The sequence below is a fragment of the Mesorhizobium sp. CNPSo 4684 genome, from assembly GCF_057784315.1.
In genome coordinates, this window is sequence record NZ_JBWLUX010000015.1 from 113,248 (window position 1) to 167,648 (window position 54,401).

Genomic DNA, 54,401 nt, shown 5'->3' on the forward strand with positions numbered 1-54,401 from the left:
GCACGGTGCCGTCGATTATGGGGAAAAAGTCTGTTGGCCAGCGATGATATGTGGCCATGGCACACATGAAAACGGCATCGGCGCCCTGGCACACACGCGACAGCGCCGAGGCGTCCGTGGCGTCGGCCTGTATCGACCGCACATTCCGCAACACGTTCGAACCGATACTTCGGCTGGTCAGGATGACATCATGGCCTTCCTCGCCAAGAAGGCGAGCCGTCTCGCGACCAACCGGGCCCGCGCCGACAACAACATACGAACTCATCGCAACCTCTCTTCCGTGTTTAAAGGAGAGGCGGGAGTACAGGTTCGCGGCGTTGAAAATCGCGCGGGAATTGCCAAATCTTGAACAGGTTTCGCCATGAATCGAGAGAGCATGCTTCCGCAATTCGCTCCGGCCTCGTCCTACGTCACGATGGTTTGCCGGCATATCGAGGCAGGCGTCCATCGGCTGCCCCGCGCGGCGCACCATCGCATCATGGTGCATGCAAGCGCGGCGACGCGTTCCTACTGCAATCAGGCCGGGCGATATTTCGTCAGGCGCGCCGGGGACATCGACCTTGTGCCGGCCGGGGAGGAGGGCGGTTTCGAGGCCGAAACCCCGTTCGACACGATGGAGATCGTCTTGCAGCCGGCCTTGATGGAAAGGGTCGCCGCGGAACTTGGCGGCAAGGCGCGAGCATCGCGGCTGGACACACGACATTTGCTGCGTGACCAGCGGATCGAGCATCTGGCTCGAGCGCTGCAGAGCGATCTCGCCGCAGGCGCGCCGAGTGGCCCTTTGTTTGCGGAAAGCATCGGCGCCGCGCTTGCGGTGAGGCTGCTCGGCCTCGATCGCCCTGACATGATTCGAGCGAACCGGTTGTCTGACGCCCAGCTCAAGCGTGTCCTCGAACACATCGAGGCCGCTCTCGACGAGCCGCTTTCGATCGATCGCTTGAGCCGGGTGGCCGGCGCGAGCAGTTCGCATCTGCGCACATGGTTCAAGGCGGCGATGGGCGTCACCTTGCATCGCTATGTGTTGCGACGCCGCGTGGAAAGGGCGTGCGTCCTGCTGCGGCGCGGCGATCTCAGCACGAGCGAGATAGCGGCGTTGACCGGCTTCGCGCACCAATCACACCTGGCGTATTGGATGCGCCGCGAGATCGGCCAGACGCCGCGCGACTTGCGACGGGCGCAGCCGCCCAAGTGACATTCAATCCTTCAGCGGCTTGCCGAGCCGGCCGGCGAGATCCTGCGTGAACTGCCAGGCGACGCGGCCGGAACGGCTGCCGCGCGTTGTCGCCCATTCCAACGCCTCTGCGCGCAGCTGCTCCGGGTCGATCTCCAGCCCGTGATGGCTGGCATAGCCGTTGACCATGTCGAGATATTCGTCCTGCGAGCATTTGTGGAAGCCGAGCCACAGGCCGAAACGATCGGACAGCGAAACCTTTTCCTCGACCGCCTCCGACGGGTTGATGGCCGTCGAGCGCTCATTGTCGATCATGTCGCGCGGCAAGAGGTGCCGGCGGTTCGAGGTGGCGTAGAAGATGACATTGGACGGGCGGCCCTCGACGCCGCCTTCAAGGGCTGCCTTCAGCGACTTGTAGGACGTGTCGTCATGGTCGAACGACAGATCGTCGCAAAACAGGATGATGCGGAAGGGCGCCACCTTCAATTGGCCCATCAGCCTGGGCAGCGTGTCGATGTCCTCGCGATGGATCTCGATCAGTTTCAGCGGCAGGCCGGATTTGGCTTTGGCGTTGATCTCGGCATGCACGGCCTTGACCAGCGAGGATTTGCCCATGCCGCGTGCGCCCCACAACAGCACATTGTTGGCAGCGTAGCCGGCGGCGAAGCGCTCAGTGTTTTCGACCAGTATGTCGCGCACGCGGTCGACGCCGCGGATCAGGCCGATGTCGACGCGGTTGACCTTGCGCACCGGCTCGAGATAGCCGGGATCGGCCTGCCAGACGAAGCAATCGGCCACGGCAAGATCGGTCTGCGGCACCGGCGGCGAGGCGAGGCGGGTGACGGCCTCGATCAGGCGGTCGAGCTTTTGGTTCAGGGCCTCGATGGTGCTGTCGGTCATGTCTCGGTCTTTTGTTGTTCTGCAAACGTGCGTAGCGGGCGGAAATCGTCCGGGTCCGGGCGAGATAGGAACGGGTTCCAAGCTTTTGTTTGAGCGTGATCTTTTGTGCAAACCACGCCCGTTAGCCGGGAGCATGCTCTAACACGGGTCACCGGGCTGGAAAAGCAGCCGAAAGCCGGGCGGCGCAGTTGCATTGGCAACTTTACCCACTATATTCCGGCCAAATTTGGCGAGGCCGCCTTATGGCCTTCTTCGTAACCAGGAGTTCTTGATGTTCGTCACACCGGCATACGCCCAAGCCACCGGAACTCCGCTTGGCCCGTTCGGGGATATCGGCATGATACTCCCGTTCGTGCTGATCTTCGTGATCATGTATTTCCTCATCATCCGACCGCAGCGCGCGCAGCTGAAGAAGCGCCAGGAGATGCTCTCGGCGGTGCGCCGTGGCGACACGGTCATCACCGGCGGCGGCTTCGTCGGCAAGGTGACCAAGGTGATCGACGACCATGAGCTCGAGATCGACCTCGGCGGCGGCACCAAGGTGACGGCACTGCGCTCGACCATCGCCGATGTGCGGGTCAAGGGCGAGCCGGTGGCCAACCAGAACGCGAAGAAGTAAGTCCAGAACAGAACCGGATTTTAGGGCAGGGTAAACCAGCAACGGGCAACGCCATATGCGGTTTTCGCGCCTTACGAAGATCCTGATCTGGCTGGCGGTTGCGGTCGTGGTGGTGTTCGGCGTGCTGCTCGGCGCGCGCTCCCTGAAGCCGGACGGCACGCTCGACGATCTTCTTGCCTGGCTGCCCAAGCGGCACGCGAGCTTCGAGCAGCTGGGCGGCTCGCAGTTGCTGCTCGAGGTGGACAAGGACGATCTGATCAAGTCTCGTCTCGAGACGGTGCTTGCCGACATTCGCACGCTGCTGCGCGACGCTCGAGTTGGCTATAAGGGGCTTGGTCAGTCGGGCCGCGAGGTACATCTCGAGATTAGAGATCCAGCACAAGTCGATGCCGCCAAGAAAGCCCTGAAGATATTTACCGATCCGGTCGCCGGGGATAATCCGGTCAAGGAGATGCTGCTTGATGAGCCGGAACCAGGACTGCTCAGGTTCACGCTGACGGATGACGGTTTGAAGCTGCGGACATCGATGGCGCTGGCGCAATCGATGGAAGTCGTCGAACGCCGGGTCAGCGACGGCATCGGCGTTGAACCGATCTCAAAGCCGCAGGGCAGTGACCGCCTCCTGGTTCAGGTGCCCGGCTTGCAGACGCCAGCTCGGCTTAGCGACATTCTGGGGCAGCCCGGCAATTTGACCTTGCAGATGGTCGATACGACGATGTCGGTACAGGACGCTCTCAATGGCCGTCCGCCGGCAGGCTCCTCGGTGCTTTATTCGCAGGACGATCCGCCGGTTCCGTATCTGATCGAAAACCGCGTCATTGTTTCCGGCGACAACATAGTCAATGCCCAGGCAACCTACAACTCGGCCATGAACGAGCCGGTTGTATCGTTCGCCTTCGACGCCAAGGGTAAGGCGCGTTTTGCCCAGGCGACCTCACAGAATGTCGGCAGACCCTTTGCGATAATCCTCGACAATCAGGTGCTTTCGGCGCCCATCATCCGCGAGCCGATCCTTGGCGGTACCGGTCAGATATCAGGCAACTTCACCAAGGAGAGCGCCGACGACCTTGCTCTACTCCTGCGTTCGGGCCCGATGCCGGCAAAGCTGAAAATAGTCGACGTGCGCACGATAGCGCCCGGCGGCGTTCAGAATTAGAATGGAAACCGACAGAGGCGATTGACGCTGAAACCGCTGCCAGCGGCAGCGCCGAATTGACCTTAGCGCGCTCGACAATCGACGATGTGCAGGGTAAGGGCGAGCCGGTGGCAAATAACAACGCCAAGAAATAACCGAATTGTCGGCGGAACGATCCGCCAGTATGCCCTCACGGACGACGCCATATGCTGTATTTTTCGCGCCTGAAGATGATCCTGATCTGGCTGGCCGTGGCCGCCACGTTCATCCTTGCCGCGCCCAACCTTTTCCCCGCCAGCACATTGGCGCAACTGCCAAGCTGGGTGCCGAAGCGGCAGATGACGCTCGGTCTCGACCTGCAGGGCGGCTCGCATATCCTCTTGCAGATGGACCAGAACGATCTGGTCAAGGCGCAGCTGGAGACGACGCGCGACGAAATCCGCACGCTGCTGCGCGACGCGAAGGTTGGCTATACCGGCCTTGGCGGCACCGGCAGGACCGTGCAGGTGCGCATCACCGACCCAAATCAGATCGACGCCGCGAAGAAGGCGCTGAAGCCGCTGACCGATCCGGTCGCTGCCGGCCTGTTCACCGGCGGCTCCATCCAGGAAATGTCGCTGGATGATTCCGAAGCCGGCCTGTTGAAATTCACCGTCACCGACGCCGGCATCAAATACCGCACCTCGGCTGCACTGGCGCAGTCGATCGAAGTCGTCGAGCGCCGCGTCAACGAACTCGGCACCACCGAGCCCATCGTGCAGCGGCAGGGCGACGACCGTGTGCTGGTCCAGGTGCCCGGCCTGCAGGATCCGCAAAGGCTGAAGGAGATCATCGGCCAGACCGCCAAGATGACCTTCCAGATGGTCGACACCTCGATGTCGGTGCAGGATGCGCTCAATGGCCGCCCGCCGGCAGGCTCCTCGGTGCTTTACTCGCAGGATGATCCGCCGGTTCCTTATCTGGTCGAAAACCGCGTCATCGTTTCCGGCGAGGATCTCGCCAAGGCGACGGCAACCTACAACTCGCAGACCAACGAGCCGGTGGTTTCGTTCACCTTCAATTCGCGCGGCGCGACCCGGTTCGGCCAGGCGACGCAGCAGAATGTCGGCAAGCCATTCGCCATCATCCTCGACAATCAGGTTATTTCGGCGCCGGTCATTCGCGAACCGATCCTTGGCGGCAGCGGCCAGATTTCGGGCAATTTCACCGCTGAAAGCGCCAATGATCTCGCCGTGCTGCTGCGCGCCGGCGCGCTGCCGGCGAAGCTGACCGTGATCGAAGAACGCACGGTGGGCCCGGGCCTCGGCCAGGATTCGATCCATGCCGGCAAGGTCGCCGGCATTATCGGCTCCATCCTTGTCGTCGCCTTCATGTTCGTCGCCTACGGCTTCCTCGGCTTCCTCGCCAACATTGCGCTTGCCGTGCACGTGGCGATGATCGTCGGTCTGTTGTCGTTGCTTGGCGCGACGCTGACCTTGCCCGGCATTGCCGGTATCGTGCTGACCATCGGCATGGCGGTCGATTCCAACGTGCTGATTTATGAGCGCATCCGTGAGGAGCGACGGCTTGGCCGCTCCGTGATCCAGGCGATCGATACCGGCTTCTCGAAGGCGTTGGCGACCATCGTCGATTCCAACGTGACGTCGCTGATCGCCACCGTCGTGCTGTTTTATCTCGGCACCGGCCCGGTCAAGGGCTTCGCCATCACCTACGCCATCGGCATCCTGACCACGGTATTCACCGCCTTCACCTTCACCCGTCTGCTGGTGTCGATCTGGCTGCGCCGCGCGCGCCCGAAGGAATTGCCGCGTGCGCCGGTGACCTTCATTCCGCCGGGCACAAAAATCCCGTTCATGGGCATCCGCCGCTGGACCTTCGCGCTGTCCAGCCTGCTGTCGGTCCTGTCGGTTATTGGATTCCTGACCATCGACATCAATTACGGCATCGATTTCAAGGGCGGCTCGATCATCGAGGTGCAGTCCAAGCAAGGCGACGCCGATATCGGCGATATCAGAAGCCGGCTGTCGGAGCTCAACATCGGTGAAGTGCAGGTGCAGCAGTTCGGCGCCGCCAACGACGTGCTGATCCGCGTCGGCACCCAGGAGGGTGGCGAGAATGCCGAGCAGACCGTCATCGACAAGGTGCGCGGTGAGCTGCAGGATAATTATGATTTCCGCCGCGTCGAAGTGGTGGGCCCCACGGTTTCGGGTGAACTGGCCAAGCAAGGCACCATTGCCATGCTGGTCGCGCTGATAGGCATCCTGGTCTATGTCTGGTTCCGCTTCGAATGGCAGTTCGCCGTCGGCGCCATCGTGGCGACGGTGCACGATGTGGTGATGACGCTGGGCTTCTTCGTCATCACCGGGCTCGAGTTCAACCAGTCGTCGTTGGCGGCGATCCTGACCATCATCGGCTATTCGTTGAACGATACGATCGTCGTTTATGACCGCGTCCGCGAGGATCTGCGAAAATACAAAAAGATGCCGCTGCCGCAATTGCTGAACAACGCCATCAACGAGACCCTGTCGAGAACGACGCTGACCTCGGTGACGACGATCCTGGCGCTGTTGGCGCTGGTGCTGTTCGGCGGTGAAGTGATCCGGTCGTTCACCATGGCGATGCTGTTCGGCGTCGTCTTCGGCACCTATTCGTCGATCTTCATCGCAGCACCCTTGCTGATCCTGTTCAGGCTAAGGCCGCAGGCGACGGCGGACGAGGAGAAGCCGATGGGTGGCGGCAAGGCCGTGGCGACCTGACGTCCACCCCGGTGGCAAAAGGCATCGTCATCCGCGAGGCGCATTTCCCCGGCCGCGCGCCGATCGAGGCCTATGGCAATGGCGGCTTCCGCTTCGCCGATATGTCGCATCGCGGCTCGCTGCTGTGCCTGCCCTCGGGCATCCATGGCTGGGAACCGGCCGATCCGCTGGCGCTGACGGCGGCCGATTTCAGCCTACTTTTGGCCGAGGCCGGCAAGGTCGAGATCCTGCTGGTCGGCACCGGCAAGGATTTGCGACCGTTGCCGGCGGCACTGCGCGCGGCATTGAAAGCGGCGGGCATTGCCTCCGACCCGATGTCGACGGGAGCGGCGGTGCGGACCTACAATGTGCTGCTTGCCGAAGACCGCGCCGTGGCCGCAGCCCTTATCGCCGTCGACTGACGTGACCGATACCGCCAACATCGTCATGGAGGCGGTGCGCGCCGGCGACCACGACCGCTATGTCAGCGCACTCTATGCACCTGCCGACAAGCGCCAGCCGCTGTTTTCGCTTTACGCCTTCAATGCCGAGATCGCGTCTGTACGCGATCGTATTCACGAGGCGCTGCCCGGCGAGGTGAGGTTGCAATGGTGGCGCGATGTCATCGCCACTGAGGCCGCAGTCTCCGGCAACCCGCTCGCCGACGCGCTGAAGGTGACGATTGCCGATCGCGGCCTGCCGAAAGCTGCCTTCGACAACATGCTCGAAGCCCGCATCTTCGACCTCTATGACGATCCGATGCCGTCGCGTACCGATCTTGAAGGCTATTGCGGCGAGACGGCGGCAGCGCTGATCCAGCTTGCGGCGATGGTGCTCGATCCCATTGAAGCGCCGCGCTTTGCCGAACTGGCGGGACGGGCGGGCTGTGCGCAGGCGATGACCGGACTTCTGCTGCTGTTGCCGCTGCATCGACGGCGCGGCCAATGCTTTGTGCCGGCCGATATTCTGGCAGCGGCGGGGTCGTCGCCTGAGGAGTTTGTCAGCGGCGATGGCGGTCCCGGTGCTGAGCGAGCGGTGGCAGCGATGATGGCATTGGCGCAGGAACATCTCAGCGCTTTCGAGCAAGGGGCTTCGGCCGTTCCAGAGACGCTACGCCCGGCTTTTTTGCCGTTGGCCCTTACCAGGGCCTATCTCGGCAAGATGAAGGACGGACGCCGTTCGCCTCTGGCTGGAGCGGTGCGCCTTTCGGCATTGCGCCGACATTGGCTGTTGCTCACACGCGCGATGCGGGGTTGGTCGACCATTTGACGTAAACGTCAATCGTGCTAGAGATTCTTCGGCCCGAAATCGTCGCCAAAAGACGCGACCGGTCCGGAGGAGATTCCCGTTCATGAGCCTGCCTGTGCTGGTCGCACTCGTCGTTGTCGGCATCGCGCTGTCGGTGCTCGCCGTGCACCTCACCGGCGGCAGCAAGATTGCGACGCTTGCCGGTGCGGATCAGGCGCTCAGCCGGTTGGCCGATGATTTTCCGGACGAGAAAGCGGGAGCGGTGCGCCTGACGGCGGATAGCAGGACGGCGTTCCTCGATCTCGGGCAAGGGCGCTGCGGCATCGTCCACAGCGTCGGCGACTGCTTCTTGACCCGCATCGTCACGCCACACGATGTCCTGGCCCTCGACGTCGACGAAGCCGGCGCGATCGCGCTCAGACTGGCCGACTTCACCTGGAAAGGCGGACGCTTCGCCTTCACCGACAAGGCTGACGCCAGCGCTGTCGCGGCAGCGCTTGCGCCGCACAATCCGAGTCTGGCCAGGGAGGCCGCGTGATGGACGACTACAATTTCCCTGAAGTGACCCAGCTTGCCATTCCGTTCTTCGTCGCCGCCATCCTGATCGAGCTCTGGCTGGTGCGCACCGGCCGCGCCAAGGGCTCGTTCGAGACGCGCGACACGCTGACCAGCCTGATGATGGGCACGGGTAATGTCGTTGCCGGCCTGCTGCTCGGCGTTGTTTCCTACTGGGCGCTGTCGTGGCTGTGGCAGTTCCGCTTCTTCAATCTCGGCCTGTCGGTGTGGGTGTTCCTGGCGGCGTTCCTGCTCGATGACCTGCGCTACTACGTCTACCACCGCATCGCGCACCGGGTGCGCTGGGTGTGGGCCGAGCACGTCAACCACCATTCCAGCCAGCACTACAATCTGTCGACGGCGCTCCGGCAAAGCTGGACCGGACTGTTCACCTTCATGTTCGTGCTGCAGGCGCCACTGGTGCTGCTCGGCTTCCATCCGGCCGTCATTGCCTTCACTTTCGGATTCAACCTGGTCTGGCAGTTCTGGATCCACACCGAGGCGATCGGCAAGATGTGGGGCTGGTTCGAATTCATCTTCAACACGCCCTCGCACCACCGCGTCCACCACGCCACCAATCCGCGCTATCTCGACGCCAATTATGCCGGCACGCTGATCATCTGGGACCGCATGTTCGGCACCTTCGTCGAGGAGTTGGAGGAGGACCGGCCGCGCTACGGCATCGTGAAAAATCTCGGCACGTTCAATCCGCTGAAAGTGGCGTTCCACGAATGGATAGGCATGTTCAGGGATGCGTTCGCGCCGGGGCTAACGCTCAGCGATCGCATCAACTACCTGATCAAGCCGCCGGGCTGGAGCCATGACGGCTCGCGCGAGACTTCGGAGACGCTGAAAGCAGCCTATGTCAGGCGAAATCCGGGAGAGGCGGGCAAGCCGGGATTGCCGATGACGGGTGCCGAGCCGGCAGAGTAGTCATCTATCAAGACGGCTCGCCGCGATCTCGCATCAGAGCTTCGTAGTCGCGGCCGTCATAGAAAATGCTGACGATGTGGACAAGATCGTCGGCGATGACATAGACAATGACGGCTGAATGCTCGAATGGGACCATTCGCAACCCGGGCGCGATATCGTCGCGTGGGCGGCCACCGAGGGGCATTCCCGATGCTCTGGCAGCGCTCTTTGATACGATCGACAAACCCGTTGGCGATATTTTCGCTGCCACTGCTCTCGAGAATGTATGCGCCGATCGCTTCGAGGTCGAAAATCGCGTTTTCGCTAAGAACGACGGCGAGACGCTGGATCATCATTGTCTCGCGCGAGTTGCGAAATCCGGCTCTTTACCCTGTTGATTGCCTCTTCGAGCGGAACAGCAGGCCTGGTATCCTCGATTGAAGCCTTTACCCGCGCCCTGATCGAGGCCATGCGCTCGGCATGTGCGTCCTCTTCGCGCTGGAAGGCGCGGAGCGCTGCGCGGATGACTTCGCTTGCCGAGCCGAAGGAGCCGTCCTCGACCTTTTCGCGAATCATGCGCGCCATCGCTGGCGTGACAGTGACGGATAGTTTTTCGGCGGATTCCATGGAATGGGTCCCATCAGACAGCGAGTAGGATAGTATCCTACTTCTTGCTGCGGGTCCAATGGCTCGTTACTCCGCCGCCTCGGCCCGCGCCGGCAGCCCGAGCCACTCCCGGCAATCGGCCTGGGCGCGCGCGGTGATGGCGTGGCGTTTCGCCACCGTCTTGTCCTTGCCGCGCAGGCGCTTGCCTTCGGTCTTCGGCGCTTCGACCGGCGGGAACAGGCCGAAATTGACGTTCATCGGCTGGAAAGAGCGTTTGCCCGGTTCGTCGTCCGAGACAATGTGGCCGCCGGTGATGTGGTTGAGCAATGCACCGACGGCGGTGGTGAGTGGCGGCAGCGATGGAGCATGGCCGAGCCGCTCGGCGGCAGCGAAGCGGCCGGCGAGCAGGCCGATGGCCGCGCTCTCGACATAGCCCTCGCAGCCGGTGATCTGGCCGGCGAAGCGCAGGCCGGGCCGCGACTTCAGCTGCAGCGAGGCGTCGAGCAGCGTCGGCGAATTGATGTAGGTGTTGCGGTGCAGGCCGCCCAGCCGGGCGAAGTCGGCGTTTTCGAGCCCCGGAATGGTTCGGAACACGCGCACCTGCTCGGCATGCTTCAGCTTGGTCTGGAAACCGACCATGTTGTAGAGCGTGCCCAGCGCATTGTCCTGGCGCAGCTGCACCACGGCATAGGCTTTGACCGTCGGATTGTGGGCATTGGTCAGCCCCATCGGCTTCATCGGCCCATAGCGCAGCGTCTCGACGCCGCGCTCGGCCATGATCTCGATCGGCAGGCACCCGTCGAAATAGGGTGTGCCTTCCCATTGCTTGAATTCGGTCTTCTGGCCGTCGACGAGCGCCTGCACGAAGGCGAGATACTGCTCCTTGTCCATCGGGCAGTTGATGTAATCCTTGCCGGTGCCGCCGGGCCCGACCTTGTCGTAGCGCGACTGGAACCAGCAGGTGTCCATGTCGATGGTGTCGAAATGGATGATCGGGGCGATGGCGTCGAAGAAGGCCAGCGCATCGGCGCCGGTCGCCTCGGCGATCGACTGGGCAAGCGAGGGCGCGGTCAGCGGGCCGGTGGCGATGATCGCCTGGTCCCATTCCGCCGGCGGCAGGCCTGGCACTTCCTCGCGCTCAATGGTGATCAGCGGATGGGCTTCGAGTTTTTTGGTCACCGCGTCGGAGAAGCCGTCACGGTCGACGGCGAGCGCGCCACCGGCCGGCACCTGGTTGGCGTCGCCGGCGCTCATGATCAGCGAGCCGGCCAGCCGCATTTCGGCGTGCAGCAGGCCGACCGCGTTGTTTTCGGCATCGTCGGAGCGGAACGAATTGGAGCAGACGAGCTCGGCCAGCCCGTCGGTCTTGTGGGCATCGGTGCCGCGCACCGGGCGCATTTCATGGAGGATCACTGGCACGCCGGCTTGCGCTGCTTGCCAAGCGGCCTCGGAGCCGGCGAGGCCGCCGCCGACAATGTGGATTGGATTTTTGCTCATGAACGCCGGAATAATCGCTTGGCGCGCTGTTGGCAATTGGCCGTTGCGAGCGTGGGCCGTTGCTGTCCCTCGTAACCACCGCGCCGGCTGTCTGTTTACACAGCAGGAAAATAGGGATATTTCATGTCCTTAATATAAGCTTGATCGGTATCGACCCGGAACCCATTGATGATCCTGAAAAGCCAAGTCGAATGGGCGCTGCACTGCTGCGCCATTCTCGCAGGCCTGCCTGCCGGGCGTTATCTCTCGACAAAAGCGCTCGCCGAATTCCACGGCCTTCCCAAGGAGTATCTTTCCAAGGCGCTGCAAAGCCTGTCGCAGGCGGGTCTGGTGGATACGACGCTCGGTCCGTCGGGCGGATACCGGCTGGCGCGGCCGCCGGCCGAGTTGACCTTCCTTGAGATCGTGGAAGCCGTGGAGGGCAAGGCGCGGACGTTTGTGTGCACCAACATCCGCGAAAACAATCCGTGCCGTCCGCAGGGATATTGCGAAAGCAGCCCCTGCGCGGTGTCGCGCATCATGTGGGAAGCCGACGAGGCCTGGCGGGCAAAACTGCGCAGCGTCAGGCTTTCCGATCTCACCGAAGCGCTGGCGCAGGAGATTCCGGCGGAACTTTGGAAGAACAGCTTCGAATGGGTGCTAGAGCGCGCCGGATGAGCGCATGACCGTCGCTTGCGGCTGGTCAGCCGTCGCCGGCAGCAGGATTGCATAGCTCTGCGGCGGCATAGCCAGGGAAAGACCATTCGCCTCGCAATGGCGATGGACAGAGTCGATCACCTCATTCCTCGCAAGCAACCGGTCGGCCGGACCGGCCACGCAAAAGAACAGGTCCACCCCGATTGCCACCGCGTCGATGTCCTTGATCGCGACAAGCGGTGCCGGGTCCTTGACGATCCGCTCGCAGTTTCCGAGGGCCTCGCGCATAGCTCCCTCGATGACATACGGCGCCCGTGTCCTGGCGATCCGCACGTTTACGCTGATCAGCTGTCTCTCGTCGGGACGGCTGAGATTGGTCAGGCTGACCTCGCCAATACGCTGTTGGGCAGGACGACAATGTTGGACGCAGCGGTAAGCAGATGCGTGGAGCGCCAGGTTGTTTCGACGATGCGTCCTTCCGTGCCGTCGCCCAGCATGATCCAGTCGCCGAGCGTGTAGGGACGCCCCAGCGTCAGCGCAATGCCGGAAAAGACGTCGCCAAGCGTGTTCTGCAGCGCAAGCCCGACGATGATGGCAACCACGCCCGACGTTGCCGCCAGCGTTGCGACGGGAACGCCGAAGACGAAACCCGTTATCGACAGCGCCACGCCAAGATAGATGACAGCGACGACCAGTTCCTGGAGCAGGCGCGCTTCTCGCGGCCGATGTTCCACGACGATATAGAGGCGCACAAAGCCGACAAGCGTCCAGGCAAGGTGTATCCACCAGAGGATGCGCGCCGACTTTGCCAGATACGCGCCCTGAAGATCGGTCTCAGCCACCCAATGCGGCAGGATTCCGCTGAGCCAGAGCACTGCAGTCATGCTGGCGAAGAACAGGATCTGGACGATCAGGCGTGCCATCGGGCGCCCACGGCCCTGGAAATACCAGACGACAATGCCGGCAAGCCCCAGCAGATTGATCAAGACCAGGGCAACGGAATGATGATTGTCGAACATGGGTCCCCGATAGGATAAAGCTCACAGGCAAGTCCGGAAGCCAGGACGGCGTCCGGCCTTTTCGGCCTATTTCGTGACCGGATAGGTCAGTTCTTTCTGGGCTGTATCGACGACGAAGACGGCCAGCAGTTTTGCCGGCTTGGTCTTGCTGCCGTTCTCGCTCACGCTGTGGCGATCGCCCGGCATCTCCGAAAAGCTCTCGCCGGCCTTGTAGACCTTGGCCGGATCGTCATTGACCTGGCTGCGGATGGAGCCTTCCAGAACCGTCGCGTAGATGAAGGCCGAGCTCGGATGGGTGTGCGCCTCGGAGAAGCCACCGGGACCATATTCAACCAGGATGCCCTTGATGCTCTTGCCTGGCACATTCGGCAGTTCATGTTCATAGACAAGCGTGACTTTGGCGGCCTTTTCGCCGGCGTGAGCATCCTTGGCTCCGACCGGGTTGACCAGGGCTGCCGTCACGATGACGGCCGCGGCGATGGACTTGATCATTTCGAAACTCCTTTTCTTGTGTTGCGCAATGCGCTGCGGCTGGGCTGAGGCGCAGCCTGACGGTCATTTCCGCGCCGAAGTGGCGAACCACTGCTCGAAGCTGATACGGCCGAGGCGGGGATCGTTTTCGGAGACGAGCGAATTGTCGTTCAGCCTGGCGCCGAAATAGAGCGCCTCCGGATCGGTCACGACCTTGCGGGAATCGCCGGAAGCCTTGAGGTAACGGGCGACGAGCTCGCTCATGCGCACACGCTCAGGGCCGGAAATCTCGATCGTGCCGTTGAACGGCGCGGCGAGCGCGACATTGGCCATGGCATCGGCGACATCGTCGGATGCGATGGGCTGTACATAGGCCGGCGACAGATGCACGGCTTCGCCGACAGCTCCGGATTTGGCGATGGCGGGCAGGAATTCCATGAACTGCGTGGAATGAACGATGGTGTAGGGAATGCCGGAAGTCTTGATCAGCTTTTCCTGGGCGAGCTTGGCGCGGAAATAGCCGGCATCCTGCAGGCGTTCGGTCCCGACAACCGAGAGCGCGATATGGTGCTTGACCCCGGCAACCTTGTCCGCTGCGAGCAGGTTGCGGCCCGAAATCTCGAAGAACTCCATCGCGGCCTTGTCCTCGAAGGACGGCGAGTTGGCGAGATCGATGACCACCTCCGCGCCAGCAAGCGCCTCCTTCAGCCCTTCGCCGGTGATGGTGTTGACGCCGGTGTTCGGCGCGGCTGCGATCACTTCGTGGCCCTGCTTGCGCAAGCGTTCGGTGGTTTTGGTGCCGATGAGGCCGGTGCCGCCGATGATGACGATTTTCATGATGCTCTCCGTTTGCGGCCGCGCTGTCACGCCGCATCGATTGATGGTTGGGGAAGGGTCAGTTCAGGCCGGCCTTGCCGAGCCCGTAGAGCTTGTCCGCCGAACCGGGCACAGTCTTGAAGGCGACGTTGAGGCGGTTCCAGGCATTGATGGTCATGATCGACAAGGTCAGGTCGGAGATTTCCTTTTCCCAAAGCTGCCCGCGCACACGCTCGTAGAGCTCGTCGGGAATGCCGCCTTCGGGGAGCTTCGTGACGGCTTCCGTCCAGGCAAGAGCGGCACGCTCACGCGGAATGAACAGGGTCGATTCCCGCCAGACGGCGACATGGTAAAGCCGCAGCTCGCTCTCGCCGTGGATCTTTGCTTCCTTGACATGCATGTCGAGGCAGAAGGCGCAGCCATTGATCTGCGAAGCCCTGATATGGACGAGATCGCGGATCTTTTCCTCGATGGCGCCGTGCGTCTCAGCCATGCTGAGGTCGGAAAGCTTCTTGAACAGCTCGGGCGATTGTTGGGCGGCGTTTAGGCGCTGTGTCATGGCTAGTCCTTTTGACGGTTTGAGGATATTTCATGTCCTTAAGGACAATTAATATCCATAATAGCTGGACAGTAAAGCGCCTGCCGCCTAGGATGCGGACATAAGGCATATGTCGAAAGGTAATGAGGGTAAGAATGGACGTCGTATCGGCATTGCGAACGTTCCTGCGGGTGGCGCAGACAAGGTCCTTCTCCGCGGCCGCGATCGACCTCAATTTGACGCAGCCGGCGGTATCCCGGCAGGTCTCCGCGCTGGAAGCGCATCTGAAGACGCGCCTTCTGCATCGCACCACGACCGCGCTTGCCTTGACGGCCGAGGGTGAACAGATGCTGCCGATGGCGCTGCGCGTGGTGGAAGCGGTCGACGCGCTGAGCGAAGCGAGTGGCACTGAGGGCGCAACCGTATCGGGAAAAGTGCGGCTTAGCTTGCCGGCGCCGCTCGGGCTCTCCATTAGCGATCGCCTCGCAAGGCTTCTGGACGATCATCCATCCCTTGCCATCGAACTGATCCTGCGGGAGGAAGCCTCGGATCTGGTCGCCGATGCCATCGATCTCGAGGTACGCCTCGGGCCGGTCAGTGACAGCAGCCTGATCTGCCGCCGGATCGGCTGGACGACTGCCTTTCTCGTGGCCTCGCCATGCTATCTCGAGGGACGGGATATGCCGCAAGCGCCGCAAGACATCAGGGATCACCGCTGCATTTGTTACAGCCGTGCCGGCGATGGCCGGTCATGGTCGTTCTCCGACGGGGCGGACGATGTTGTTCTGCGGGTTGAGCCTCGCCTGGTCGCCAGCAATTCAATGGCGGCTCATCGGGCAGCACTGGCCGGGGCCGGGCTTGCGGTGCTGTCCCATATCCTGGCCGGGCCGGACATCGAAACAGGCAGGCTGGTCAAGGTGATGCCGGATTTTCCGCCGACGCGGCTGCCGATTAATGTCGTTTATCCATCCCGCAAGAACATGCCGCTGCGGGTGACGACGGTGCTCGACTTTCTTGTCCAGTCCGTCCGCGACGATGCTTTGATGGCGGCATAAGGCGCCTTGGTCGACCGCTTGCTCAGCTGAAAGCCTGCCCCAGAAACAACAACACCCGCCGGGGGAGGATCCGGCGGGTGTCGTTTTGGGGGCCGACCCTCGGGAGGAGGTGGGGATCGGCCGTATTCGTCATCGCCGGGGAGGAGGTCGGCTTTGACGAAATTCTTTTCGCCGGATGAAGGGGGCGAAACCCTGGAAGGCGAACTACGTTCGCTTTGGAAACAACGCCCGCCGCGGGAGGAGGTGCGGCGGGCGCCGTTTTGGTGGTCAACCCTTGGGAGGAGGTAAGGGTTGGCCGTATCCGTCAGGGTCGGGGAGGAGGTCGACCCTGGCGAAATTCTTGCCGTTAGAAGGTCGCCTTGCGGGCGACGATCTTGATCTCGTCGCGGACGATGCCGAGATCATGGAGCTGGCGGTTCGAAAGGCGACCCAGCTCGGTAACGGTGTCGCGATAAACGCGCCAGTTACGGTAGTTGCGGATCAGGTTCATTGTCGTTCTCTTTTTCAAAACTGGTTCGGACCATTTGCGGCCCGAAGAGGATTAGACTGCCTTGCGGGCGACGTAGTGGATGTCGCTGCGGCTGATGCCGAGGTCGGTCAGTTCACGGTTCGACAGGCGGCTCAGCTCAGAGACGGTGTCCCGGTAGCGGCGCCAGTTGCGGTAGTTGCGGATCAGGTTCATGGTAGTACTCGTTTCGTCTTTCTTCGGATCATTCCGTTTGTGTACGAACAGAAAATAGGTGGACCTATATCGATTTAAAAGTGCCATTGACGCATGGCAGCAATGCAAATTGTGCAATGCAACATTAACGCCCGTTCACGGCTTCGACATAAAGAAACCCGAATCGGAAAATGCCGTAGCGTCAATGATTTGAGCCGATCGGTTTTCAGGAAAGACCAAACTGGGGGAGACGCGGCATGGCGAGCTATTCGTCACGGGTGAGGACGGATATCGGGCGTTGGCTGCAGGCCGGCCTGATCGACGCGAAGACGGCCGATGCGCTGACGCGCGACATCGACGCAAACGAACGCAAATCGCTGAGCTTCGGCACCATCCTGGCGATGATGGCGGCGCTGCTGTTCGGCGCCGCCATCCTGCTCTTCGTCGCCGCCAATTGGGAGGCCATCCCGCGGCTGGTGCGCGTCGCAGCACTGTTTGCCGTCATTCTCGCCGGCTATGTCGGCGGCGCGGTGCTGAAGACGCGCGACCATGCGGCGATCGGCGAGGCACTGTGGATCGTGGCTGCAGCGGCGTTCGGTGGATCGATCGCGCTGATCGGCCAGATGTACCATCTCACGGGCGACGAGGCCTCGGCCATTGTCACCTGGGGCATCGGCACAGCACTTGCCGCGGTGGCGTTGCGCTCGAACCCGCTGACCGTCGCTGCCGTCGGCATATCCGTGGCCTGGCTGTTCGTGCGCGAGTTCGACTTCTACAACCGCACCGAATTCCTGAATTTCTTCGTCATCATGGCGCCGGTGCTTTTTGTCGTCTCGTTCTGGACGCGCAGCCAGCCGGCCCGGCATCTGATTATTCTCTCGGTCATCTTCTATATCGCGGTGCGCGGCATGGACCACAACACGCTGCTGCTGGCTATCCCACTGGTCGTGGTGTCGGCGTTGCTGTTTGCCGTGGCAATCTTCGCCGCTGAGCCGGTCGACCGAGTTCTGCAGCTCGGCGGGCGGCTGCCATTGCATGCCTTGATCGGCTTTCTGACAGGCCTAGCAATGATTCAGTTCGAGCTTGGCGATCACAGCACCTTCAACGGCGGCTTTGCCATCGCCTCGGTCTTGGCACTGGCCGGCATTGCCGCGGCGGTCATGCTGGGCGGGCGCGAGAGCAGGGGGCTGCGCTGGGTCGCCTATGCCGGCTTTGCCTTCGAACTCGCCGTCATCTACGTGGTGACACTGCAGTCGATGCTCGACACGGCCAGCTTCTTCCTGGCCGCAGCGGTGCTGTTCGGCATCCTGGCCCTCGTCATCATCCGCGTCGAAAAACGCATGAAAGCCCCGGAAGGAGCGGCAGCATGATGTCGGGAAAGAAACTTGTCATCTCGGCGCTGATCCTGGCGCTGGCGCAGATCGGCTTCCTGAGCTGGATCATCGCAGGCCGGGCCGCGATCCTACGCAACGGCAAGGAGGTCTTGCTCAAGATCGAGCCGGTCGATCCGCGCGACCTGTTGCGCGGCGACTATATTATACTCGGCTACGAGATATCGCGCCTGCCGGTGAAGCTGATCGCCAACATTCCGGTCGGACAGCTCAGCACCGAGAACACACCGATCGTGGTCCGGCTGAAGCCGGGCGCCGACGGCTATTGGCATGCGACCACTGCCTGGTTCGGCAAGGCGCCGACGCCGCCGGCCGCCGACGAAGCCGATATTGTCGGCCAGGTCGCGCCGGGCTGGACGCTTGATCCCGAATCCACAATCGCACCGCAATATGGCATCGACCGTTTCTACCTGCCGGAGGGACAGGGCATCGCGATCCAGAACGACATGCGAGTGCGGCCATTCGGGGTGCGCATCGCGCTCGCCGCCAATGGCGAGGCGCAGATCAAGGCGCTGATGGACGGCGACAAGACATTGTTCGAGGAACCGCTCTATTAAACGACGTTACCCAGGGCACGGATTTCGGTAGACATCGATCGCTTCGCCCAGACGCATTCAAACCAGGCCGGGCGAAGTACGATGACGATTACGCTGACGACGCGCGAAGACATCAATCTCGATGCGGTTTTGCGCGTCGCCTGGAAAAACGACACGGTCGCCATCAGCGACAAGGCTTTGCAACGCATTGCCGAATGCCGAGCCTCGTTCCTGAAACTCATTGAATCCGATCCGCCGCCGATCATCTACGGCGTTACCACCGCCATGGGCGAGCTGGCGAGCCGCAAGCTCGAACTCGACGAGCGCGACCGCCATGCGCGCATCAAGGCTTTTGCTGCCGCCACCTCCTTCGGCGAGCCGTTGCCTGAGCGCATCGTCAGGGCAATCGTGCTGGCCCGGCTGACCAATTTCATCGAAGGCAATGCCGCCACCACGCCGCGTATCGCGCAGGCTGTCGCGGCGATGCTGGATGGCCGACCGATGCCGGTGGTGCCATCGCAGGGACAGGGCGGCGCCGGCGAGATTCTGGCGCTCTATCCGCTGTTTGCCGAGCTTACCGCCGGCTTGGAGCTCGAAGTGAAGGAGCGGGGTTCGCTGATCAACGGCTCGCCTTGCGCGGCGGCCCTGGTGGCCGATGCGGCCCTGGCGGCGCGGCGCCGCATCGCCATGGCGCACAAGGTGTTTGCGCTGTCGATCGAGGCGTTTCGCGCCCCGCTCGAGCATTATGATGCCGCGCTCGACGGGCTCTGGGGCGACGAACACGAAGCGGCGGCCTTGCGCGGGTTGCGGCAGTTTCTGGTCGGCGCCGGTGACGGGCGGCGCAACTATCAGGCGCCGGTCAGCTACCGCATCGTGCCGCGCGTGCTCGGCCACGCGCATCGGGCGCTTTCGGGCGCCGAGCAGGCGGCCACCGTGTCGCTAGCCTCGATATCCGACAATCCCGTCTATATCCCGCCCGACGAGGCGCATCCGCTGGGACGCTGCATCTCCACCGGCGGCTACCACAATGCGATGGCGACGCCGGCATTGGACGATCTGGCCGCGATCTGGGCCGATCTCTGCCTGCTCTGCGACCGCCATGCCTCAAAGCTGCTCAACGGCAAGGTGTCGCTGCTGCCGGACCTGTTGATGACCGGGCGGCATTGGGCCGACAGCGACGGCCACGGCAATGTCGGCTATGTGCCGATGGCGATCACCGGCTATCTCGAACAGGCAAAGCTTGCAGCGCAGCGCACCTTCATTCCGGGCACCGAATCGGCCGGCGCCGGCCAGGACGACGTCGCCACCACGGCATTCTTCGCCTGGACCAAGGAAGCGACCGCCGGCCGCTGCCTCGATGCGGCGATGGCGATGCTGGCGATGATCGCCTCGCAGGCACTGTACGTGACTGAACGCGCCGCGCCGCCGGCGCTGCAGGCTTTCGTGGCGGATATCAGGAAGATCGTGCCGCCGGTCGACGCGGACCGGGTGCTGGGGCCGGAACTGGCCAAGCTGGCGGAGTGGTTCACCGGGCAGGTGTTTGAAGCGTAGGGCGTCGCGCCAGTCCTCCTACGCCAAGGCTTCGGAGGACACCCTTCGCTCTATCAAGCTCCCGGGTGGCCTGCCACCCGAAGCTCGATAGAGCGAAGGGTGGTGCGGGTAGAGGGACTCGAACCCCCACGCTTTCACGCCAGAACCTAAATCTGGTGCGTCTACCAATTCCGCCATACCCGCGTGGCCCGGCAATCCCATGTAGCCATCATTCTGTCAATGTCGGGGCGAAAATGGCGGTCATTCGCTGCAACGCGAAGATGGTTGAAAATTAGCCTCGCCTGTGACAAAAGGCGTGTCAAATGTGACGGGACGCGCCGATCCGCTTCTGCAGAATGTGATAAGAAGTAGGAAAAACAAGAACTTATTCACATCTTGGAACGCAGTTTGGAAGAATTTGAGCCGTAATTTCGGTCAAATCGCCAGGTTCCGTACCAAAAGCCATTCCCGGCAAGATTGTACCGGCAGGCTGTGAACGGCAGAAGGCCGTGGCAGTCTCTTTGGTGAAGATAAAGGTTTTACGATGCAGGTCACCGAAACGCTCAACTCCGGTCTCAAGCGCGAGATCAAGATCACCGTGCCGGCCGGTGATATGGAAGCCAAGCTGATGGCGCGGCTGTCCGACGCCCGCAACAAGGTCCGCATCAACGGCTTCCGTCCCGGCAAAGTGCCGGTCCAGCACCTGCGCAAGGTCTACGGCAAGTCGTTCATGGCCGAAGTGGTCAACGAAATCCTCAACGATTCGACCCGTTCGATCATCACCGGGCGCGGCGAAAAGGCCGCCATGCAGCCCGAAGTGATCATGACCGAGGACGAGAAAGAGGCCGAGAAGATCCTGGCCGGCGGCGCAGACTTCGAATTCCGGCTCAACTACGAGGTCATCCCGGCGATCGAGATCAAGGATTTCTCCGACATCAAGGTGACGCGCCAGGTGTTCGAAGTGCCGGACAGCGAGATCGACGAGCAGGTCCAGCGCGTCGCCGAATCGGCACGCAGCTTCGAGCCGAAGACCGGCAAGGCCGCCGAAGGCGACCGCGTTTCGATCGACTATGTCGGCAAGATCGACGGCGAGGCCTTCTCCGGCGGTGCTGGTACCGACCAGCCGCTGGTGCTGGGCTCCAAGGAATTCATTCCGGGCTTCGAGGACCAGCTGATCGGCTCCAAGGCCGGCGACGAGAAGCAGGTCACGGTCACTTTCCCGGAAAACTATCAGGCGGCGCATCTGGCCGGCAAGGAAGCCACTTTCGACGTCACCGTCAAGGAAGTGTCCAAGCCCGGCGCGCTGGAAATCAACGACGAGATGGCCAAGAATCTCGGCCTGGAATCGCTGGAGCGCCTGCGCGACGTGGTGCGCGGCCAGATCGAGAACCAGTTCGGTTCGATGACCCGCCAGAAGGTCAAGCGCCAGCTGCTCGACCAGCTTGACGCAGCCTATTCGTTCGAAGCGCCGTCGAAGCTCGTCGATGCCGAGTTCAACAACATCTGGACCCAGGTGAACCGCGATCTCGAAGCTGCCGGCCGTACCTTCGCCGACGAAGAAACGACGGAAGAAGAGGCACGCGCCGAATATCTGCGCCTTGCCGAACGCCGCGTGCGTCTCGGTCTGGTTCTGGCCGAGATCGGCGAGAAGGCCGGCGTCACCGTTTCGGACGAGGAATTGCAGCGCGGCCTGTTCGAGCAGGTGCGCCGCTACCCGGCCAACCAGCAGCAGGAAGCCTTCGAGTTCTACCGCAGCAATCCGGAAGCGCTGAACACGCTGCGCGCGCCGATGTTCGAGGAGAAGGTCGTCGACCATCTGCTCGGCCAGATCTCGGTCACCGACGTCAAGGTCAGCAAGGAAGAGCTGATGGCAGACGACGAGGAGGCCGACGCCGCCAAGGCCAAGCCGGCCAAGAAGGCCGCTGCCAAGAAGGCCGACAAGGCTGAAAAGGCCGACGACGCGGAAGAGCCCAAGAAGAAGGCCGCGCCGAAGAAGAAAGCCGCCAAGGACGCCGAATAAGCGCCTGACGACAAGATCAGAAAGGCCGCCCTCGAGGCGGCCTTTTTCGTTGTGGCGGATGTGCCTTGAGCCACCGCAGATCACCTAAACCTTTGTACGCTCGACCTGTTCTACCTGCCGGCCAGATTCTGTGGTACACAGGTGCCGCAATTCCATTTGGGGGGAGAAGCGGAGAATCCGTTCTGTCGTGCAACGCGCATGCTGGCGGTATCGGCATGCGAAGATCGTCTCGGGCAAATTTGACGATCAGGGAGGAAATGCCATGCGCTTGGTTGTGTTTTTCGCTGTCATGTCTGTTGCAACCTTCATCGCCAATCCATCGCGGGCACAGGATGCCGCGGCGGGCGAGAAGGTCTTCACCAAATGCAAGGTCTGCCACGTCGCAGACCAAGACACGAACAAGATCGGCCCGTCGTTGCACGGCGTTATCGGCCGGACAGCCGGCACGCATCCGGATTTCAAATATTCCGAGGCCATGATCGCCGCCGGCAAATCCGGCGTTAAATGGGATGAACCGACGCTAACGACCTACCTTCACGATCCCAAGGCCATGGTCAAAGGTACGAAGATGGCGTTTCCCGGCATCAAGAAGGACGAGGATGTCGCCAATGTCATTGCCTATCTGAAGCAATTTTCCCAGTAGCTTGGCTCTTCGGTCGGCCAGACCGCCCGTTCCATTGATGGTCGTCTCAAATGTCGGTCAAGGAAAGCCTCAAGGATACCGGCGTCCGCTTCTCGGAAGCGACGGCTGGCGATTTCTTTGCGCTCTTGAAGCCGCGGGTCATGGCGCTTGCCGTCTTTACCGCTTTCGTCGGTCTGATGGTGGCGCCCGGCGCGATGAACCCGGTCATCGCCGTGATCGCAATCGGTGCGATTGCGGTTGGAGCGGGAGCGGCCGGGTCGCTCAACATGTGGTACGACGCGGACATCGACGCGCTGATGTCACGCACATCAAAGCGGCCGGTTCCGTCAGGCCGTGTCACGCCCGGCGAAGCTCTCGGCTTCGGCCTGGTGCTTTCCGCGTTTTCGGTCATGACGCTCGGCGCGCTGGTGGGATGGCTTGCCGCGTCGCTGCTGGCCTTCACCATCTTTTTCTACGTCGTCATCTATACGATGTGGCTGAAGCGCTCGACGCCGCAGAACATCGTCATCGGCGGCGCGGCAGGTGCCCTTCCGCCGATGATTGGCTGGGCGGCGGCCACTGGCGCCATCGGCATTGAAAGCCTCATCCTGTTCCTAATCATTTTCCTGTGGACGCCGCCGCATTTCTGGGCGCTCGCGCTGTTCAAGGCAGGCGACTACGCCGCTGCCGGCCTCCCGATGATGCCGAACGTGGCCGGCCAGGCCTCGACCAGAAGGCAGATCTTCGCCTATTCACTGCTCCTGGCGCCAATCGGCGTGCTGCCCTGGGCGTTCGGATTCACGAGCGGGTTCTATGGGGTTGTTTCGGCTGCGTTGGGCGCGGGTTTCATCTGGTACGCCTGGAAGGTTCTGGTCATCCCCGACAAGGAGATGAAGCCGGCAAAGGCGCTGTTTGCCTACTCGATTTTCTATCTTTTCGCGATCTTTGCCATGCTGCTTGCCGACACCATCGCGATGCGCGCGTTCATCTCTGCCGGAGGTTGACAGCGTTGCACATCGGGATCGGCTCACGCAGGCAGAGCACAGAATCCCAGGATCAGCAGAGCGACGACGCCGAGGCCGAGCAGCAGAATGGTTTTTCCGTCCATGACCTACACCTTCGATTGAGAGGATATCGAAGAAGGGCCGCAAGAGCCAGCGCATGACCTTCCGAGCCTTTGTGACAAAAGGGCGACAAGTTCCAGGCAATGGAGTATGTTGATTTCGGTGCAGGTCGCGGGTTTGCGTGGCCAGTCATGCAGAACGGCAGCACCGTGAAACCGCGACCGTACCGGACCTGGTCTGGAGGAACGGGCATGGCAAGTTTTCACGTCATTGCAGGCGCCAGCGAAACGCTGGAACACACCAAAATTCGAAAAATCGGTATTTCCGATCTTTTCGATGCGCTCAAGCGCGGTGTTGACGATTTCATGGTCAAACCGTCGCACATCGTCTTTCTCTGCCTGCTCTATCCGCTTGTCGGCGTCGTGCTTGCTGCCTGGACTTCGGGCGCCAATGCGTTGCCGTTGCTGTTTCCGCTGGTATCCGGCTTTGCGCTGATCGGTCCATTCGCAGCTATCGGCCTCTATGAGATCAGCCGCAGACGAGAAGCCGGGCTCGACACCTCCTGGAGGCACGCTTTCGAGGTCAGGAATTCTCCGGCCGTGCCGGCCATCGCGGCGGTCGGGATCATGCTGTTTGCCATCTTCATCACCTGGCTTTTGACAGCGCAGATGTTCTATCAATATCTCTTCGGCCCGGCTCCGCCGGAATCGATATCCGGCTTCATCAATGAGATATTTGCCACCGGGCGCGGTTGGACTCTGATTATCCTGGGGCACGCCATCGGCTTCGTCTTCGCGGTGGTGGTGTTGTGCACGACGGTCGTCGCCTTCCCATTGTTGCTCGACCGCGATGTCGGCGCCTACGAAGCCATCCACACCTCGGTGCGAGCGGTGCTGGCAAATCCGATCACCATGGCTGTCTGGGGACTGATCGTCGCCGTCGCCCTGATCATCGGCTCGCTGCCGGTGTTTGCCGGGCTAGCGGTCGTGCTGCCGATCCTCGGTCACGCCACATGGCATGTCTACCGCAAGGTTGTGGAACCGCCGTCGCCGGTCAGGCCGACGAGTTGACGATATCCAGCTGGTCTGCACCGGCAAGAGTGCCGGTGCAGACGGTTGATTTTTTCAGTAGGCAGCGTGGCTGAAGCGAGCGTGACGTGCGTCCATGGTCAGGTTGCGGAAATCCTTGCCGCTCACATGCACCAGCGTCCTGTGGTCGCCGCCCTCGAAATAGATGTCGGCGGCTTCGCCGAGGCTGTCGTCGAGGATCACCGGGACATCATAGGCCGCGCCGATCGGCGGAATGGCGCCGATGTCACAATCGCCGAAGAGTGAGACCACCTCGTCTTCGGAGGCGAGTCCAAGACGCCTGTCCATGACGTCCTGCAGTGTACCGAACTCGATTCTGTGCGTGCTTGGGACCACGGCCAGCGCATAACCGAGTTCGTGGTGAACGACCACCGATTTAGCCATCATGCTGCCGGGCACATGCGCGGCAATGGCGGACTGCCTGCTCGTCGATGTGCGATGATGGGCGACGGTGTCGTAGGAGATTCCTCTCCCGTCAATGTAGTCCTTCAGTCTGTTTGCGATCGTCATCTTCGGCCTCCCTGCTGGAGTTCGCGGCGCATTGGAAACGAAGGCAATCATTCCCCTCCGATCGTTTCCGATAATAGCAAGATGGATCAGCCGCCGCTTGTTTCAAGGCAGCAGCATGTCGACCCGGACCGCAGTCAGGATCCTGCGGTTCCTGACTGGAAATGCCGCGGGCGAAGCCTCAAATCCGGATTGCGCGTCAGGGCCCCGGCCCGAAAAACACCATCCGGGTGAAAAGTGTGTAATCCGCTTCGAAGAGCATCATCGCCACGAACACCAGTATCAGAACCGGCGGCAGGATGATCGCATAGGTCAGTGCCAGCCGCTCCCAGGCCATGTGCATGAACACGGCGACAATCAACCCCGCCTTGAGGATCATGAAGATGAGGATCAGCGACCATCTGAGATAGCCGTGGAGGCCGAAATAATCGACCAGATAGGAACAGGTGCTGAGGATGAATAGCCATGCCCAGACCACCAGATAGAGCTTGATCGGGTGTTCCTGATGAACCTCCGCCTGGGCGACGCCAGTCGCTGGCGCGTCATGCGCATGACCAGCGTGAAGTGCGTGTTGCCCCAGGCCGTTTGCGGTTGCTTCAGCCATGTCAGCCTCTCACCAAAGATAGAAGAATGCGAAAATGAACACCCAGACCAGATCGACGAAATGCCAGTAGAGCCCCATGATTTCGACGTTCTCGTAGCGACCCCGGCGGCTGGTGAAGAAGCCGGGACGTCCGACGTCGTAGTCTCCACGCCAGACCTTCCGCGCCACGATGATGAGGAAGATCACCCCGATCGTCACATGCGTGCCGTGGAAGCCGGTGATCATGAAGAAAGTCGAACCGAACTGCGCCGCGCCCCACGGATTGCCCCAGGGCCGTACCCCTTCGGTGATCAGCTTGGTCCATTCGAAGGCTTGCATGCCGACGAAGGTGGCTCCCAGCGCTGCCGTCAAAAGCATGAGGATTGCCGTTTTGCGGCGGTCGCGGCGATAGCCGAAATTGACCGCCATGGCCATCGTTCCGCTGCTCGAGATCAGCACGAAGGTCATAATGGCGATCAGGATCAGTGGAATGTCCGAACCGCCGATACGAAGCGCAAAGACCTCGCTCGGGTTGGGCCACGGCACGCGCGTGGAGGCGCGCGCGGTCATGTAGGAGAGCAGGAAGCAGCCGAAGATGAAGGTGTCGCTGAGCAGGAAGATCCACATCATGGCCTTGCCCCAGGACACGTTCTTGAACGCGCGCTGATCCGAGGACCAGTCGGCGGCAATGCCTTGCCAGCCTGCGGGCCGCGACTCCGTTTGGCCGGTATGCGTCAGCGTCGTTTCTGCCATGCTCCTCGACCTCCTAGGTCAGCAACTGCCGGCAAATATCGATGAACGTCGCGGCCCAGCCGGCCAAAAGAGCGAAGATGGCGAGCCAGACGAAAAGCAGGAAATGCCAGTACATGGCGCACAATTCGACGCTGAGGCGAAGCCGTTCCGGCCGTGCTCCGTTCCAGGCGCCGGCGGTTGTTCTGCCCAGGCCCACCAGCCCTCCCACTATGTGCAGGCCGTGCATCCCGGTTATCAGGTAGAAAAAGCTGTTGGCCGGATTGGAGGCCAGAAAATAACCATCGGCGGTCAGGTCCCGCCATGCCATGAGCTGCCCGACGAGGAAGGCGATCGCGGTGAGCCCAGCTGCGGCAAGGCCGAGCCTGACCGTGTCCATCTGGCGCTTGCGCGCCGCGACCGAGGCGCATTGCAGCGCGATGCTGCTCAGGACCAGCATGCCGGTGTTGAGCCAGAGCAGGCGTGGCATGGGTAGCGGCTGCCAGTCCGACAGCGCCATACGCATGAAATAGGCGCTGGTGAACAGCGCAAACAGGCAACCGACGACGGCGAGGAAGACGCCGAGACCGATCTTGGCGGTCGGCAGGCCAGACCGGTCGAAGGGGACGAAATCTTCCGCCACACCTTGCTCGAGCCATGGCTTGGTCATCAGCCGCTGATGCGAGAGCCACCAGCCGGCAAAGCCGGCGATCACGAGCAGGAAGACCAGAATGACGCTCATGCCGGCTCCCTGGAGGGGCCGAAGGTGCCCGGCATGTTTTGCGGAATGAAATCCTCCTTGGCGCCTGGCACGCTGTAGTCATAGGCCCAGCGATAGACGATCGGCAGCTCCTTGCCGAAATTGCCATGCGCCGGTGGTGTCTGCGGCGTCTGCCATTCGAGTGTGGTGGCGCGCCATGGATTGCCACCGGCCTCGCGGCCATGGCGGATGCTCCAGATCAGATTGAACAGGAACACGATCTGGGCAAAGCCGACGATGAACGCCATGATGCTGATGAACGAGTTCAGGTGGTGAGCCGATTCCGTCATCACCGTCACATCGGTCATCTCGGCATAGCGCCGCGGCACGCCCATCAGGCCGATATAGTGCATGGGAAAGAAGATCAGGTAGGCGCCGAGGAAGGTGACCCAGAAATGGAAGCGGCCGAGCGTCTCGTTGAGCATCCGGCCGGTGACCTTCGGGTACCAGTGGTAGATCGCGCCGAAGATAACGAGGATGGGGGCAACTCCCATGACCATATGGAAGTGAGCGACCACGAACATCGTGTCCGACAGCGGGACGTCGACGACGACGTTGCCGAGAAACAATCCGGTCAACCCGCCATTGACGAAGGTGACGATGAAAGCCATGGCAAACAGCATCGGTATGGTGAGATGGATGTCGCCGCGCCATAGCGTCAGCACCCAATTGTAGACCTTAATTGCGGTCGGGATGGCGATGATCAATGTCGTGGTGGCGAAGAAGAAGCCGAAATAGGGGTGCATGCCGCTGACATACATGTGGTGCGCCCAGACCACGAAGCTCAGCGCGCCGATGCCAACGATGGCCCAGACCATCATGCGGTAGCCAAAAATGTTCTTGCGCGCATGCGTGCTGATCAGATCGGAAACGATGCCGAAGGCTGGAAGCGCTACGATGTAGACTTCGGGGTGGCCGAAGAACCAGAACAGATGCTGGAACAGGATCGGGCTGCCGCCATTGTGCTGCAGCTGTTCGCCCATCTCGACGACTGCGGGCATGAAGAAGGAGGTGCCGAGCGCGCGGTCAAGCAACATCATTACGCAGGCGACGAACAGCGCCGGGAAGGCCAGCAACGCCATGACAGTCGCGGTGAAGATGCCCCACACGGTCAACGGCAGGCGCATCATTGTCATGCCGCGCGTGCGGGCCTGCAGCACCGTCACGACGTAGTTCAGGCCGCCCATGGTGAAGCCGATGATGAACAGGATCAGCGAGACGAGCATCAGAATGATGCCCCATTCCTGGCCGCCAGGCGTGCCGGTCATGATGGCTTGCGGCGGATAGAGCGTCCAGCCGGCACCGGTGGGTCCGCCAGGCGCAAAGAAGCTCGACACCAGAACCAGCACTGCAAGCAGGTAAATCCAGTAGCTCAGCATGTTGACATAGGGGAAGACCATGTCGCGGGCGCCGACCATCAGCGGGATCAGATAGTTGCCGAAGCCGCCGAGGAAGAGCGCCGTGAGCAGGTAGATCACCATGATCATGCCGTGCATGGTGATGAACTGGTAGTATGCTTCCGGGGTGATGAAGTCGAACGTGCCGGGGAAGCCGAGTTGCAGGCGCATCAGCCATGACAAGACCAGGGCGACCAGGCCGATAGCCGTTGCGGTCCCCGAATACTGGATCGCGATGACCTTGGCGTCCTGCGAGAAGACATACTTCGTCCACCAGCTGTGCGGATGGTAGAGTTCCATTTCCGCCACTTCGGCGGGCGGGACGGCATCTGCAGGCGTGACATCGACCATGGGAGCACCTCCGTGCCCTTCAGCGGGACCCGACAGTTTCGAGTTTTGCCGCAACTTTCAAAGCTGACACCGTGGCATTGCCCGGCGCCTGTTCCGCCGAGCCCGTCTGCTGGGGCGCCGATAATTGCGCGAACGTCTGCTGCTGGTCGAGCCAGGCCACATAGTCTTCCTGGGTGTCGACCATGACGATGCCATGCATCATCGGATGCCCCTGGCCGCACAGTTCGGCGCACAGAACCTGGAAGGTTCCGGTCTTGGTCGGGGTGAACCAGAAGTAAGTGACCGAGCCCGGGATCATGTCCATCTTGGCGCGGAATTCCGGCACATAGAAATCATGCAGCACATCGATCGAGCGCAGCAGCATCTTGACCGGCTTGCCGACCGGCAGATGCAGGTCGGCCGCTTCGACCACGACATCATCCTGGCCGTTGGGATCCTTGGCGATCACGCCCAGCGGGTTTTCGGCGGTGACGTCGCGGGTGTCGGATGTGCCGAGCTTGCCGTCCTTGCCGGGCAAGCGGAAACTCCACTGCCATTGCTGGCCAACGACTTCGACCACGGTTGCGTCGCTTGGAACGTTGACGAACCGGCTCCAGACGAACAGCCCGGGGACCAGCATGGCGGTAACACCCACGCCGGTGACGATCGTCAACCACCATTCGAGCCGCCTGTTCTCAGGTTCGTAGGCAGCCCGGCTCCCCTCGCGATGACGGAAGCGGAAAACGCAATAGGCCATGAACAGCACCACGGCGGCGAAGACGACGCCGGTGATCCAAAAGGTGATGATGATGGTGTTGTCGATATAGTCCCAGTTCGAGGCAATCGGAGTCCACCACCATGGGCTCAGGAAGTGGAACAACACCGAGCCCAAGACGATCAAAACGAGTACAACCACGATGGGCATGTCCCGTTCCTCCCGATATTCCAGGGGCGTGAAGCCATCGCTGGAAATACCAAAGTGCATCATGCGTGATTTGCGACGGAAATTCTAGAGCCGGCTGTGGAAGGGGCGAAAAATCGCTTTTGCGGCGGCGGCCGGGGCTCGGCACGGGATCAAAGCGCCTTGATGACAATGCAACCGGCCAACAGCAGCACGACGCCGGCGAGCCGCATGCCTGACACCAGCCGCTGCGGCAGCCGGAACAAGCCGAATGTGTCGACGAAAATGCTGGCGACCTGCTGGCCGGCCACCGTCAGGCTGACGGCAGCCGCTGCGCCAATGACAGGGATGGCAGTGAACACGGTCGTGACATAGGTGGCGCCGGCGAACCCACCGAGCCAACCCCACCAGGGCATCGACGACAGGCCTGCGAGGCGGGGGCGAGGCGCCTTGCTCAGGGCCAGGGTAGCCAGAAGCACCGCGGCCATGGCCAGCATCGCCACCAGGAACGAAATGGTGCCGACAGCAAACGGCGCGCCGCCAAGATCGCCCCGAAGCAAAGCGTTCACCGCGCCTTGCACCGGCAGCACGGCGCCGGCCAGCAGCGCCAGGCCGATCAAGCCCAGTTTCGACGGCGCGACATTGTCGGCCGCGCCCTTCTGTCCGAGAACGATGAGGGCCGCGCCTGCGCAAAGCTGTAGTACCGGTGCTATGCGGGAGGTGGATACTGGCTGCCCTAGTCCGAATGAGTGCCGATACTGAAGGCCGTCGATGCCGTTCCCCGCACCCAGCCACGTTAAAAGCCACGGCCCGCTCACTCGATCGGGGAAGCGATCGGCTTTCCCTTCTCCACGACGTAGGTCGCGATCACCTTGGCGCCAGCGGGACCGGTCCTGGCGTCGTGGACCTTGGCCGGCGGCACCTTATAGGATTGGCCGGCCGCGAGATGGCGCGGCGGCTCGCCGTCGATCAGCAGCTCGAAGCCGCCCTCGATAATGTATCCCGACTCCGGTCCCGGATGTGTGTGGCGTCCGACCGAAACGTTAGGTGCTATTTCGGCAATGCCGATAACCGTCTCGTACGCAGTGCCGGGCACGTCGAAGCGCTGCAACGGCGTACGCTTGATTGGTTGCTGGTCGGTCGCGGCCGCCGGCTTTTCCTGGGCCCCGAGCAGGCCCGTCCAGGCAAAGCATGACAGCGCGGCGCAAAGCGCAAGGGTGTACCTGAGTTCGGGCATTTATCGCCTCCCTGATTTGACAGTGCCATTATCGGCGACGACTGGGCAGAGCGTCTCGGACTCCCGCGAAGTCCTCCTATGCCGTGGACGAACTGACGATCCCGTGGCCATTGACGGTATATTCACCCAGTCTAATATCCTTGGGCCGCGGAAGGCCGCGCGGGAGTAGCCTGGGATGAACGGCACCGACTTTGCCTCCTTGCATTTCTCGACGCGCGAGCTTGCCCCGGGCAAGCGCCTTCCGGCGCTGCGCGAGCTGTTCGACCGGGCGGTCCGCCTCAACATCGACACCGAGCCCGGCCGTGCGGTTGAGATGCAGATGCACGTCGCACCGGGCCTACGTCGGGCAACCATGCTGTCGCCGCTGACGGCGCGCCTCACCCGCCCGGTGCCGATGCTCGCGGACGGCGAGGACACCATCTGCCTGATGATGAAGACCAGTGGTCACATAGCCCTGGCTCAGGGGCAGCGCGAAGGCGTGCCCGAGATCGGGGACGGTGTACTCCTCGTCTATCGCGAACCGGTCGAGCTCCATTTCGTTGACGCTACCTATCTTTCCGTGCGCGTGCCCTTCACCGCGCTGGCCGGGCTGGCCGACGTCGAGGCTGCCGCCGCGCGGCGCATACCGGCCACGACGGAAGCGCTATCGTTGCTGCGGAGCTATGTCGTGGGCCTGCCCGACCGCTTTGCCGACCCTCGGCTCGCCCGGCTATGTGCAACCCACGTCTACGACCTTATCGCTCTGGCGATCGGAGCGACCGAGGACGGACGTGAGATTGCCGGTCAACGGGGCTTGCGGGCCGCGAGGCTGCAGGCGATCAAGGCCGACCTTGTCAAGGATGCCGCGATCCACATCGACAAGCTCGCGGCGCGCCACGGGATTTCGCCGCGCTATGTCCAGATGCTGTTCGAGGCCGCCGGCACAACCTTCTCCGATTTTGCCCTTGAACGGCGGCTCGACGCGGCCCGCACCATGCTGACCAGTCCGCGCTACGCGAGTTGGTCGGTCACCGAACTCGCGTTCGAGGCGGGCTTCGGTGATCTTTCGCACTTCAACCGGCGGTTCAAGCGCCGGTTCCTGATGACCCCGTCGGAAATGCGCCACAACGGCAAGGCTGAGGCCACAACGGACCCAGATCTCGCGCCTTGATGGTGCCCACGGCAAAACGTCCGCCGTCGCAGTCCAGGGGCCGATCTCTGACAGGCTTTTCACTGGAAAGACAACGCAAGCGGCCTGGCGCTCGAAGCCAAGCTGGTATGCGGTCTCGACCGAGGATCGCACGATCAATCCGGATCTCGAACGCTTCATGGCAAAGCGCATGAATGCAAAGACCATCGAGGTGAAGGCAAGCCATTTGTCGCTGATCTCTCACCCCGACGTGATCGCAGGGCTCATCTCGCAAGCGGCCGGATCGCTCAGTTAGCGCGATTGGCCGAATCTGGGGCGGCATGGTGGCGGCCTCGCCGCGTGACCTGCCTGGCGAGGCGCCTTATGACCCCGTGGCCCGACAAACAGGCGCCGCGTCATTTACATCCTCGCCTTGAACGCTAAGCTCCTCCGCCTAATTCATCTCTAGCTTCAGACCGCATTCGCCGTGCCAGGAACCTCATGACATCCGATAACAAAGCGCGTGAACATTTCGCCATCGATCTCGCGCAGCGCGCCGGCGAGCTCGGCCTGAAGTATTTTCGCGATCTCGACAATCTCACCATCGAGAGCAAGGGCCATCAGGATATGGTTTCGCAGGCCGACCGCGAGGTCGAGCTGTTCATCCGCGCGGCGATGAAAGCTGCCTACCCGGGCGACGGCATCGTCGGCGAGGAACATGCCTCGGTCACCGGGTCGACCGGGCATGTCTGGGTAATCGATCCGATCGACGGCACTGCGAATTTCGTGCGCGGCATTCCGGCCTGGTGCGTGGTCATCGCCTGCGCCAAGGATGGCGATACCGTCGTCGGCGTCATCCACGAGCCCTCGACCGGGGAGACCTTCCATTGCCGCAAGGGCGGTGGCGCGTTTCTCAACGGCAAGCCGGTCAGGGCAAGTGCCGCCACCAACCTGACCGAAGGTTCGGTCGGCACCGGCTTCTCCAACCGTGCCGAGATGCAAAATATCGTTACGCTCATCCGCTCGCTGATTGCCGAAGGCGGCGTGTTTTTCCGCAACGCTTCGGGTGCGCTCATGCTCGCCTATGTCGCTGCCGGCAGGTTGCTGGGCTATGTCGAGGAGCACATGAACGCCTGGGATTGCCTGGCCGGGATGCTTTTGGTGGAAGAAGCCGGCGGCACAATCGTCAAGCCGGACCCGAGGACCGTTTTGGAAAAAGGCACGCTGGTTATCAGCGCCGGCAACGGTGTGTTCGCCCAGATTCGCGACCTCTGCGTCGAACCCTTCAAGCTTTGATCAGGACCGGTCCGCGCTCCGGAAAGCCGATTCCGACGGCGTCGCCCGCCTGAAACGGCGCATCGACGTTTCGCGACAACACGAACACGTCGCCAAGCGCCGTGGCAGCGACCAGTTCGAGATGGCTGCCGGCATAGGTGACCTTTGCGAGCGTGCCTGCGATCGTCTGCGGCGCGCCGGCAGGACCGATCTCGATGCGGTTTGGACGGACGGCCAGCTTCGCAGGGCCGGCTTGGTGGCCACGCGCCGGCAGTTTCAAGGCAAGCGTGCCTAGCCGGACGGTAGCTTCGTCCCCTTGCACCGCGACCACCTCGCAATCCAGGATGTTGGCTTCACCGATGAAGTCGGCAACGAACGCGTTGGCTGGCGCGTCGTATAGTTCGCGCGGCGTACCGTCCTGCGCGACCACCGCCTTGTTCATGACGATGATGCGGTCCGAAACCGCAAGCGCCTCTTCCTGGTCGTGCGTGACGTAGACCACAGTCAACCCGAGCTTGGTCTGGATCTCCCTGATTTCCTCACGCACGTGCCGGCGCAGCTTGGCATCTAGGTTGGAGAGCGGCTCGTCGAACAGCAGCACTTGCGGTTCGAGCACCAGTGCGCGCGCCACCGCCACGCGCTGCTGCTGACCACCCGACAGTTCGCTGGGCAGGCGCGCCCCGAAATCGGTCAGGCCGACCAACTCCAGCCCGGCGCGGGCGCGGGACGCGGCCTCCTTCTTGTCGTGGCCGGAGAAGCGCAGGCCGTAGGAGACATTTTCCATCACCGTCATATGCGGGAACAACGCGTAGGACTGGAACACCATGGACACGTCGCGGTCGGTGGCCGGCAAGCGCGTTACATCGTTGCCGCCGATGAGGATACGGCCGCTGGACGGCATCTCCAAGCCGGCGATCATGCGCAGCGTCGTCGTCTTGCCGCAGCCGGAAGGTCCCAGAAGCGTCACCAGCTTGCCGGCCTCGATCGCAAGCGAAATGTCGTCGACCGCCGGCGTGTTGGCGCCTGGATAAGTCTTGGTGACATTTTCGAAGGTCACCGAGGCAGCGTTGCCGCGAATTTCGGCCATCACCCGGCTCCTGCTATTGTTGTCGGGCCACTTGCCGTTCCCGGCAGGCTGACATTGGTGCGCACGCTCCAGCCGCCGTCGCCCTTGTGGATGCCGCGCCGGCCGATATTGCGGCTGCCGACGGCCAGTTGCATCAGGCCGATAACCACCAGCATGACGACGATCAGCACCGTCGAATAGGCGATGGCGATGCCGTATTCATTGTTCTCGACGCGCCCGACGATGTAGCTGGTCGAAAGATCGTAACGCGCACTGACCAGGAAGATGACGGCGCTGATCGCGGTCATGGCGCGCACGAAGGAATAGACAAGCGCCGCCAGCATCGCCGATCTCAGCAAGGGCAGGATGACGCGTCTGAAGGTCTGCCAGGAGTTGGCGCCAAGCGTCAGCGAGGATTCATCCAGGCTGCGGTCGATCTGCGACATCGAGGCGACGCCGGCGCGCACGCCGACCGGCATGTTGCGGAAGATGAACGACAGCACGAGGATGATGCCGGTGCCGGTCAGTTCGATCGGCGGCACGTTGAAGGCTATGATGTAGCTAACGCCGATGACGGTTCCCGGAATCGCGAAAGACAGCATGGTGGCGAATTCGAAGGCATTCTTGCCGCGGAAATTCTGGCGCACGAGGAGATAGGCGGTCAGAAGCCCGATGCCGGCGGTCAGCGGCGCCGATATCAGCGCGATCTCCATCGTCGTCCAGAACGAACTCCACGCCGACCCCGACCAATGGATGCCGAATTCATTCCAGCTGACGGCGAACGCTTTCTTGTAGTGCTGCAGCGTCAGGCTCTGATCGACCCCCCACAGCCTGACAAAGCTGCCGTAGAAGATCACCGCGTAGACCAGCACGGTGAACGCCGTCCACAGGCTGGCGATGACATAGAGTACACGTGTCAGCCCGTCCGGCAGGCGCGGATGGACGCCGGCGTCGCCCTTGCCGGTGACGGTGGTATAGGAACGCCTGCCGATCCAGAAACGCTGCGCATAGAAGGCCCCAAGCGTGAAGCCCAGCAGCACCAGCGCCAGGATCGCAGCAAGTGCGGCATCGTTCTGCGCGCCGACAATGGCGAAGAAGATTTCCGTCGACAGGACGTCATAGTTGCCGCTCAGCACCAGCGGATTGCCGAAATCGGCCATGCTTTCGATGAAGCCGAGCAGGAAGGCGTTGGCGAGGCCTGGCCGCATCAGCGGCAGGGATACGGTCCAGAAGGTCTGCCAGCGGCTGGCGCGGAGCGTCTGCGAGGCCTCTTCCATGGACGGGCTGACGCCTTCGACAACGCCGATCAGAACCAGGAAGGCGATCGGGGTGAAAGCGAGAACCTGGGCGATAAGCAGGCCGGGAAGGCCATAGACCCAGCGTGTCGGCTGGATGCCGAAGACACCTGCGACGCTCTGGGTCACCGCGCCCGACAGGCCGAACAACAGGATGATGGCAAGGCCGATGACGAAGGCCGGGGTGATGATCGGCAACACAGTCAGCGCACGCAGCAGCTTGCCATAGCGGAAACCCGTGCGTGTCACGACAAGCGCGAACACCAACCCCAGAAACATGGTCAGCAGGCCGACGAGCACGGCGAGCAGCAGCGAGTTCCAGGCAACACCGCAGCGGCTGCCACCGGCGAGACAGTCCAGGCTCCACAAGCGCGAACTGAGCAGCTTGGCCAGGAACGCGACAAGCGAATAGCTACCGTCGTCGGTCTGCATGGCGTTGGCCAGCATCATCAGGATCGGCATGAAGATGAAGATGGAAACCACCGCGACGACGAAGCCGATCGAGCTGACGACGAATACGTCGCCACCGACGGCACCGCGCGCGGCAATGCCAAGGGTGAGCAGAAACAGAAAGGCGCCACTAACCAGAAGGGCGCCGTAGCCCATGCCGAATTGGCGGTCGCCAAGATCGCCGAACAGGCTGGTCAGCCAGCTGAACTGCCAGCCGTGCAACCCGATGGCGAAGCCCTGGAACAAAAGCCAGCCAAAACCGGCAGCGCCGACAATGACCAGCAGCCGACCGAAAAACGGATCGGATTTGTTGCGACCCCACAGCAGCAGCAGCGGCGCCGCCAGCAGGAAGCCGAGCGGCGCCAGCCACAGTTTTTCGCCCTTGAGGGCCAGAACCAGCGCTGGAGCGAATTTGCTATCGAACGGGTAGCCGTCGAACAGCCAGGAAAAACCGAAGAACCCGTCTTCGATGCCGTACCAGGGCAGCAAGGCAAAGCCCACCCAGCCGATCGCCATCCAGAGGACGACGATCGGTTCGAGCGGCCCGCGGGTTTGGCGAAAGCGCATCTGCTATTGCGGCAGCGACGCGACCTCTTCGTCCCATTTTTTCAGAAGGCGCTTGCGCTCTTCGCTCGATCCATACTTCTTGAAGTCGTAGTCGATCAGCTTGATGGCAGCGAGGTCCGGCGCCTTGTCGGAGGTTTTTGCCGCCTTGTTCGACGGAACCTGGAACGACCCCGCATCCTGCGCCGTGGACTGGACATCGGCCTCGAGCGCCCAGTCGTAGAATTTTTTCGCGGCCTCCATGTTGCGGGCGCCCTTGATGATCGATTCCGAGCCAATCTCGTAGCCGGTTCCCTCGCAAGGGGTGACCGGAACGATCGGGAATCCGGCGACGACCTGCGACACGGCGTCGTGGATGAAGACGATGCCGATCGTGGTCTCGCCAAGCCCGGCGGCCTTGATCGGCGCCGAGCCCGACTTGGTGTATTGGTTGACGTTCTTGTGCAGGGCTTTCAGGTACTCGAAACCTTTGTCCTCGCCGAACAGCTGAACGATGGTCGCCAGCATGTTGTAAGCTGTACCTGAGGAATTCGGGTTGGCGACCTGGATATGCCCCTTGTACTCCGGCTTGGTCAGATCGGCCCAGCATTTCGGCTCGGGCAGATTGTTCTTGGCGAGCAGATCCTTGTTGTAGCCGAAGCCCAGCGCCCCGGAGTAGATGCCGACCGTGCGGTGGCCGGATGTTTCAGCCTGCTTGATCGCCCAGGGCTGCAACTGGTCGAGCAGGGGCGATTTGTACTCCTCGGTCAGACCTTCCTCGGCCGCCTGCAGGTGTGGATCACCGGTGCCGCCCCACCAGATGTCGCCCTTGGGATTGGCCGCCTCGGCGCGCAGCTGGGCATAGATTTCGCCAGCGCTCTTGCGGGTCATGTCGACGGTGATGCCGGTCTTTTCCTCGAAGGCCCGCGCCGTCTGTTGACACCAGACCTCGTCGACGCCGCAATACATGGTCAGGCTTTCGGCGGACGCCGATGACGACGCGCCCCACATGCCGGCCGCAAGGATACCGGCGCCGAGAATCGCCCTTTTTATCATGTTGAATTCCTCCCTAGGTTATTTGCCGACTTATGAAACCCAGATAGGCGGAAAATTCAAGTTGGAAGGTGGCTGGCAAGTTTTTGCTTCGAAATACAGCCGAATTTGATCTTTCTGCGGTGCCGCGACCCGCAGAAAGCAAGTGGACTGCGGCTTGCCTGGCTTAGATCAGCAGCAGGCCCTTCATCGAGGCATTGCCCTTCTTGCCGATGATGATGTGATCGTGGACGGCGATGCCGAGCGGCTTGGCGCTGTCGATAATCTGCTTGGTCATCTCGATGTCGGCGCGCGACGGCGTCGGGTCGCCCGAGGGGTGGTTGTGCACCAGGATGACGGCGCTGGCCGACAGTTCCAGCGCGCGCTTGATCACTTCGCGCGGATAGACCGGCGTGTGGTCGACGGTACCGACCTGCTGCACCTCGTCGGCGATCAGCACGTTCTTCTTGTCGAGGAAGAGGATGCGGAACTGTTCGCGGTTCTCGAACGCCATGGCCGAGCGGCAATAGGCAAGAAGCTGCGTCCAGTTGGACAGCACCTCGCGGTCGCGGACTTCCGTGCGCGCCATGCGTTGCGCTGCTGCGGCAATCACCTTCAGGTCGACGGCCACGGCGGGGCCAATGCCCTTCACCTCCTGTAGCAGCGCCACCGGCGCGCCGAGCACTTCGCCGAATGTGCCGAAGCGCGCCAAAAGGGCCTTGGCGATCGGCTTGGTGTCGACACGCGGGATCAGGCGAAACAGCAGCAGTTCGAGAAGCTCGTAGTCGGGCAGGGCGTCGGGACCGCCGGCAACGAAGCGCTCGCGCAAGCGATCGCGATGGCCGTGATAGTGTGGCTTCTCATCCGATTTGTCTTTTGGCGCCTTGTGTTTCGCCGGCGGTTCAATCCACCGCTCGGAGAAGAACCCCCGTTCATCGTCATTGCCGTTGTTCGCCATATGCAGCCCACATCCCTTCGACGCAGACATTAGAGCTTTTCTGGCGTGGATTGAAACAGTTGGTCGCGCAGATAGTGGAGGCGGCAAGATGCAGCCACGATTGCGCAACAAAACTTAACACCACTTAATGCATGCAGCCACCTTCACCTGAAATGCTGACAGCATCGGGGGCTTTCGCCTTTTATGCCTGGAGCACGCATGTTCGCTAAAATCGAGACTGGAATATTTGCCGGCAGGGCATCTGTCGCGGCGATGGCAATCCTGTTTTCAACGCATTCGGGCATGGCAGCCGATGCCATTGCCGTGAATTCCGACGATTTCATCCCGCCGCCCGACGTTTCCCGATTTGGGCGCTTCGAGCGGAAACTGGCCGATTGGCACGTCGTCCTTGGCGGCGGCGCCATCATCGTCCCCAAATATGAGGGCAGCGACGAGTTCAAGGTCATGCCGGTGCCTTTCGTCACCGCGACATTCCTCGACATCGTGACGATCAATCCGTCAGGCGCCAGCATCGCCGTCTATGAACAAGGGCCGTTCGAATTCAGCGCGCGACTTGGCTATGAAATGGGCCGCAAGGAGGACGATGCCGATCGCCTTCGCGGCCTGGGCGATATCGACATGGGCGCGAAAGTCGGCGTGAAGGCGGCCGTGAAGTTCGGCCCGGCTGAAATCTTCGCCCAAGTTGACAAGACCATCGGCGGCAGTGACGGTTTGCAGGGCGAGGTCGGGATCGAGCTTAGCCGGCCTCTGACTGAATCACTGATCGTCGGCGCCAGCGCATCCGCGGTCTTTGTCGATGAAAATTACATGCAGGCTTATTTTGGCGTCACGCCGGAACAGTCAGCTCGCTCGGGGCTGGCGCGTTATGATGCCGGGGCCGGGTTGAAGCGCGCCGATTTTTCGATTTCCGCCACATATATGCTCGATGCGAACTGGATGGTGCGTGGCGAAGCGGGGGTCGGCATTCTCCTGGGTGACGCCGCCGACAGCCCGATCGTCGTCGACAAGGTTCAGCCCTCGGGGATGCTTCTGGTCGGATACCGGTTCTGACACCAGGCAGGCGCCAATGCAGGCTATGACAAAATCCGAGCTGGCCTGGCAAAGGCAGCAAGACGATCTGAACGCTCAATCGGCAAGGCAGGGCCCGCGCATACTTATCGTCGAAGACGATTTCGAGATTGCACGCATGCTGGGCGACACGCTTGCCGAACACGGCATGATCGTGGAAATCGTCGGCAACGGTGCGCGGATGAACGCGGCGCTTCGCGCTCAGAAATTCGACCTCATCGTGCTCGATGTCATGCTGCCGGGTGAAAGCGGCCTCAACATCTGCCGCCGCCTTCGTGCCGAAACGAACATCCCGATCCTGATACTGACCGCGCTTGGTGAAGAAATCGACCGTATCTTCGGGCTGGAGATCGGTGCGGACGATTACGTGACGAAACCGTTCAGCGGGCGCGAACTGACCGCGCGGATACGCGCCCTGCTGCGCCGCGCAGCCTATGCTCCTGAAGAGCGGGATCGATCGAGGGTGCTTCGCTTCAACGGCTGGCGCATCGATCCCATACGCCGACAACTGCATGACCCGAGCAATGCAAGGGTTGCCACCACCACGCATGAATTCGACCTGCTGCTTGCATTTTGCCGCAATGCGGGCCGTGTTCTGTCACGCGAAGAGCTTCTCGGCGTAACGCATGCCGGGCTTGCCGGCCCGATCGAGCGGAGCGTTGACGTCCACGTCAGCCGGATCCGCCAGAAGATCGAAAAGGATGCGCGCGATCCGGTGCTGCTCCAGACCGTTCGGCTGGGAGGTTACATCTTCACCGCGACGGTGGAGGAAGCATGAGGAATTTCCTCGGCCGTTTCCTGCCGCAGTCGGTGCGTGGGCAGTTCGCGGCAATCATTGTCGTCGCGGTGATCGTGATCCTGTCCACCGGCTCCGCCGTCGAGAGTTTTACAGATTATTTCGACCTCCCAGCCGTGGAAGACAGCGCCAGACAAACTGATGTTGTCGCTACCCTGCTGCGCGGGGCGCGGATGGAGGATCGCGGCGTGATTCTGGCAGCGGCACGGCGAGCTGGCTTTGACTTCAAGACGCTCCCCAGGGAACAGATCCGCGCTATCCCAACGTCTTACCTGGAATGGCAAAGCATCCCTTGGCTTCAGCGGATCGAAAAGGCTTCGATTGATGGGCGCTGGATGAGGATCGGCGGCCAATACGCGTTTGTCGTCGACCTGGACCAGCAGAGCGTCCTGGCTCATTTCGGCATGCCCGATTCCTTTCTGACATCAGGCACCGTCCGTTCTTCGTTCTACAGATTCATGGCCTTCGTTGCCTTGCCCACGCTGATCTGGCTCTTTGCCGTATGGACCGTCACAGGCCCGCTGAAACGCATCTCCACGGCTGTCGGTTCGGCTGAGATCGAAAATGGCGACGAGCTTTTCATCGAACGCGGGTCCACCGAGATGATCGGCCTGACGCGCGCTCTCAACCGGATGAGAACACGTATCCGGACGATGATCGAGAACCGCACGCGCATGTTGCGTAGCGTCAGCCACGATTTGCGCACGCCCTTGACGCGGCTGCGGCTTCGCGCCGAGCGCATGGACGAGAATTCCATTCGCACGGCAATGCTGACCGACATTCAGCATATCGAAGACCTGATCAGCGAGACCTTGACGTATCTTCGCAACGACGTCTCGACAGAGAAGCTGCAGCGCGCCGATATTGCCAGCGTGCTGCAGACTGTTTGCGCGGAATTCTCCGATGTGGGGTTCTCGGTATCATATTCGGGGCCGGACCGGCTTCTGGGCTGGTGTAAACCCAATGCGCTGGCCCGTGCGATCACCAATCTCTGCGACAATGGGGTCAAATTCGCCGGCAACGTCACGGTCGCATTGACGCAGACCGGCTCAGCGGCACGCATCGCGGTTGGTGACGACGGGCCGGGCATTCCGATGACGGCGCGCACCCAGGTCTTCGAACCCTTCTTCAAGGAAGATGCCTCGCGCGGCGTTGCTTCGAAACATGGCTTTGGCCTGGGCCTCTCGATCGTCGCGGACATTATCCAGGGACATGGCGGCAGGATCGAACTGCAAGACAACCAGCCCAACGGACTGATCGTTACCGTCGACCTGCCGAATGAACCGGCGACCCAGCTGTCATGACATGCATCCGCCCGGAGCGATGGGGCGGCGCTTCATTCGGCCCGCGAGGTTCGATTGCGGAACTGTTGCGCCATCCAGTCGATGAACACGCGCAGGCGCGGCGACAATTGGCGTGTGGGCGAATAGAGGACGTGAACCGGTAACGGTGTCGGCGGAAAGCCTGCGAGCACCTCGACCAGCGCGCCGCTGGCCAGTTCCGAGACGACCCGGTAGCGTGGCACCTGGATCAGCCCAAGACCAAGGCATGCGGAAGCGACATTGGTCTCGGGGCCGGTCACAGTCACATTGGCAGGCAAGGTGATCCGGCGGGGCTTGCCGTCGATGCTGAAGACGAGCGGAATGATTTCTGCTGCCTCGGGCGACATCAGCCCGACCATTTCGTGGCCCGCAAGATCGTCGGGCGTCTGCGGCGTGCCGAAGCGGCTGAGGTAGTCGGGGCTGGCGAAGGTGCCCCTTTCCAGCGTCGCCAGGCGTCGCTTGACCAGCGGACTGTCGGACAGTTCGCCAACGCGCAGGAGACAATCGAACCCCTCACGGATCATATCCAACGGCTGGTGCATCTCGCTGATATGCAGCCGGATGTCCGGATACAGCGCACGAAAGCGGGGCAGGCCGGGCAGCAGGAAATACCGCGCCTGGGTGCCGTGCATGTCGACGCGGACCAGGCCTGATGGCTTGGCGCCGACAAAGGCGCCCTCGGCGTCTTCCAGATCGGCGACCAGGCTGACGCAGCGCTGATAATAGGCTTCGCCGTCCAGTGTCGGGCTGACCTGACGGGTCGTGCGCTGCAAAAGCCGCACGCCCAGCCGTGCCTCCAAACTCTTGACCGCATCGGTGACGGATGAGCGGGGCAGGCCCAGGTCGTCGGCGGCCTTGGTGAAGCTGCGCCGTTCGACGATACGGATGAAGACGCGCATGGCGTCGAAGCGATCCATTGTTCGAAATCTCGAATGATGATGTCGGATTATGCCTGATTATCCGCTAGGCGGGAAGGCGCATCTTGTTGGCAGCCGATCAACGGTACTCAACAAGGAGACAGACCATGACCAACCAGATCAATCAGAGCAAGATCGCCCTCGTCACCGGCGCCTCGGGCGGCATCGGCGCTGCTGTTGCCGAGCGCCTCGCCAAGGACGGCTTCACCGTCGTGGTGAACTATGCCGGCAACGCCGCCTCGGCAGAAGCGGTCGTCGCCAGGATCGAAGCGGCCGGAGGCAAGGCCGTGACGGCCAAGGCAGACATTTCGGACGCTGCCGCGGTGACCCGCATGTTCGACACGGTCGAAACCGCTTTCGGCGGCATCGACGTGCTGATCAACAATGCCGGCATCATGAACCTCGCCACCGTCGCCGACAGCGACGACGCGCTGTTCGACCGCACGATCGCCGTCAATCTCAAGGGCACCTTCAACACATTGCGCGAGGCGGCGAAGCGGCTGCGCGACGGCGGCCGGATCGTGAATTTCTCGTCCAGCGTCGTGGGCCTGCTGCAGCCGACCTATGGCGTCTATGCCGCCACCAAGGCTGCCGTGGAAGCGATGACCAGCGTGCTTGCCAAGGAACTGCGCGGCCGCAACATCACCGTCAACGCCGTCGCCCCGGGGCCAACGGCCACCAAGCTGTTCCTCGACGGCAAGCCGCAGGACCTCGTCGATCGCCTGGCCAAATTGGCCCCGCTCGAACGTCTCGGCCAGCCCAAGGATATCGCCGACGCCGTAGCCTTCCTCGCCGGGCCGGACGGCGCCTGGATCAACGGCCAGACCTTGCGCGCCAATGGCGGGATCATCTGATCCAGCCGCCCCGCACACCCAACCTCAATCAAGGAACATCGTCATGTCCAAATTCGTCATCCTCGTCACCGGCGCGTCCTCGGGCTTCGGCCTGATGACCGCCAGGTCCCTGGCCGAAGCCGGCCACACGGTCTACGCCACCATGCGCGAGACCACCGGGCGCAATGCGCCCCAGGTCGCTGCCGTCGCCGCGTGGGCCACTGAGCACAAGGCCGATCTGCGCACCGCTGAGCTTGACGTGCAATCGGAGGCCTCGGCCGAGGCCGGTATCGCCCACGTCATCGCCGATGCGGGCCGGCTGGATGTCATCGTTCACAATGCCGGTCATATGGTGTTCGGTCCCGCCGAGGCGTTCACACCCGACCAGTTCATCCAGCAGTATGACGTCAATGTTCTGGGGGCGCAGCGGGTCAATCGGGCGGCACTTCCGCATCTGCGCGGGCAAGGCAAGGGCCTGCTGGTCTGGGTCGGCTCATCTTCGACGCGCGGCGGCACCCCGCCGTTCCTGGCGCCTTATTTCGCCGCCAAGGCGGCGATGGATGCACTGGCCGTGTCCTACTCCACCGAGCTCGCTCTGTGGGGGATAGAAACCACCATCATGGTTCCCGGCGCCTTCACCAAGGGCACCAATCATTTCGCGCATTCGGGCAAGCCGTCCGATGCGGCGCGCGTTGCCGAATATGAGGCCGGACCCTATGCCGGTATCGCCGATCGGGCGCTGAAGGGGCTGGCTGGCCTCGAGCCCGCCGATGCCGATCCGTCGGAAGTGGCGCGCGAGATCGTTCGCGTCGTGGATATGCCGTTCGGCAAGCGGCCGTTCCGCGTCCATGTCGACCCGTCACAGGACGGCGCCGAAATAGTCAACGGCGTTGCCGACCGCATGCGCCGCGAAATCTACCGCAACATCGGCCTCGAAGAGCTGCTTCACCCGGCTGTTGTCGGCTGAGGTCGCTAGCCACAAGAACAAGAAACACAAAACGGGCCGGCGCTGTGTCGTGGCCCGTTTGCGTATTTGGATCGCTAGGCCGGCAGGCCGGGGCGGTCGAGCTTGTTTGGCGACAGCGTAAAGATCTCGCAGCCGGTCTCGGTGACGCCGATCGTGTGTTCGTACTGCGCCGACAGCGAGCGGTCGCGCGTCACCGCCGTCCAGCCGTCCGACAGCACTTTCACATGCGGGCGGCCAAGATTGATCATCGGCTCGATGGTAAAGATCATGCCCGGCCGCATCTCGACGCCTTCGCTTGACGTGCCGTAGTGCAGGATGTTGGGCGCGTCATGAAACAGCTGGCCGACACCGTGGCCGCAGAAATCGCGCACCACCGAGCAGCGCTCGGCTTCGGCATAGGTCTGGATGGCAGCGCCGATGGCGCCGGTGCGGGCGCCTGGCCGGACCGCCGCGATGCCGCGCATCAGGCATTCATGGGTGACTTCGAGCAGACGCTCGGCGGCGCGCTTGATGGTGCCGACCGGATACATGCGCGAGGAATCGCCGTGCCAGCCATCGAGTATGTAGGTGACATCGATGTTGACGATGTCGCCATCCTTCAACGGCTTGTTGTCGGGAATGCCGTGGCAGACGACATGGTTGATCGAGGTGCAGGACGATTTGGTGTAGCCGCGATAATTGAGTGTCGCCGGCAGCGCGCCATGGTCCATGCCGTATTCGAAAACGAAACGGTCGATTGTCTCGGTGGTGACGCCCGGCTGGACCATAGGCACCAGCTCGTCGAGGCAGCGCGCGGTGAGATCGCAGGCCTTGCGCATTCCCGCAAAGCCTTCCTCGCCGTAGAGGCGGATCTGGCCGGTGTTTCTGAGGGGTGCCGTGGCGGCGTCGAGATAGGTGACCATAGTGTCCGTTTTGTCTGTAAGCGGGCGATGAATATCAGCCCGTTCGAAAATCTTCCCAGATTTGGCACTGGAAGCCGCAAGGTTCAAGGAAGAACTGCCGGCGAGGGACTCGCGCTGGCGATATTCATGCATTGCGACGCTGTCTTATGCCTTGTCCCGCCCGCACGAACCTCCCTTTTAGGGCTCGGTCGGCTAGGCCGGTGGAAATATCATGAGATCTTGCCGTCCCATCGCGTTCAAGCGCGCAAAACCAGTCATGACGCCGATCTGGGCGACCTGCTCGAGCTTGATGGCGTTTCTGCTAAACGGAGGGCGGCGCCCGCGGCCGGTCTCGGCCGCTTTGTTCCTCTCGGTGCAGGTGCTCATCTGCATCGGCACGGCCTATTGGGCGATCGCCGAGACGCTCGGCATGGCGGGAACCGCCGCACTGGTTCTTGCCGCCATCTTTGCTCTGCCATCGGCCTATGTGCTCTTCATAGCCGTGCGTATGGCCTATGAGGCCGAGACCGATCCGGCCAACCAATAGCAACAAATCCCAGGAACGAGTGCAGCGGTTTCCATCAGGAATTGCTTAAAAACAAAGCGTTAAAGTGCGCGCCTGTGCGCGCTTTAAACGCCCGAATGCTGCGACCGCAGTGACGACACATTCTTGCGCGACATCGGGTCAAAGCAACTTTTGACGACGAACGGCGTTGTGGCGAGACCAGTTCGGGAGACTTGGAAATGGACAGATTGCAATTCGAGGTGCCGGTGCGCATCGCGCCCGCGCGCGGGCTGCCGGTAGAGGAGATTTACAGCGTCGAACAGGCGCTGGATGTCCTGCATGAGTGGCCAAAGAAGCGACAGGGCAAGGTCTATGAGGCGGCGTTCAACGCTTGCTTTGGCGCCACGGTGGATGTCGTCAAGACCGAGGACGCCTGCCGTGCGTTCATGGCGTTCTGCCGCGTCAGCGGCCTGCTGGCCAGGGACATGATGATCACGGCCAAGCGCGGCGGCGGCGAGGCGAGGGGCCTGCGGATTTAGAGCCTTTTTGATCCGGAGGCTGACCACCCGACTCGCTCGGATCAACGCGGACTCCGCGCCGTTAAGGTTCCGTTTCCGACTTCACAGCTAGGCATGACGCCATAGAGCAGCGTCTGATTCGTTGCGTCAGTGTCATGGTGCAGAATATGTCCTCAGCAAATGTGCGCGCCTTTCCGCTAGACCGGCAAACCATGCTGGTGCGCGAGGTGGCGGCCAGGCTGGGCAGGCTGCATGGCGACACGGCCAATTCCTTCTGGAAGGCCACGGCGCGCGAACTCCTCGACAAGGCGATCGCCGCCGGCAGCGACGCGGCTTCGGCCGCCAACGATGTCCGCCGGTTTTTTGCCGCCGTCCAGGACGAGATGCATTTCAAGGCGAATGATGCCGCACCGGGGCAGCGCCAGACGCGCACCCGGCTCTAAGCAGAAGCACACTGACACGCTCATCACTGCGTGGCGGGCACCGACGACGCCAGCCGTGGACCGGTCTTGGCGTCGACGATCTCGGGCTTGGTGCTGTCGATCGTGCCGTCCCAGCCACCGCCGAGCGCCTTGTTGAGCGCGACATAGTCGGTGGCGATGGCGATGCGGCTTTGCAGCAGATCGTCCTCGGCCGAATAGAGCGAGCGCTCGGCGTCCAGCACGTCGAGAAGGCCGGCTTCTCCTGATTTGAACAGCGTGCGCTCGAGATTTGCCGCCTCGCCATAGGATTTCACCGAAGCCGCGAGCTTGCTGTTCCTGATGCGCTCCTGGTGCAGCGCGACGATGGCGTTTTCGACATCTTCGAGCGCCGACAGCACGGACGTCTTGTAGGCTATGAAATACTGATCGCGCTCGGCCCTGGCGACGTCGGCCGCCGCGTTCAGCTGCCCGGCATTGAAGATCGGCACGCTGAGCGTCGGTCCGAACGACCAGCCGATGGTGGAATTCTTGCCGAGGTCGCCGACCCTGAAAGCCGAGGTGTCGATATTGCCGGTCAGGCTGACCGCGGGATAGCGGGCCGCCTCGGCCTGGCCGACCTTGGCGGTGTATTGGGCATATTGCCGCTCGGCCATGCGCACGTCCGGCCGGGTCAGCAGGATGTCGGCCGGAATACCGGTCGGCAGCGGCAGGCGCGGCGTCGGGATCGGCGCGCCGCGCTTGAGCCGCTCGTTCAGCGCCGCCGGCGGGCGGCCGGTCAGCACGGAAAGCCGGTGTACGGCTTGGGCGTAACTGGCCTCGAGCGAGGGAACATCGGCCGCAGTAGCGCTTGCCTGTCCCTGGGCCTTGGCGACGTCGGCCGCCGTCGCCGTGCCGGCCAAAAGCATGGTGCGGGTCAGCGTCGCGGTCTGCTGCTGCGATGCGGCGGTGCGGCGTGCCAGCTGGATGCGTGCCTGGAAGCCGCGGGCCTGCGCATAATAGGAGGCGACGTCGCCGACCAGGGTCAGCAGCGTCGAGCGCAGCTCCTGCTCGGAAGCGTCCACGCCGTAGCGCGCGGCTTCGACGCCCCTGCGGTTGGCGCCGAACAAGTCGAGCTCCCAGCTGGCGTCGAAGCCGGCCTGGTAATAGCTGTAGGCATCGCCGGCGCTCCCGCCTTCCGTGGTTGCGGCGGTCTTGCTGCGGGTGGCCGAGCCGGAACCGTCGGCAGTGGGGAACAAGGCTCCGGCGCTCTGGCGGTAGCTGGCGCGCGCCTGGCGAATCTTGGCCTTGGCGGTGGCGACGTCCAGATTGCCGGCAACCGCCTCTTCGACAAGCGTGTTCAACTGGGGATCGCGTAGGCGCTGCCACCATTGCGACAGTTGCGGCGGCCTGGCTATTGAAGCCGTCTTCTGGTCGCTCCAGCTTGCCGGCATCGCCAGAAGCGGCTTCTCATAGTCCGGGCCGACGACGCAGCCCGAAAGCAGGACAACGGCAAGCATAGGCAAAAGCGTCCGCTTCGCGGCCGGACGGCCACGTTCAAAACCTGTCATACGAAATACTCTTATTGCTGGTTGGCTGCTGCTGGCGTCTCGCCTGTTTCCTGTTTAGCCACCTTGCCCTTGAAGATGCGCCGCACCGTGACGAACAGCAGCGGCACCAGGAACACGCCGATCGCCGTCGCCGCGACCATGCCGCCCATGACGCCGATGCCGACGGAGTTCTGCGCGCCTGAGCCGGCGCCGTTGGCGATCGCCAGCGGCGTGACGCCGAGGATGAAAGCCAGCGATGTCATCAGGATCGGCCGCAATCGTTGTCGCGCGGCCTCCAACGTCGCCTCGACGAGGCCCATGCCGGCCGTCTGCCGCTCGATGGCGAACTCGACGATGAGGATGGCGTTCTTGGCGGCGAGGCCGATCGTGGTCAGCAGGCCGACCTTGAAATAGACGTCGTTGGTCTGGCCGAACAGGCTTGCGGCAAGCAACGCGCCAAAGATGCCGATCGGCACCGACAGCATGACCGCGAACGGGATCGACCAGCTCTCATAAAGCGCTGCAAGGCACAGGAACACGACCAGTGCCGAGATTGCATAGAGCGACAGCGCCTGGTTGCCGGAAAGCCGCTCCTGGTGCGACAACCCGGTCCATTCATGGGAGTAGCCGGGCGGCAGCTGCGCCACGAGTTTATCGATCTCGTCCATGGCGGCGCCCGAGCTGATACCGGCGGCCGCGGCGCCCTGGATCTCGACCGCGGCCGAGCCATTGTAGCGTTCGAGCCGAGGCGAACCGAATGTCCAGTGGCTGGAGGCGAAGGAGGAGAACGGCACCATGGCGCCGCCGGAATTGCGGACCTGCCATTTGTCCAGATCTTCAGGCTGCATGCGAAAGTTCGGGTCCGACTGCAAATAGACCGGCTTGACCCGTCCGCGATCGATGAAATCGTTGACGTAATCGCTGCCCCATGCGGCTGACAGCGTGTTGTTGATGTCGGCGAGGTTGACGCCAAGCGCGCTGGCTTTCTCCTGGTCGATGTCGACCGAGAATTGCGGCTGGTCTTCCTGGCCGTTGGGCCTCGTGGCGGTGAGCAGCTTGCTCTGTGCGGCAAGACCAAGAAGCTGGTTTCGCGTCTGGATCAGGGCATCATGGCCGGCGCCATTGACGTCCTGCAGGTAGAAATCGAAGCCGTTGGTGTTGCCAAAGCCCTGGATGGCGGGCGGGGCGAGCGCGAAGACCTGCGCGTCCCTGATCTTGCGGAAGGCGCCCATGGCGCGGCCGGCAACCGCTTGCGCCGCCAAGGCCGGCGATTTGCGCAGGCTGAACTCCTTCAACGGTACGAAGGCAATGCCGACATTCTGCCCGGCGCCGCCAAAGCCGAAGCCGGAAGCTGTGAACACCCCTGCGACCGCGTCCTTTTCATCGTTGAGATAGTGGTCGGTGACCTGCTTCAGCACGCGCTCCGTGCGGTCCTGCGTCGCGCCGACCGGCAATTGCACGCTGGTGATCAGGATGCCCTGGTCCTCTTCCGGCAGGAAGGAGCTCGGCAGCCGGGCAAACATCCAGCCCATGGCGATAACGATGGCGAGGAAGACGGCGAGGAAACGCCAGGAGCGGTTGATGATGCCGTGCGAGCCGTCACGATAGGCCGTCGTGCCGCGGTCGAAGACGCGGTTGAACCAGCCGAACGGACCGGTCTGTGTCGCATGGTCCTTGGGCCGCCGCAGGATGGTGGCGCAGAGTGCCGGCGTCAGCACAAGTGCGACCAGTACGGACAGGATCATCGCCGAGACGATGGTCACCGAGAACTGCCGGTAGATGATACCGGTCGAGCCGCCGAAGAAAGCCATCGGCACGAACACCGCCGAGAGCACGGTGGCGATGCCGACCAGCGCGCCGGTGATCTCGTTCATCGATTTGCGCGTCGCCGCTTTCGGCGACAGGTCTTCCTCCTGCATGACGCGCTCGACATTCTCGACCACGACGATGGCGTCGTCGACGAGCAGGCCGATGGCCAGCACCATGGCGAACATGGTCAGGGTGTTGATCGAATAACCGAAGAAGGACAGTACGCCGAATGTGCCGAGCAGCACCACCGGCACGGCGATGGTCGGGATGATGGTGGCACGCAAATTCTGCAGGAAAACGAACATCACGAGGAAGACGAGCACGATGGCTTCGAGCAGCGTCTTGACCACCTCCTCGATCGACAGCCGCACGAAGGGGGAGGTGTCGTAGGGGTAGACGACCTCGACGCCTTGCGGGAAGGTCGAGCTCAGCCGGTTGATCGTCGAACGCACCGCTTCCGCCGTGCTGATGGCGTTGGCGCCGGTCGCCAGATTGATGGCGACGCCGGCTGCCGGCTTGCCGTTGTAATTGGCTTGCGTCGTATAGCTTTCGGCGCCGAGCGCGACGGTGGCGACATCGTTGAGGCGGACCAGCGAGCCGTCGGTCTGGCTCTTCAGGATGATGTTGCGGAACTGTTCGGCGGTCTGCAGCCGGCTCTTGGCGGTTACCGTTGCATTGAGCTGCTGGCCCTTGCGTTGCGGCAGGCCGCCGAGCTGGCCGGCCGACACCTGCGTGTTCTGCGCCTCGATCGCGGCGGCCACGTCGCTTGGCATCAGGGCGTATTTGGCGAGCTGGTCGGGGTCGAGCCAGATGCGCATGGCATAGCCGGACCCGAAAAGCTGCGTCGAGCCGACACCCGCGACACGCTTCAGCGTGTCGTTGATGGTGGAGTCGACATAGTCGGCGAGATCGGTCGAGTTCATCTTGCCGTCGCTGGAGACGAAGCCGATGACCATCAGGAAGCCGGTCGAGGATTTGGAGACAGTGATGCCGTTGCTCTGCACCACTTGAGGCAGCTGCGACTGCACCAGCTGCAGCTTGTTCTGCGTCTGCACCTGGGCGGTGTCGGGATTGGCGGCGCTGGTGAAGGTCAGCGTGATCGAGGCCTGGCCGGTCGAGGTCGACGTCGCCGTCATGTAATCGAGATTGTCGATACCGGTCATGCCCTGCTCGATGACCTTGGTCACCGAGTTCTCGACGGTCTGGGCGTCGGCGCCGGGGTAGGTGGCGCTGATGTTGACGGTGGTGGGCGCGATCTGCGGATATTGCGAGATCGGCAGCGACTGCAGCGCGAGCAGGCCGCCCAGCATGATCACGATGGCGATCACCCAGGCGAAGATCGGCCGGTTGATGAAGAATGCGGACATCGGCTCAGTTCCCGGTCTTCTGGGCGTTGGCGGCCACCTCGGAGGTCGCAGGGACGGCCGAGGAGGTCTGCGCGCGGTCCTTGACCTCGCCGGTTGCCTCGTCGATCGTCACCTCGACGCCGGTCGCATCGCCGCCCGGGCGCACCAGTTGCACGCCCTCGACGATGACGCGGTCGCCGTCGCCCACACCGGAATCCACCAGCCAGCTGTTGCCGACGCTGTTGCGCACGGCGAGCACACGCTGCTCGACCTTGCCGGCAGCATTGATGACCATGGCGGTCGCTTCACCCTTGGTGTTGCGGCTGACGGCGCGCTGCGGCACCAGGAAACTGTTCTGGGCGACGCCTTCCTCGACCAGCGCGCGCACATACATGCCGGGCAGCAACAGGCGATCCGGGTTAGGGAACTGCGCTCTCAGCGCGAAGGTGCCGGTGGACTGGTCGACATTGGCGCTGGCGAATTCCATCTTGCCGGTCTGCGCATAGACGGTGCCGTTGTCGAGCTTCAGCTTGACGCTGACATTGGGGCCACTGAACTTCAGCCGGCCTTCATTGATGGCCTGGCGCAGATTGAGCAGGTTGGTGCTCGACTGCGTGACATCGACGTTGATCGGATCGAGCGCGCGGATGGTGGTGAGCACGGTGTCCTGGTTGGCGGTGACCAACGCTCCCGGCGTCAGCGACGACTTGTCGATGCGGCCGGCGATCGGCGCGGTGATCCTGGTGTAGTCGAGATTGATGCGCGCGGCTTCGACACTGGCCTTGGCCGACGCAACATCCGCCTGTGCCTGCGCCAGCGTCGCTGCGGCATCGTCGTAGTCCTGCTGCGAGACCACCTTCTGCGCCAACAGCCCGGCGTAGCGGTCGAACTTGGCCTGTGCGGTCGGCACTGCCGATTCGGCCTTCTGCTGCGAAGCTTTTGCGCTATCCAGGGCTGCCTGGTAGCTCGCGGGGTTGATGAGATAGAGCGGCTGGCCGACCACGACCTCGCTGCCCTCCTGGAAAAGCCGGGCCTGGATGATGCCGTTCACCTGCGGGCGGACATCGGCGGTCAGCGAAGCGCTGGTGCGTCCCGACAGTTCGGCGGTGATGGCAACCGACTGCGGATGCAGGGTGACGACACCGACCTCGGGCCGGCCGGCAGCGCCCATGCCTGCCGGGGCCTGGGCTCCCTCCTGCGAGCAGGCTGCGAGAAAGAGCGTGGCGCCTAGCACAGCAGTCCAGGATGCGGACCGACGCGACGGCAAAAAGAACTGGCTGGACGGGAACGGCATGGCGTCGGTCATCTTTCGCTGGGGTTGCGGTCGCGTTGTCGGCAGCGGGTTATTGCGCCAGGGCTTGCACGCGGCGTCGAGCATTGTCTCGAAGCGGCTCATCTTGCGCTCCTTCTCGGCTGCCAGGGCGTATTCGACAAGCAGAATGAAGTCTTTGGCAGAATGAAGTCTTGGCCGCGATGCCCAGTGCCATCAATAGGCCAATAGACAGCGTTTCGCCAAGCGCCTTACCCTTGATCGGCAATGGGCGGCCCTTATGCAATTTTCTTGTCATCAAGGGCGGCACTCGACGGTGCCGAAAGCGGCAGCGACAGGCGCCAGGCGGCGAAGCTTAGCCGGATCGCGCCCTTGAGCGTGTCCGCCGGCAGGGCCGTCTGCACGGCTCGCGCGCCATGGTCGGGCGAACCGGCTGAGCCATACGCCGCGATCAGCCGCAGCATCATCAGGGCTTCCCACATTGTCGTGCTTTCTTTGCTTGATGGCGGCCGGAACCGGCGACCATTTTCGGAGAGAGAACCGGCCGGCCCGAGACCGGGTGTCAGCGGGCCGGCCGGCGCAGCCGGTCAGAGTTGCTCGTCAGTCCGGGGTAGGGCATTGGGAGCGTGTCTGTCATGGCCAGGCAGACCTCCTGGACCGGCTGCGTCCGGCGGACGTCGCCAGGGACCGGGGGGTGGTCCATGGGGTTCCGCCGAGGCAAGGATTTCGAGCTGTTCGGGCGTCAGTTTGGTGCGAAGGGCTGCGATGGCGTCCTTCAACTTGGTGGCTGCGACAGCGCGCTCAGTAACATCGTCGGCCAGCCTTTCCTGGAAGGCGAAGGGATCGCGGGGACCTTGGTCGGCTCTGCCGCCGGAGCCATCCGCGGCTCCAGGACCACGATTGCCGGAACCACCGGGGCCATGATCGGGACCGGGCGGCGCCAGCACCGCCTGCAGCGCGCTGGTGTAGTCGCGCCAGGCATCGAGCTGTTCGCTTCGTACCCCGATGCGGGTTTCGAGCGTAGCAAGCCGAGCTGCGAGCCTGAATTGCGGCGGCGGACCCATGCGATGCGGATCGAAGCCCTCAGGTCCGTGCCATGCCGGCCGGTGCGGCCAGGGACCTTGATCCGGGGGACCTTGGTCCGGGTCGTCCTGCAACGCCAAAATTTGCGGTGGCTCGCCGGGCGGCGCGACAAAATCGGCCTGCTGCGCAAGGGCGGGATGAA

General features: G+C 62.5%; 55 protein-coding genes, 1 tRNA gene and 3 pseudogenes (2 of these 59 only partly in view). 29 read left to right on the forward strand and 30 right to left on the reverse strand.

From position 1 onward, the window contains the following. On the reverse strand, nt 1-487 hold the 5' portion of the coding sequence (locus AC04SG_RS16120) for an NAD-dependent epimerase/dehydratase family protein (RefSeq protein ID WP_488551848.1). The gene continues 626 nt to the left of window position 1, outside the view; 487 of the gene's 1,113 nt are visible here — the first part of the coding sequence; its start codon is at nt 485-487; its stop codon lies off the left edge, out of view. Between AC04SG_RS16120 and AC04SG_RS16125 the strand changes: the two genes are divergently transcribed. Further along, on the forward strand, nt 377-1,192 hold the full coding sequence (locus AC04SG_RS16125) for a helix-turn-helix domain-containing protein (protein ID WP_488551849.1): 816 nt from the start codon (nt 377-379) through the stop codon (nt 1,190-1,192). The two genes, AC04SG_RS16120 and AC04SG_RS16125, sit on opposite strands and share 111 nt — an antisense overlap. Nucleotides 1,193-1,195: 3 nt before the next feature. On the opposite strand, the gene AC04SG_RS16130 is transcribed toward AC04SG_RS16125, so the two are convergent. Beyond that, nucleotides 1,196-2,071 (reverse strand): ATP-binding protein, encoded by an 876-nt coding sequence (locus AC04SG_RS16130; RefSeq protein ID WP_488551850.1) that lies wholly within the window; start codon nt 2,069-2,071, stop codon nt 1,196-1,198. Nucleotides 2,072-2,342: 271 nt separating this feature from the next. Between AC04SG_RS16130 and yajC the strand changes: the two genes are divergently transcribed. The 7 genes from yajC (at nt 2,343) to AC04SG_RS16165 (ending at nt 9,296) form a co-directional block, all read left to right on the forward strand. Further along, entirely contained in the window at nt 2,343-2,690 is a 348-nt protein-coding gene (gene yajC / locus AC04SG_RS16135; RefSeq protein WP_112564772.1) for a preprotein translocase subunit YajC, read from the forward strand. Between the two features lie 55 nt (nt 2,691-2,745). Beyond that, a complete protein-coding gene (locus AC04SG_RS16140) occupies nt 2,746-3,846 on the forward strand; it encodes a SecDF P1 head subdomain-containing protein (RefSeq protein WP_488551851.1) in 1,101 nt (366 codons plus the stop codon). Nucleotides 3,847-4,031: 185 nt separating this feature from the next. Next, nucleotides 4,032-6,581: a protein translocase subunit SecDF gene (gene secDF / locus AC04SG_RS16145; protein WP_488551852.1), complete on the forward strand. Its 2,550-nt coding sequence runs from the start codon at nt 4,032-4,034 to the stop codon at nt 6,579-6,581. Between the two features lie 11 nt (nt 6,582-6,592). Beyond that, on the forward strand, nt 6,593-6,982 hold the full coding sequence (locus AC04SG_RS16150) for an Mth938-like domain-containing protein (RefSeq protein ID WP_112564768.1): 390 nt from the start codon (nt 6,593-6,595) through the stop codon (nt 6,980-6,982). A 25-nt stretch (nt 6,983-7,007) separates the two neighbouring features. Beyond that, nucleotides 7,008-7,829 carry a phytoene/squalene synthase family protein gene (locus AC04SG_RS16155; protein WP_488551932.1) on the forward strand — a complete coding sequence of 274 codons (822 nt, stop codon included), beginning with the start codon at nt 7,008-7,010 and terminating at the stop codon, nt 7,827-7,829. An 82-nt stretch (nt 7,830-7,911) separates the two neighbouring features. Next, complete coding sequence (locus AC04SG_RS16160) at nt 7,912-8,346, forward strand: hypothetical protein (RefSeq protein WP_488551853.1); 435 nt, start codon at nt 7,912-7,914, stop codon at nt 8,344-8,346. Continuing rightward, a complete protein-coding gene (locus AC04SG_RS16165) occupies nt 8,346-9,296 on the forward strand; it encodes a sterol desaturase family protein (protein WP_488551854.1) in 951 nt (316 codons plus the stop codon). The genes AC04SG_RS16160 and AC04SG_RS16165 overlap by 1 nt, the downstream gene beginning before the upstream one ends. A 7-nt stretch (nt 9,297-9,303) precedes the next feature. On the opposite strand, the pseudogene AC04SG_RS16170 reads toward AC04SG_RS16165, so the two are convergent. The 3 genes and pseudogenes from AC04SG_RS16170 to trmFO all read right to left on the reverse strand — a co-directional run bounded on the left by AC04SG_RS16170 (nt 9,304) and on the right by trmFO (nt 11,378). Beyond that, nucleotides 9,304-9,628 (reverse strand): annotated as a pseudogene (locus tag AC04SG_RS16170) (type II toxin-antitoxin system RelE/ParE family toxin). Continuing rightward, entirely contained in the window at nt 9,600-9,902 is a 303-nt protein-coding gene (locus AC04SG_RS16175; protein WP_192257285.1) for a type II toxin-antitoxin system ParD family antitoxin, read from the reverse strand. Before AC04SG_RS16175 ends, AC04SG_RS16170 begins: the two are co-directional and overlap by 29 nt. 66 nt (nt 9,903-9,968) lie before the next feature. Beyond that, entirely contained in the window at nt 9,969-11,378 is a 1,410-nt protein-coding gene (gene trmFO, locus AC04SG_RS16180; protein WP_488551855.1) for a methylenetetrahydrofolate--tRNA-(uracil(54)-C(5))-methyltransferase (FADH(2)-oxidizing) TrmFO, read from the reverse strand. A gap of 168 nt (nt 11,379-11,546) precedes the next feature. On the opposite strand from trmFO, the gene AC04SG_RS16185 reads away from it, so the two are divergent. Further along, a complete protein-coding gene (locus AC04SG_RS16185) occupies nt 11,547-12,035 on the forward strand; it encodes an RrF2 family transcriptional regulator (protein WP_352557472.1) in 489 nt (162 codons plus the stop codon). On the opposite strand, the pseudogene AC04SG_RS16190 reads toward AC04SG_RS16185, so the two are convergent. From AC04SG_RS16190 to AC04SG_RS16205, 4 genes and pseudogenes are all read right to left on the reverse strand, one after another. Continuing rightward, nucleotides 12,018-13,033, reverse strand: a pseudogene (locus AC04SG_RS16190) (mechanosensitive ion channel family protein). The gene AC04SG_RS16185 and the pseudogene AC04SG_RS16190 sit on opposite strands and share 18 nt — an antisense overlap. 66 nt (nt 13,034-13,099) lie before the next feature. Further along, complete coding sequence (locus AC04SG_RS16195) at nt 13,100-13,525, reverse strand: cupin domain-containing protein (RefSeq protein ID WP_488551856.1); 426 nt, start codon at nt 13,523-13,525, stop codon at nt 13,100-13,102. A gap of 63 nt (nt 13,526-13,588) precedes the next feature. Next, entirely contained in the window at nt 13,589-14,341 is a 753-nt protein-coding gene (locus AC04SG_RS16200) for an SDR family oxidoreductase (RefSeq protein WP_488551857.1), read from the reverse strand. Nucleotides 14,342-14,399: 58 nt separating this feature from the next. Next, a complete protein-coding gene (locus AC04SG_RS16205; RefSeq protein ID WP_488551858.1) occupies nt 14,400-14,879 on the reverse strand; it encodes a carboxymuconolactone decarboxylase family protein in 480 nt (159 codons plus the stop codon). Between the two features lie 134 nt (nt 14,880-15,013). Here AC04SG_RS16205 and AC04SG_RS16210 point away from each other — a divergent pair, with 134 nt between their 5' ends. Next, entirely contained in the window at nt 15,014-15,913 is a 900-nt protein-coding gene (locus tag AC04SG_RS16210; protein ID WP_488551859.1) for a LysR family transcriptional regulator, read from the forward strand. A gap of 346 nt (nt 15,914-16,259) precedes the next feature. Here the strand turns inward: AC04SG_RS16210 and AC04SG_RS16215 are convergent, their stop codons facing one another. Continuing rightward, nucleotides 16,260-16,403 (reverse strand): DUF1127 domain-containing protein, encoded by a 144-nt coding sequence (locus tag AC04SG_RS16215; RefSeq protein ID WP_112564748.1) that lies wholly within the window; start codon nt 16,401-16,403, stop codon nt 16,260-16,262. 51 nt (nt 16,404-16,454) lie between these two features. After that, a complete protein-coding gene (locus AC04SG_RS16220) occupies nt 16,455-16,595 on the reverse strand; it encodes a DUF1127 domain-containing protein (RefSeq protein ID WP_006335194.1) in 141 nt (46 codons plus the stop codon). A 236-nt stretch (nt 16,596-16,831) separates the two neighbouring features. Here AC04SG_RS16220 and AC04SG_RS16225 point away from each other — a divergent pair, with 236 nt between their 5' ends. The 3 genes from AC04SG_RS16225 to AC04SG_RS16235 all read left to right on the forward strand — a co-directional run bounded on the left by AC04SG_RS16225 (nt 16,832) and on the right by AC04SG_RS16235 (nt 20,052). Further along, on the forward strand, nt 16,832-17,944 hold the full coding sequence (locus tag AC04SG_RS16225; RefSeq protein WP_488551860.1) for a DUF2157 domain-containing protein: 1,113 nt from the start codon (nt 16,832-16,834) through the stop codon (nt 17,942-17,944). Beyond that, nucleotides 17,941-18,522, forward strand: a complete 582-nt coding sequence (locus AC04SG_RS16230; RefSeq protein ID WP_488551861.1) for a GDYXXLXY domain-containing protein — start codon at nt 17,941-17,943, stop codon at nt 18,520-18,522. Before AC04SG_RS16225 ends, AC04SG_RS16230 begins: the two co-directional genes overlap by 4 nt. Nucleotides 18,523-18,603: 81 nt before the next feature. After that, the gene (locus AC04SG_RS16235) at nt 18,604-20,052 is read left to right on the forward strand and encodes an aromatic amino acid lyase (protein WP_488551862.1); all 1,449 of its coding nucleotides are present in this window, start codon (nt 18,604-18,606) and stop codon (nt 20,050-20,052) included. 100 nt (nt 20,053-20,152) lie between these two features. Here the strand turns inward: AC04SG_RS16235 and AC04SG_RS16240 are convergent. Next, a tRNA-Leu gene (locus AC04SG_RS16240) sits at nt 20,153-20,235 on the reverse strand. 340 nt (nt 20,236-20,575) lie between these two features. On the opposite strand from AC04SG_RS16240, the gene tig reads away from it, so the two are divergent. The 4 genes from tig (at nt 20,576) to AC04SG_RS16260 (ending at nt 24,807) form a co-directional block, all read left to right on the forward strand. After that, nucleotides 20,576-22,051, forward strand: coding sequence for a trigger factor (gene tig, locus AC04SG_RS16245; protein ID WP_488551863.1), 1,476 nt, complete (start codon nt 20,576-20,578; stop codon nt 22,049-22,051). Between the two features lie 289 nt (nt 22,052-22,340). Further along, nucleotides 22,341-22,694: a c-type cytochrome gene (locus AC04SG_RS16250; protein WP_488551933.1), complete on the forward strand. Its 354-nt coding sequence runs from the start codon at nt 22,341-22,343 to the stop codon at nt 22,692-22,694. Between the two features lie 50 nt (nt 22,695-22,744). Then, nucleotides 22,745-23,677 carry a heme o synthase gene (gene cyoE, locus AC04SG_RS16255; protein ID WP_488551864.1) on the forward strand — a complete coding sequence of 311 codons (933 nt, stop codon included), beginning with the start codon at nt 22,745-22,747 and terminating at the stop codon, nt 23,675-23,677. 311 nt (nt 23,678-23,988) lie between these two features. Beyond that, nucleotides 23,989-24,807, forward strand: coding sequence for a DUF2189 domain-containing protein (locus AC04SG_RS16260; RefSeq protein WP_112564858.1), 819 nt, complete (start codon nt 23,989-23,991; stop codon nt 24,805-24,807). A gap of 54 nt (nt 24,808-24,861) precedes the next feature. On the opposite strand, the gene AC04SG_RS16265 is transcribed toward AC04SG_RS16260, so the two are convergent. The 8 genes from AC04SG_RS16265 to AC04SG_RS16300 form a co-directional block, all read right to left on the reverse strand. After that, nucleotides 24,862-25,335 (reverse strand): aminoacyl-tRNA deacylase, encoded by a 474-nt coding sequence (locus AC04SG_RS16265; RefSeq protein ID WP_203279984.1) that lies wholly within the window; start codon nt 25,333-25,335, stop codon nt 24,862-24,864. Between the two features lie 196 nt (nt 25,336-25,531). Further along, the gene (locus AC04SG_RS16270; RefSeq protein WP_192257254.1) at nt 25,532-25,936 is read right to left on the reverse strand and encodes a cytochrome C oxidase subunit IV family protein; all 405 of its coding nucleotides are present in this window, start codon (nt 25,934-25,936) and stop codon (nt 25,532-25,534) included. 9 nt (nt 25,937-25,945) lie between these two features. After that, nucleotides 25,946-26,668, reverse strand: a complete 723-nt coding sequence (locus tag AC04SG_RS16275) for a heme-copper oxidase subunit III family protein (RefSeq protein ID WP_112564734.1) — start codon at nt 26,666-26,668, stop codon at nt 25,946-25,948. A gap of 13 nt (nt 26,669-26,681) precedes the next feature. Continuing rightward, a complete protein-coding gene (locus tag AC04SG_RS16280; protein WP_352588670.1) occupies nt 26,682-27,386 on the reverse strand; it encodes a cytochrome c oxidase subunit 3 in 705 nt (234 codons plus the stop codon). Continuing rightward, nucleotides 27,383-29,152, reverse strand: coding sequence for a cytochrome c oxidase subunit I (ctaD, locus tag AC04SG_RS16285; RefSeq protein ID WP_192257251.1), 1,770 nt, complete (start codon nt 29,150-29,152; stop codon nt 27,383-27,385). The genes AC04SG_RS16280 and ctaD overlap by 4 nt, the downstream gene beginning before the upstream one ends. 19 nt (nt 29,153-29,171) lie before the next feature. Next, entirely contained in the window at nt 29,172-30,056 is an 885-nt protein-coding gene (locus tag AC04SG_RS16290) for a cytochrome c oxidase subunit II (RefSeq protein ID WP_192257249.1), read from the reverse strand. 149 nt (nt 30,057-30,205) lie between these two features. After that, a complete protein-coding gene (locus AC04SG_RS16295) occupies nt 30,206-30,652 on the reverse strand; it encodes a DMT family transporter (protein WP_488551865.1) in 447 nt (148 codons plus the stop codon). 194 nt (nt 30,653-30,846) lie between these two features. Then, nucleotides 30,847-31,269, reverse strand: a complete 423-nt coding sequence (locus AC04SG_RS16300; protein ID WP_488551866.1) for a cupin domain-containing protein — start codon at nt 31,267-31,269, stop codon at nt 30,847-30,849. 175 nt (nt 31,270-31,444) lie between these two features. On the opposite strand from AC04SG_RS16300, the gene AC04SG_RS16305 reads away from it, so the two are divergent. From AC04SG_RS16305 to AC04SG_RS16315, 3 genes and pseudogenes are all read left to right on the forward strand, one after another. Continuing rightward, on the forward strand, nt 31,445-32,419 hold the full coding sequence (locus AC04SG_RS16305) for a helix-turn-helix transcriptional regulator (RefSeq protein ID WP_488551867.1): 975 nt from the start codon (nt 31,445-31,447) through the stop codon (nt 32,417-32,419). 28 nt (nt 32,420-32,447) lie between these two features. Further along, a pseudogene (locus AC04SG_RS16310) lies at nt 32,448-32,693 on the forward strand (alpha/beta hydrolase); the annotation flags it as partial. 185 nt (nt 32,694-32,878) lie between these two features. Beyond that, the gene (locus AC04SG_RS16315) at nt 32,879-33,673 is read left to right on the forward strand and encodes an inositol monophosphatase family protein (protein WP_488551868.1); all 795 of its coding nucleotides are present in this window, start codon (nt 32,879-32,881) and stop codon (nt 33,671-33,673) included. Here the strand turns inward: AC04SG_RS16315 and AC04SG_RS16320 are convergent. The 4 genes from AC04SG_RS16320 to radC all read right to left on the reverse strand — a co-directional run bounded on the left by AC04SG_RS16320 (nt 33,663) and on the right by radC (nt 38,996). Continuing rightward, entirely contained in the window at nt 33,663-34,739 is a 1,077-nt protein-coding gene (locus AC04SG_RS16320) for an ABC transporter ATP-binding protein (protein WP_488551869.1), read from the reverse strand. The genes AC04SG_RS16315 and AC04SG_RS16320 overlap by 11 nt on opposite strands. After that, nucleotides 34,739-37,030, reverse strand: coding sequence for an ABC transporter permease (locus AC04SG_RS16325; protein ID WP_488551870.1), 2,292 nt, complete (start codon nt 37,028-37,030; stop codon nt 34,739-34,741). The genes AC04SG_RS16320 and AC04SG_RS16325 overlap by 1 nt, the downstream gene beginning before the upstream one ends. Nucleotides 37,031-37,033: 3 nt before the next feature. Then, the gene (locus AC04SG_RS16330) at nt 37,034-38,062 is read right to left on the reverse strand and encodes an ABC transporter substrate-binding protein (protein ID WP_352557493.1); all 1,029 of its coding nucleotides are present in this window, start codon (nt 38,060-38,062) and stop codon (nt 37,034-37,036) included. Between the two features lie 163 nt (nt 38,063-38,225). After that, nucleotides 38,226-38,996, reverse strand: coding sequence for a RadC family protein (gene radC, locus AC04SG_RS16335; protein WP_488551871.1), 771 nt, complete (start codon nt 38,994-38,996; stop codon nt 38,226-38,228). A gap of 198 nt (nt 38,997-39,194) precedes the next feature. Between radC and AC04SG_RS16340 the strand changes: the two genes are divergently transcribed. The 3 genes from AC04SG_RS16340 to AC04SG_RS16350 are packed head-to-tail and all read left to right on the forward strand — an operon-like array spanning nt 39,195 to nt 42,164. Further along, nucleotides 39,195-40,046, forward strand: a complete 852-nt coding sequence (locus AC04SG_RS16340; protein ID WP_488551872.1) for a MipA/OmpV family protein — start codon at nt 39,195-39,197, stop codon at nt 40,044-40,046. Between the two features lie 25 nt (nt 40,047-40,071). Continuing rightward, nucleotides 40,072-40,842, forward strand: coding sequence for a response regulator (locus AC04SG_RS16345; protein ID WP_488551934.1), 771 nt, complete (start codon nt 40,072-40,074; stop codon nt 40,840-40,842). Further along, nucleotides 40,839-42,164, forward strand: coding sequence for a sensor histidine kinase (locus AC04SG_RS16350; RefSeq protein WP_488551873.1), 1,326 nt, complete (start codon nt 40,839-40,841; stop codon nt 42,162-42,164). The genes AC04SG_RS16345 and AC04SG_RS16350 overlap by 4 nt, the downstream gene beginning before the upstream one ends. A 32-nt stretch (nt 42,165-42,196) precedes the next feature. Here AC04SG_RS16350 and AC04SG_RS16355 read toward each other — a convergent pair whose 3' ends face one another. After that, the gene (locus AC04SG_RS16355; RefSeq protein ID WP_488551874.1) at nt 42,197-43,099 is read right to left on the reverse strand and encodes a LysR family transcriptional regulator; all 903 of its coding nucleotides are present in this window, start codon (nt 43,097-43,099) and stop codon (nt 42,197-42,199) included. Between the two features lie 107 nt (nt 43,100-43,206). On the opposite strand from AC04SG_RS16355, the gene AC04SG_RS16360 reads away from it, so the two are divergent. Together AC04SG_RS16360 and AC04SG_RS16365 are read left to right on the forward strand one after the other, a co-directional pair. Next, nucleotides 43,207-43,953, forward strand: coding sequence for an SDR family oxidoreductase (locus tag AC04SG_RS16360; protein WP_488551875.1), 747 nt, complete (start codon nt 43,207-43,209; stop codon nt 43,951-43,953). Between the two features lie 43 nt (nt 43,954-43,996). Further along, nucleotides 43,997-44,899: an SDR family oxidoreductase gene (locus AC04SG_RS16365; protein ID WP_488551876.1), complete on the forward strand. Its 903-nt coding sequence runs from the start codon at nt 43,997-43,999 to the stop codon at nt 44,897-44,899. A 74-nt stretch (nt 44,900-44,973) separates the two neighbouring features. Here AC04SG_RS16365 and map read toward each other — a convergent pair whose 3' ends face one another. Further along, nucleotides 44,974-45,801, reverse strand: a complete 828-nt coding sequence (gene map / locus AC04SG_RS16370) for a type I methionyl aminopeptidase (RefSeq protein ID WP_192257239.1) — start codon at nt 45,799-45,801, stop codon at nt 44,974-44,976. A 256-nt stretch (nt 45,802-46,057) separates the two neighbouring features. Here map and AC04SG_RS16375 point away from each other — a divergent pair, with 256 nt between their 5' ends. The 3 genes from AC04SG_RS16375 to AC04SG_RS16385 all read left to right on the forward strand — a co-directional run bounded on the left by AC04SG_RS16375 (nt 46,058) and on the right by AC04SG_RS16385 (nt 47,246). Beyond that, nucleotides 46,058-46,327, forward strand: a complete 270-nt coding sequence (locus tag AC04SG_RS16375; protein WP_488551877.1) for a hypothetical protein — start codon at nt 46,058-46,060, stop codon at nt 46,325-46,327. Between the two features lie 197 nt (nt 46,328-46,524). Next, nucleotides 46,525-46,824 (forward strand): DUF982 domain-containing protein, encoded by a 300-nt coding sequence (locus AC04SG_RS16380; protein WP_488551878.1) that lies wholly within the window; start codon nt 46,525-46,527, stop codon nt 46,822-46,824. A gap of 146 nt (nt 46,825-46,970) precedes the next feature. Continuing rightward, nucleotides 46,971-47,246 carry a DUF6074 family protein gene (locus tag AC04SG_RS16385; RefSeq protein WP_112564854.1) on the forward strand — a complete coding sequence of 92 codons (276 nt, stop codon included), beginning with the start codon at nt 46,971-46,973 and terminating at the stop codon, nt 47,244-47,246. A 23-nt stretch (nt 47,247-47,269) separates the two neighbouring features. On the opposite strand, the gene AC04SG_RS16390 is transcribed toward AC04SG_RS16385, so the two are convergent. From AC04SG_RS16390 to AC04SG_RS16405, 4 genes are all read right to left on the reverse strand, one after another. Further along, a complete protein-coding gene (locus tag AC04SG_RS16390) occupies nt 47,270-48,772 on the reverse strand; it encodes an efflux transporter outer membrane subunit (protein ID WP_488551879.1) in 1,503 nt (500 codons plus the stop codon). A gap of 11 nt (nt 48,773-48,783) precedes the next feature. Further along, on the reverse strand, nt 48,784-51,927 hold the full coding sequence (locus AC04SG_RS16395; RefSeq protein WP_488551880.1) for an efflux RND transporter permease subunit: 3,144 nt from the start codon (nt 51,925-51,927) through the stop codon (nt 48,784-48,786). Nucleotides 51,928-51,931: 4 nt separating this feature from the next. Then, nucleotides 51,932-53,200, reverse strand: a complete 1,269-nt coding sequence (locus AC04SG_RS16400) for an efflux RND transporter periplasmic adaptor subunit (protein ID WP_488551935.1) — start codon at nt 53,198-53,200, stop codon at nt 51,932-51,934. A gap of 254 nt (nt 53,201-53,454) precedes the next feature. Continuing rightward, nucleotides 53,455-53,658, reverse strand: a complete 204-nt coding sequence (locus AC04SG_RS16405; protein ID WP_488551881.1) for a hypothetical protein — start codon at nt 53,656-53,658, stop codon at nt 53,455-53,457. 219 nt (nt 53,659-53,877) lie between these two features. On the opposite strand from AC04SG_RS16405, the gene AC04SG_RS16410 reads away from it, so the two are divergent. After that, a protein-coding gene (locus AC04SG_RS16410) for a hypothetical protein (RefSeq protein ID WP_488551882.1) crosses the window boundary here: on the forward strand, nt 53,878-54,401 show its 5' portion. 88 nt of this gene lie beyond the right edge of the window; 524 of the gene's 612 nt are visible here — the first part of the coding sequence; its start codon is at nt 53,878-53,880; its stop codon lies beyond the right edge, outside the window.

Bases quoted from the DNA above. Each gene is read 5' to 3' on its own strand.
- AC04SG_RS16125 (WP_488551849.1), top strand. From the start codon at position 377: ATGCTTCCGCAATTCGCTCCGGCCTCGTCCTACGTCACGATGGTTTGC.
- AC04SG_RS16130 (WP_488551850.1), bottom strand. From the start codon at position 2,071: ATGACCGACAGCACCATCGAGGCCCTGAACCAAAAGCTCGACCGCCTG.
- yajC (WP_112564772.1), top strand. From the start codon at position 2,343: ATGTTCGTCACACCGGCATACGCCCAAGCCACCGGAACTCCGCTTGGC.
- AC04SG_RS16140 (WP_488551851.1), top strand. From the start codon at position 2,746: ATGCGGTTTTCGCGCCTTACGAAGATCCTGATCTGGCTGGCGGTTGCG.
- secDF (WP_488551852.1), top strand. From the start codon at position 4,032: ATGCTGTATTTTTCGCGCCTGAAGATGATCCTGATCTGGCTGGCCGTG.
- AC04SG_RS16155 (WP_488551932.1), top strand. From the start codon at position 7,008: ATGGAGGCGGTGCGCGCCGGCGACCACGACCGCTATGTCAGCGCACTC.
- AC04SG_RS16160 (WP_488551853.1), top strand. From the start codon at position 7,912: ATGAGCCTGCCTGTGCTGGTCGCACTCGTCGTTGTCGGCATCGCGCTG.
- AC04SG_RS16165 (WP_488551854.1), top strand. From the start codon at position 8,346: ATGGACGACTACAATTTCCCTGAAGTGACCCAGCTTGCCATTCCGTTC.
- AC04SG_RS16175 (WP_192257285.1), bottom strand. From the start codon at position 9,902: ATGGAATCCGCCGAAAAACTATCCGTCACTGTCACGCCAGCGATGGCG.
- trmFO (WP_488551855.1), bottom strand. From the start codon at position 11,378: ATGAGCAAAAATCCAATCCACATTGTCGGCGGCGGCCTCGCCGGCTCC.
- AC04SG_RS16185 (WP_352557472.1), top strand. From the start codon at position 11,547: ATGATCCTGAAAAGCCAAGTCGAATGGGCGCTGCACTGCTGCGCCATT.
- AC04SG_RS16195 (WP_488551856.1), bottom strand. From the start codon at position 13,525: ATGATCAAGTCCATCGCCGCGGCCGTCATCGTGACGGCAGCCCTGGTC.
- AC04SG_RS16200 (WP_488551857.1), bottom strand. From the start codon at position 14,341: ATGAAAATCGTCATCATCGGCGGCACCGGCCTCATCGGCACCAAAACC.
- AC04SG_RS16205 (WP_488551858.1), bottom strand. From the start codon at position 14,879: ATGACACAGCGCCTAAACGCCGCCCAACAATCGCCCGAGCTGTTCAAG.
- AC04SG_RS16210 (WP_488551859.1), top strand. From the start codon at position 15,014: ATGGACGTCGTATCGGCATTGCGAACGTTCCTGCGGGTGGCGCAGACA.
- AC04SG_RS16215 (WP_112564748.1), bottom strand. From the start codon at position 16,403: ATGAACCTGATCCGCAACTACCGTAACTGGCGCGTTTATCGCGACACC.
- AC04SG_RS16220 (WP_006335194.1), bottom strand. From the start codon at position 16,595: ATGAACCTGATCCGCAACTACCGCAACTGGCGCCGCTACCGGGACACC.
- AC04SG_RS16225 (WP_488551860.1), top strand. From the start codon at position 16,832: ATGGCGAGCTATTCGTCACGGGTGAGGACGGATATCGGGCGTTGGCTG.
- AC04SG_RS16230 (WP_488551861.1), top strand. From the start codon at position 17,941: ATGATGTCGGGAAAGAAACTTGTCATCTCGGCGCTGATCCTGGCGCTG.
- AC04SG_RS16235 (WP_488551862.1), top strand. From the start codon at position 18,604: ATGACGATTACGCTGACGACGCGCGAAGACATCAATCTCGATGCGGTT.
- tig (WP_488551863.1), top strand. From the start codon at position 20,576: ATGCAGGTCACCGAAACGCTCAACTCCGGTCTCAAGCGCGAGATCAAG.
- AC04SG_RS16250 (WP_488551933.1), top strand. From the start codon at position 22,341: ATGTCTGTTGCAACCTTCATCGCCAATCCATCGCGGGCACAGGATGCC.
- cyoE (WP_488551864.1), top strand. From the start codon at position 22,745: ATGTCGGTCAAGGAAAGCCTCAAGGATACCGGCGTCCGCTTCTCGGAA.
- AC04SG_RS16260 (WP_112564858.1), top strand. From the start codon at position 23,989: ATGGCAAGTTTTCACGTCATTGCAGGCGCCAGCGAAACGCTGGAACAC.
- AC04SG_RS16265 (WP_203279984.1), bottom strand. From the start codon at position 25,335: ATGACGATCGCAAACAGACTGAAGGACTACATTGACGGGAGAGGAATC.
- AC04SG_RS16270 (WP_192257254.1), bottom strand. From the start codon at position 25,936: ATGGCTGAAGCAACCGCAAACGGCCTGGGGCAACACGCACTTCACGCT.
- AC04SG_RS16275 (WP_112564734.1), bottom strand. From the start codon at position 26,668: ATGGCAGAAACGACGCTGACGCATACCGGCCAAACGGAGTCGCGGCCC.
- AC04SG_RS16280 (WP_352588670.1), bottom strand. From the start codon at position 27,386: ATGAGCGTCATTCTGGTCTTCCTGCTCGTGATCGCCGGCTTTGCCGGC.
- ctaD (WP_192257251.1), bottom strand. From the start codon at position 29,152: ATGGTCGATGTCACGCCTGCAGATGCCGTCCCGCCCGCCGAAGTGGCG.
- AC04SG_RS16290 (WP_192257249.1), bottom strand. From the start codon at position 30,056: ATGCCCATCGTGGTTGTACTCGTTTTGATCGTCTTGGGCTCGGTGTTG.
- AC04SG_RS16300 (WP_488551866.1), bottom strand. From the start codon at position 31,269: ATGCCCGAACTCAGGTACACCCTTGCGCTTTGCGCCGCGCTGTCATGC.
- AC04SG_RS16305 (WP_488551867.1), top strand. From the start codon at position 31,445: ATGAACGGCACCGACTTTGCCTCCTTGCATTTCTCGACGCGCGAGCTT.
- AC04SG_RS16315 (WP_488551868.1), top strand. From the start codon at position 32,879: ATGACATCCGATAACAAAGCGCGTGAACATTTCGCCATCGATCTCGCG.
- AC04SG_RS16320 (WP_488551869.1), bottom strand. From the start codon at position 34,739: ATGGCCGAAATTCGCGGCAACGCTGCCTCGGTGACCTTCGAAAATGTC.
- AC04SG_RS16325 (WP_488551870.1), bottom strand. From the start codon at position 37,030: ATGCGCTTTCGCCAAACCCGCGGGCCGCTCGAACCGATCGTCGTCCTC.
- AC04SG_RS16330 (WP_352557493.1), bottom strand. From the start codon at position 38,062: ATGATAAAAAGGGCGATTCTCGGCGCCGGTATCCTTGCGGCCGGCATG.
- radC (WP_488551871.1), bottom strand. From the start codon at position 38,996: ATGGCGAACAACGGCAATGACGATGAACGGGGGTTCTTCTCCGAGCGG.
- AC04SG_RS16340 (WP_488551872.1), top strand. From the start codon at position 39,195: ATGTTCGCTAAAATCGAGACTGGAATATTTGCCGGCAGGGCATCTGTC.
- AC04SG_RS16345 (WP_488551934.1), top strand. From the start codon at position 40,072: ATGACAAAATCCGAGCTGGCCTGGCAAAGGCAGCAAGACGATCTGAAC.
- AC04SG_RS16350 (WP_488551873.1), top strand. From the start codon at position 40,839: ATGAGGAATTTCCTCGGCCGTTTCCTGCCGCAGTCGGTGCGTGGGCAG.
- AC04SG_RS16355 (WP_488551874.1), bottom strand. From the start codon at position 43,099: ATGGATCGCTTCGACGCCATGCGCGTCTTCATCCGTATCGTCGAACGG.
- AC04SG_RS16360 (WP_488551875.1), top strand. From the start codon at position 43,207: ATGACCAACCAGATCAATCAGAGCAAGATCGCCCTCGTCACCGGCGCC.
- AC04SG_RS16365 (WP_488551876.1), top strand. From the start codon at position 43,997: ATGTCCAAATTCGTCATCCTCGTCACCGGCGCGTCCTCGGGCTTCGGC.
- map (WP_192257239.1), bottom strand. From the start codon at position 45,801: ATGGTCACCTATCTCGACGCCGCCACGGCACCCCTCAGAAACACCGGC.
- AC04SG_RS16375 (WP_488551877.1), top strand. From the start codon at position 46,058: ATGACGCCGATCTGGGCGACCTGCTCGAGCTTGATGGCGTTTCTGCTA.
- AC04SG_RS16380 (WP_488551878.1), top strand. From the start codon at position 46,525: ATGGACAGATTGCAATTCGAGGTGCCGGTGCGCATCGCGCCCGCGCGC.
- AC04SG_RS16385 (WP_112564854.1), top strand. From the start codon at position 46,971: ATGTCCTCAGCAAATGTGCGCGCCTTTCCGCTAGACCGGCAAACCATG.
- AC04SG_RS16390 (WP_488551879.1), bottom strand. From the start codon at position 48,772: ATGACAGGTTTTGAACGTGGCCGTCCGGCCGCGAAGCGGACGCTTTTG.
- AC04SG_RS16395 (WP_488551880.1), bottom strand. From the start codon at position 51,927: ATGTCCGCATTCTTCATCAACCGGCCGATCTTCGCCTGGGTGATCGCC.
- AC04SG_RS16400 (WP_488551935.1), bottom strand. From the start codon at position 53,200: ATGCCGTTCCCGTCCAGCCAGTTCTTTTTGCCGTCGCGTCGGTCCGCA.
- AC04SG_RS16405 (WP_488551881.1), bottom strand. From the start codon at position 53,658: ATGTGGGAAGCCCTGATGATGCTGCGGCTGATCGCGGCGTATGGCTCA.